At 70.1% G+C, this 57,671-nt stretch carries 48 protein-coding genes (2 of these 48 running past the window's edge); 33 read left to right on the forward strand and 15 right to left on the reverse strand.

Features of this window, described 5'->3' with window-relative positions; genetic code table 11:
* On the reverse strand, window positions 1-143 hold the beginning of the coding sequence (locus tag LPA41_RS18045; RefSeq protein ID WP_229071760.1) for an AAA family ATPase. It extends 1,867 nt beyond the left edge of the window; 143 of the gene's 2,010 nt are visible here — the first part of the coding sequence; its start codon is at window positions 141-143; its stop codon lies off the left edge, out of view.
* A 192-nt stretch (window positions 144-335) separates the two neighbouring features.
* Between LPA41_RS18045 and LPA41_RS18050 the strand changes: the two genes are divergently transcribed.
* The 6 genes from LPA41_RS18050 to LPA41_RS18075 all read left to right on the forward strand — a co-directional run bounded on the left by LPA41_RS18050 (window position 336) and on the right by LPA41_RS18075 (window position 5,344).
* Entirely contained in the window at window positions 336-554 is a 219-nt protein-coding gene (locus LPA41_RS18050; protein ID WP_229071762.1) for a ribbon-helix-helix protein, CopG family, read from the forward strand.
* A complete protein-coding gene (locus LPA41_RS18055; RefSeq protein WP_229071764.1) occupies window positions 551-973 on the forward strand; it encodes a PIN domain nuclease in 423 nt (140 codons plus the stop codon). Before LPA41_RS18050 ends, LPA41_RS18055 begins: the two co-directional genes overlap by 4 nt.
* 21 nt (window positions 974-994) lie before the next feature.
* The gene (locus tag LPA41_RS18060; protein ID WP_229071766.1) at window positions 995-1,582 is read left to right on the forward strand and encodes a helix-turn-helix domain-containing protein; all 588 of its coding nucleotides are present in this window, start codon (window positions 995-997) and stop codon (window positions 1,580-1,582) included.
* Window positions 1,583-1,628: 46 nt separating this feature from the next.
* Window positions 1,629-2,852, forward strand: coding sequence for an MFS transporter (locus LPA41_RS18065; RefSeq protein ID WP_229071769.1), 1,224 nt, complete (start codon window positions 1,629-1,631; stop codon window positions 2,850-2,852).
* Window positions 2,849-3,700 carry a menaquinone biosynthetic enzyme MqnA/MqnD family protein gene (locus tag LPA41_RS18070; RefSeq protein ID WP_229071771.1) on the forward strand — a complete coding sequence of 284 codons (852 nt, stop codon included), beginning with the start codon at window positions 2,849-2,851 and terminating at the stop codon, window positions 3,698-3,700. Before LPA41_RS18065 ends, LPA41_RS18070 begins: the two co-directional genes overlap by 4 nt.
* 99 nt (window positions 3,701-3,799) lie before the next feature.
* Window positions 3,800-5,344, forward strand: a complete 1,545-nt coding sequence (locus tag LPA41_RS18075) for a hypothetical protein (protein ID WP_229071772.1) — start codon at window positions 3,800-3,802, stop codon at window positions 5,342-5,344.
* Window positions 5,345-5,422: 78 nt separating this feature from the next.
* On the opposite strand, the gene LPA41_RS18080 is transcribed toward LPA41_RS18075, so the two are convergent.
* From LPA41_RS18080 to LPA41_RS18090, 3 genes are all read right to left on the reverse strand, one after another.
* A complete protein-coding gene (locus tag LPA41_RS18080) occupies window positions 5,423-6,376 on the reverse strand; it encodes an aldo/keto reductase (protein WP_229071774.1) in 954 nt (317 codons plus the stop codon).
* 192 nt (window positions 6,377-6,568) lie between these two features.
* On the reverse strand, window positions 6,569-7,399 hold the full coding sequence (locus tag LPA41_RS43000; RefSeq protein WP_229071776.1) for an SWIM zinc finger family protein: 831 nt from the start codon (window positions 7,397-7,399) through the stop codon (window positions 6,569-6,571).
* Window position 7,400: 1 nt separating this feature from the next.
* Window positions 7,401-10,424: a DEAD/DEAH box helicase gene (locus tag LPA41_RS18090; RefSeq protein ID WP_229071778.1), complete on the reverse strand. Its 3,024-nt coding sequence runs from the start codon at window positions 10,422-10,424 to the stop codon at window positions 7,401-7,403.
* Between the two features lie 105 nt (window positions 10,425-10,529).
* On the opposite strand from LPA41_RS18090, the gene mqnC reads away from it, so the two are divergent.
* The 19 genes from mqnC (at window position 10,530) to LPA41_RS18185 (ending at window position 32,039) form a co-directional block, all read left to right on the forward strand.
* The gene (gene mqnC, locus LPA41_RS18095; protein WP_229071780.1) at window positions 10,530-11,771 is read left to right on the forward strand and encodes a cyclic dehypoxanthinyl futalosine synthase; all 1,242 of its coding nucleotides are present in this window, start codon (window positions 10,530-10,532) and stop codon (window positions 11,769-11,771) included.
* 292 nt (window positions 11,772-12,063) lie between these two features.
* Window positions 12,064-12,759 carry a demethylmenaquinone methyltransferase gene (locus LPA41_RS18100; RefSeq protein ID WP_308036577.1) on the forward strand — a complete coding sequence of 232 codons (696 nt, stop codon included), beginning with the start codon at window positions 12,064-12,066 and terminating at the stop codon, window positions 12,757-12,759.
* A 49-nt stretch (window positions 12,760-12,808) separates the two neighbouring features.
* Complete coding sequence (locus LPA41_RS18105) at window positions 12,809-13,087, forward strand: hypothetical protein (protein ID WP_229071782.1); 279 nt, start codon at window positions 12,809-12,811, stop codon at window positions 13,085-13,087.
* 100 nt (window positions 13,088-13,187) lie between these two features.
* Window positions 13,188-14,486, forward strand: a complete 1,299-nt coding sequence (locus LPA41_RS18110) for a geranylgeranyl reductase family protein (RefSeq protein WP_229071784.1) — start codon at window positions 13,188-13,190, stop codon at window positions 14,484-14,486.
* A gap of 80 nt (window positions 14,487-14,566) precedes the next feature.
* Window positions 14,567-14,932 carry an NADH-quinone oxidoreductase subunit A gene (locus LPA41_RS18115; protein ID WP_229071786.1) on the forward strand — a complete coding sequence of 122 codons (366 nt, stop codon included), beginning with the start codon at window positions 14,567-14,569 and terminating at the stop codon, window positions 14,930-14,932.
* Window positions 14,933-14,937: 5 nt separating this feature from the next.
* The gene (locus LPA41_RS18120; RefSeq protein ID WP_229071913.1) at window positions 14,938-15,609 is read left to right on the forward strand and encodes an NADH-quinone oxidoreductase subunit B family protein; all 672 of its coding nucleotides are present in this window, start codon (window positions 14,938-14,940) and stop codon (window positions 15,607-15,609) included.
* Window positions 15,606-16,325: an NADH-quinone oxidoreductase subunit C gene (locus LPA41_RS18125; RefSeq protein ID WP_229071788.1), complete on the forward strand. Its 720-nt coding sequence runs from the start codon at window positions 15,606-15,608 to the stop codon at window positions 16,323-16,325. The genes LPA41_RS18120 and LPA41_RS18125 overlap by 4 nt, the downstream gene beginning before the upstream one ends.
* Window positions 16,322-17,647 (forward strand): NADH-quinone oxidoreductase subunit D, encoded by a 1,326-nt coding sequence (locus tag LPA41_RS18130; protein WP_229071790.1) that lies wholly within the window; start codon window positions 16,322-16,324, stop codon window positions 17,645-17,647. The genes LPA41_RS18125 and LPA41_RS18130 overlap by 4 nt, the downstream gene beginning before the upstream one ends.
* Window positions 17,647-18,876, forward strand: coding sequence for an NADH-quinone oxidoreductase subunit NuoE (nuoE, locus tag LPA41_RS18135; RefSeq protein ID WP_304523777.1), 1,230 nt, complete (start codon window positions 17,647-17,649; stop codon window positions 18,874-18,876). The genes LPA41_RS18130 and nuoE overlap by 1 nt, the downstream gene beginning before the upstream one ends.
* A complete protein-coding gene (nuoF, locus tag LPA41_RS18140; RefSeq protein WP_229071792.1) occupies window positions 18,873-20,189 on the forward strand; it encodes an NADH-quinone oxidoreductase subunit NuoF in 1,317 nt (438 codons plus the stop codon). The genes nuoE and nuoF overlap by 4 nt, the downstream gene beginning before the upstream one ends.
* 58 nt (window positions 20,190-20,247) lie before the next feature.
* A complete protein-coding gene (locus tag LPA41_RS18145; protein ID WP_229071794.1) occupies window positions 20,248-22,743 on the forward strand; it encodes an NADH-quinone oxidoreductase subunit G in 2,496 nt (831 codons plus the stop codon).
* Entirely contained in the window at window positions 22,740-24,107 is a 1,368-nt protein-coding gene (gene nuoH, locus LPA41_RS18150) for an NADH-quinone oxidoreductase subunit NuoH (protein WP_374238173.1), read from the forward strand. The genes LPA41_RS18145 and nuoH overlap by 4 nt, the downstream gene beginning before the upstream one ends.
* A gap of 1 nt (window position 24,108) precedes the next feature.
* Window positions 24,109-24,744 carry an NADH-quinone oxidoreductase subunit NuoI gene (nuoI, locus tag LPA41_RS18155; RefSeq protein WP_229071796.1) on the forward strand — a complete coding sequence of 212 codons (636 nt, stop codon included), beginning with the start codon at window positions 24,109-24,111 and terminating at the stop codon, window positions 24,742-24,744.
* Complete coding sequence (locus LPA41_RS18160) at window positions 24,741-25,511, forward strand: NADH-quinone oxidoreductase subunit J (protein WP_229071798.1); 771 nt, start codon at window positions 24,741-24,743, stop codon at window positions 25,509-25,511. Before nuoI ends, LPA41_RS18160 begins: the two co-directional genes overlap by 4 nt.
* Window positions 25,508-25,807 carry an NADH-quinone oxidoreductase subunit NuoK gene (gene nuoK, locus LPA41_RS18165; RefSeq protein WP_229071799.1) on the forward strand — a complete coding sequence of 100 codons (300 nt, stop codon included), beginning with the start codon at window positions 25,508-25,510 and terminating at the stop codon, window positions 25,805-25,807. Before LPA41_RS18160 ends, nuoK begins: the two co-directional genes overlap by 4 nt.
* Before the next feature lie 11 nt (window positions 25,808-25,818).
* Complete coding sequence (gene nuoL, locus LPA41_RS18170) at window positions 25,819-27,750, forward strand: NADH-quinone oxidoreductase subunit L (RefSeq protein WP_229071801.1); 1,932 nt, start codon at window positions 25,819-25,821, stop codon at window positions 27,748-27,750.
* A 63-nt stretch (window positions 27,751-27,813) separates the two neighbouring features.
* On the forward strand, window positions 27,814-29,355 hold the full coding sequence (locus LPA41_RS18175; RefSeq protein ID WP_229071803.1) for an NADH-quinone oxidoreductase subunit M: 1,542 nt from the start codon (window positions 27,814-27,816) through the stop codon (window positions 29,353-29,355).
* Between the two features lie 3 nt (window positions 29,356-29,358).
* Window positions 29,359-30,891: an NADH-quinone oxidoreductase subunit NuoN gene (gene nuoN / locus LPA41_RS18180; protein ID WP_229071805.1), complete on the forward strand. Its 1,533-nt coding sequence runs from the start codon at window positions 29,359-29,361 to the stop codon at window positions 30,889-30,891.
* 134 nt (window positions 30,892-31,025) lie between these two features.
* Window positions 31,026-32,039: a polyprenyl synthetase family protein gene (locus LPA41_RS18185; protein WP_374238178.1), complete on the forward strand. Its 1,014-nt coding sequence runs from the start codon at window positions 31,026-31,028 to the stop codon at window positions 32,037-32,039.
* A 144-nt stretch (window positions 32,040-32,183) separates the two neighbouring features.
* Here the strand turns inward: LPA41_RS18185 and LPA41_RS18190 are convergent, their stop codons facing one another.
* Window positions 32,184-33,356, reverse strand: coding sequence for an MFS transporter (locus tag LPA41_RS18190; protein ID WP_229071917.1), 1,173 nt, complete (start codon window positions 33,354-33,356; stop codon window positions 32,184-32,186).
* A 165-nt stretch (window positions 33,357-33,521) separates the two neighbouring features.
* Here LPA41_RS18190 and LPA41_RS18195 point away from each other — a divergent pair, with 165 nt between their 5' ends.
* Both LPA41_RS18195 and LPA41_RS18200 read left to right on the forward strand, forming a co-directional pair.
* On the forward strand, window positions 33,522-34,316 hold the full coding sequence (locus tag LPA41_RS18195) for an IclR family transcriptional regulator (RefSeq protein WP_014440419.1): 795 nt from the start codon (window positions 33,522-33,524) through the stop codon (window positions 34,314-34,316).
* Window positions 34,317-34,489: 173 nt separating this feature from the next.
* On the forward strand, window positions 34,490-35,179 hold the full coding sequence (locus LPA41_RS18200; RefSeq protein WP_229071807.1) for a zf-HC2 domain-containing protein: 690 nt from the start codon (window positions 34,490-34,492) through the stop codon (window positions 35,177-35,179).
* 6 nt (window positions 35,180-35,185) lie between these two features.
* Here LPA41_RS18200 and rarD read toward each other — a convergent pair whose 3' ends face one another.
* The 4 genes from rarD to LPA41_RS18220 all read right to left on the reverse strand — a co-directional run bounded on the left by rarD (window position 35,186) and on the right by LPA41_RS18220 (window position 38,527).
* Window positions 35,186-36,124: an EamA family transporter RarD gene (rarD, locus tag LPA41_RS18205; RefSeq protein WP_229071809.1), complete on the reverse strand. Its 939-nt coding sequence runs from the start codon at window positions 36,122-36,124 to the stop codon at window positions 35,186-35,188.
* 124 nt (window positions 36,125-36,248) lie between these two features.
* Window positions 36,249-36,629: a phage holin family protein gene (locus tag LPA41_RS18210; RefSeq protein ID WP_229071811.1), complete on the reverse strand. Its 381-nt coding sequence runs from the start codon at window positions 36,627-36,629 to the stop codon at window positions 36,249-36,251.
* A 54-nt stretch (window positions 36,630-36,683) separates the two neighbouring features.
* Complete coding sequence (locus LPA41_RS18215) at window positions 36,684-38,402, reverse strand: type VII secretion protein EccE (protein WP_229071813.1); 1,719 nt, start codon at window positions 38,400-38,402, stop codon at window positions 36,684-36,686.
* The gene (locus LPA41_RS18220) at window positions 38,390-38,527 is read right to left on the reverse strand and encodes a hypothetical protein (RefSeq protein ID WP_229071814.1); all 138 of its coding nucleotides are present in this window, start codon (window positions 38,525-38,527) and stop codon (window positions 38,390-38,392) included. Before LPA41_RS18220 ends, LPA41_RS18215 begins: the two co-directional genes overlap by 13 nt.
* Before the next feature lie 292 nt (window positions 38,528-38,819).
* Here LPA41_RS18220 and LPA41_RS18225 point away from each other — a divergent pair, with 292 nt between their 5' ends.
* The 4 genes from LPA41_RS18225 (at window position 38,820) to LPA41_RS18240 (ending at window position 44,059) form a co-directional block, all read left to right on the forward strand.
* Window positions 38,820-39,137, forward strand: a complete 318-nt coding sequence (locus tag LPA41_RS18225; RefSeq protein WP_229071817.1) for a WXG100 family type VII secretion target — start codon at window positions 38,820-38,822, stop codon at window positions 39,135-39,137.
* 58 nt (window positions 39,138-39,195) lie between these two features.
* On the forward strand, window positions 39,196-39,489 hold the full coding sequence (locus tag LPA41_RS18230) for a WXG100 family type VII secretion target (RefSeq protein WP_229071819.1): 294 nt from the start codon (window positions 39,196-39,198) through the stop codon (window positions 39,487-39,489).
* Between the two features lie 317 nt (window positions 39,490-39,806).
* A complete protein-coding gene (locus LPA41_RS18235) occupies window positions 39,807-43,697 on the forward strand; it encodes an SseB family protein (protein ID WP_374238174.1) in 3,891 nt (1,296 codons plus the stop codon).
* A complete protein-coding gene (locus tag LPA41_RS18240; protein ID WP_229071821.1) occupies window positions 43,694-44,059 on the forward strand; it encodes a hypothetical protein in 366 nt (121 codons plus the stop codon). The genes LPA41_RS18235 and LPA41_RS18240 overlap by 4 nt, the downstream gene beginning before the upstream one ends.
* A 12-nt stretch (window positions 44,060-44,071) precedes the next feature.
* Here LPA41_RS18240 and LPA41_RS18245 read toward each other — a convergent pair whose 3' ends face one another.
* The 6 genes from LPA41_RS18245 to acs all read right to left on the reverse strand — a co-directional run bounded on the left by LPA41_RS18245 (window position 44,072) and on the right by acs (window position 56,513).
* On the reverse strand, window positions 44,072-44,986 hold the full coding sequence (locus LPA41_RS18245; protein WP_229071823.1) for an alpha/beta fold hydrolase: 915 nt from the start codon (window positions 44,984-44,986) through the stop codon (window positions 44,072-44,074).
* 53 nt (window positions 44,987-45,039) lie between these two features.
* The gene (locus LPA41_RS18250; protein WP_229071825.1) at window positions 45,040-45,483 is read right to left on the reverse strand and encodes a hypothetical protein; all 444 of its coding nucleotides are present in this window, start codon (window positions 45,481-45,483) and stop codon (window positions 45,040-45,042) included.
* 120 nt (window positions 45,484-45,603) lie between these two features.
* Window positions 45,604-46,203: a FixH family protein gene (locus LPA41_RS18255; protein WP_229071827.1), complete on the reverse strand. Its 600-nt coding sequence runs from the start codon at window positions 46,201-46,203 to the stop codon at window positions 45,604-45,606.
* Window positions 46,203-50,801, reverse strand: coding sequence for a hypothetical protein (locus tag LPA41_RS18260; RefSeq protein WP_229071828.1), 4,599 nt, complete (start codon window positions 50,799-50,801; stop codon window positions 46,203-46,205). The genes LPA41_RS18255 and LPA41_RS18260 overlap by 1 nt, the downstream gene beginning before the upstream one ends.
* A 201-nt stretch (window positions 50,802-51,002) precedes the next feature.
* Window positions 51,003-54,251 carry a S8 family serine peptidase gene (locus LPA41_RS18265; RefSeq protein ID WP_229071919.1) on the reverse strand — a complete coding sequence of 1,083 codons (3,249 nt, stop codon included), beginning with the start codon at window positions 54,249-54,251 and terminating at the stop codon, window positions 51,003-51,005.
* Between the two features lie 270 nt (window positions 54,252-54,521).
* A complete protein-coding gene (acs, locus tag LPA41_RS18270) occupies window positions 54,522-56,513 on the reverse strand; it encodes an acetate--CoA ligase (protein ID WP_229071829.1) in 1,992 nt (663 codons plus the stop codon).
* A 206-nt stretch (window positions 56,514-56,719) separates the two neighbouring features.
* On the opposite strand from acs, the gene LPA41_RS18275 reads away from it, so the two are divergent.
* Both LPA41_RS18275 and LPA41_RS18280 read left to right on the forward strand, forming a co-directional pair.
* A complete protein-coding gene (locus LPA41_RS18275; protein WP_229071830.1) occupies window positions 56,720-57,457 on the forward strand; it encodes an oxidoreductase in 738 nt (245 codons plus the stop codon).
* Between the two features lie 20 nt (window positions 57,458-57,477).
* Window positions 57,478-57,671, forward strand: partial view of a PH domain-containing protein gene (locus LPA41_RS18280; protein WP_229071831.1) — the beginning only. It continues 280 nt past the right edge of the window; only the first 194 of its 474 coding nucleotides appear in the window; it begins with the start codon at window positions 57,478-57,480; its stop codon lies beyond the right edge, outside the window.

The following is a 57,671-nucleotide window of genomic DNA, read 5'->3' on the forward strand; positions in this document are numbered from 1 at the left end:
GTGTAGGCATCCCCGGCGACCTTGTCACCGGTGGCGAAGAGCGATCGGGCCCGGTCGCGCATGCGGCGCAGCGCGGCCCGGGAGTCGGCGAGGTGGGTACGTTCCGCGGTCAGCTCGGTGTCGAGATCGGTAAGCACAGCCATCCCTGAGAATCGAAGGGTGCTGCTCGCGTATCCGCAGGGCGGTTCGGCCGCCGGCGGCGCGGGGACGTCCGCTGCGGTGCATGCTCACCACGGCCGTCAAGCGGCCCTCCACGCTACGGCACTCCCACCCCTTGTCCACCGATTTAGCGACTGCCGAATGCGATATCCTGAGATATCACAGGAGGTGTGACGATGGATTTGTTGCTCCGTGACGTTCCCGATGAGGTAGTTGCCGCACTCGATGCCGAGGCCAGGCGTCTGGGGCTCTCCCGCAGCGAGGTCTTGCGCCGGGCTCTCGCGCGGACGTTCCCTCCGGAGAAGCGTAAGGCGACCATGGCGGACCTGGCCCGATTCGAGGACCAGTACTCCGGCCTCGCTGACGAGGAACTGATGACCGAGGCCTGGCGGTGACCGGCTGGCTGGCCGACAAATCCGCCCTGGTCCGCCTGTCGAGGAGCGCCGACGCGGAGGAATGGCTCGATCGGCTCGGGCGAGGTCTCGTCCGGATCACGACGCCGACTCTGCTCGAGGTCGGCTACTCCGCGCGGTCGGGACCTGAGCATCGCAAACATGCGAGTCAGCCACCGTTGTCGTTGATGCCGATCGAGTACCTCACTCCCTCCGCCGAGCAGCGTGCCGTCGAAGTGCAGGCGATTCTCGCGGACCAGGGCCGGCATCGGGCGCCGTCGGTTCCCGATTTGCTGATCGCCGCTGTCGCCGAACGATCCGGCCTCATCGTTCTGCATCTCGACAAGGATTTCGATCTCATCGCTGAGGTCACCGGGCAGCCTGTGGAGCGCCTGCGAGTGCCTCCCGCGGGCGATGCCTGACGGGCTGGACAGAATGGGTGGATGGCGGAGCAGGGGAGTGAACGGCCGAACGTCCGGATCACCGACGCGCGGACGATGCGGGCGCTGGCGCATCCGGCCCGGATCGAGATCGTCGACCATCTGACCGTGACCGGGGCCGCGATGACGGCCACCGAGTGCGCCGGCCTGGTCGGCCTGTCGCCGAGTGCGACGAGTTACCACCTGCGGGAGCTGGCGAAGTACGGCCTCGTGGAGCAGGCGCCGAGCCAGGGTGACGGCCGGGAACGGCGGTGGCGGAGCACGGGTGCCGGCCTGACGCTCGACGCCGATGCGGAGCACCCCGAGTCGTACGCGGCGGAGCGGGCGCTCGTCGATCTCTATCTGGCCCGGGACAAGGAGCGCATCCGGGAGTGGATGGGCCGGCAGCCGCAGGAGACCCGGCAGTGGCGGGAGGCGTCGCACCTGATGGGTCTGCACCTGATGGTCACGGCCGAGGAGCTGGCCGAACTCAACGAGAAGGTCCGGACGCTGATGGACCCGTACCGGCTGCGTGACCGTCCGGAGACCGAGGGTGCCCGTCAGGTGGTCGTGCAGTACGCGGCGTTCCCGATCACCCACGACGGGACCTGACGCCAGAGCCTTGAGTTGATCAGATGTGAAGGATTACTTTCGAAGTATGTCCTTCACATCTGGGACCTCGCGCTGGACCGACGTGCACCTCGCCGCGATCGGCCGAGCCGTCTCTGTCTGTGGCGACTTCCTGGCGGCCACCACCCTCGCCCTCGTCCTGCAGGAGGCGGGGCACGGCGGGCTGGCCGTCTCCGGACTGCTGGTGGCGGCGAGCCTTCCGCTCATCGTGCTCGCCCCGCTCGCCGGGCGGCTGGTGGACCGGGTGGACAGCCGTACCCTCCTGGTTCTGATCGGTCTCGGTCAGGCCGCGCTCTGCGCCGTGCTCGCGTTCACCACCCAGCCGGTTCTGATCATCGCCCTGGTCGGCCTGCTCGCGTGCGGTCTCGCCGTCACGCAGCCGACCTTCGCCGCGCTGGTGCCGGGCATGGTGCGCGAGGCCGACCTGGCCCGCGCGAGTGGCATCGTGCAGACCGCCGGGCAGGCCGGGATGCTCGTCGCACCGGCCCTCGCCGGCATCCTGGTCGGCTGGACGGGCCCGCGCGTGCCGCTGCTGCTGGATGCGGCGAGCTATCTCGCGCTGGTTGGGATCGGGCTTCTCATCCGTACGCGCAGAGGCGCACCCACCGGCGCCGCGCACCTGCCGGCCGGCCGTTTCCGGCTGCGCGACGACCGCACCCTGACCGTGATGACGGTGGCGGTCGCGGCCGTCGTCGCCGGGGTGAGCGCGGTGAACGTCTTCGAGGTGTTCTTCATCCGGGAGACGCTCGGCGCCTCGACCACCGTCTACGGCTTCGTGATGGCCTCGTGGACCGTCGGCATGCTCGCCGGCAGCGTCCTCTTCGGCCGGGCGCCGCGCCGGTGGATCACGCTGCCGGCAGTGCTGGCGCTGCTCGGCGGGACCTGTGCGGTGGTGTGCGTCGCCGCCGCGGTGACCTCCGCCGGCTGGCTCGTCCCGCTCTGGATCCTCGGTGGCGCGGCGAACGGCGCGTTGAACATCTGCACCGCGGTGACCATCGCGAGCCGGGTTCCGTCCGCGGCCCACGGCCGTGCCTTCGCCGCGACCACCGCCGCCGTGCAGGGCGCCGGTCTCGCCGGCCTGCTGCTGGCCGGGCCGCTCGCGGAGGCCTTCGAGCCCCGCGTCCTGGTCGCCGGCGCTGGAGCGGCCGGGATCCTCGCCGCGCTGGCCTGCCTGCCGCTGGTGCGATCTGAGCCACCCGCGCCCCCGCGGACCCGTGACGACCGCGAGATCGGGGATAACGTCGCAGCATGAGCGACAGCGTCCGTCGGCCCCGGGTCGGGCACATCCAGTTCCTCAACTGCCTCCCGATCTACTGGGGTCTGATGCGCTCGGGCGCACTGCTTGACGTCGACCTGCACAAGGACACCCCGGAGCGACTCAGCGCCCAGCTCGTCGCCGGTGACCTGGACATCGGGCCGATCACCCTGGTGGAGTACCTGCGGCATGCCGACGAGCTGCTGCTGCTCCCCGACCTGGCGGTGGGCAGCGACGGCCCGGTGCTCTCGGTCAACCTGATCTCCACCCGACCGCCGGCCGAGCTGGACGGGCGGCCGGTCGCGCTCGGTTCCACCTCGCGGACCGGCGTGATGCTCGCGCAGATGCTGCTCTCCGAGCGGTACGGGGTGGAGCCGGAGTACTTCCGCTGCCCACCCGACCTGTCGCAGATGCTGATGGAGGCGGACGCCGGGGTCCTGATCGGCGACCCGGCGTTGCGCGCGATGTATGAGGCCCCCGCCCGCGGCCTGCAGGTGATCGACCTGGCCGAGGCGTGGAAGGAGTGGACCGGGCTGCCGATGGTCTTCGCCGTCTGGGCGGTCCGCAAGGACTTCGCGGCCGCCCACCCGGGCCGGGTCAAGGACGTGCACGAGGCGTTCCAGCGGTCCCGTGACCTCTGTCTGGGCGAACTCGACGAGGTGGCGGAGGCGGCGGCCCGGTGGGAGCCGTTCGACGCCGCCACACTTGCCAACTACTTCCGGGTGCTGGACTTCTCGCTCGGTGACCGGCAGATCGCCGGGGTCCGCGAGTTCGCCAGGCGTGCCGCCGGGCGAGGCGAGGTGCCGGTGCTGCCGGACGGCGGCCCGCTCTTCGCCGAAATCTGATCTTCACCGTGGGCGGTCGTTCCCGCCGCCGGGCCGGTTATAAGATCCGCGGAATCTCTCCGGCCGCACGCGCGGCCGTCGATCCCGGAATCGGTGACCATGCGCCTGCGCAGTTTGTTCCGTCGTCTTGCCCGGCCCGCGGTGGCCGGCGGTCTGGCCGTGGTGGCCGGCATGGCCGTCACCGGTCTGGCCCTGCCCGCACAGGCGGCCGAGGACGGCGACATCCCGTTCGTGACCTTCACCGGGCCGGAGACGGTGACGGTCGTCAGCGGGCAGTCGAAGACGGTCAAGTTCAGCCTCTACAACACCGGTACCGTCCCGGCTGAGGACGTCGTGCTCCGGTTCGGCGACAAGGCCCACCCGGTCGGCACCGCCCTCGGTTTCACCCCGCCGGCCGGCTGCGTGCGGAACGCCTGCGAGCTTGGCGACTTCAAGCCGGGTGAGCGGCGCACCCTGCGGTTCACGGTCAAGCCTGCGGCCGCTGCCGGACCGGTGGGAAGCATCCCGGTCACCACCACCGTCGGCGGGCTGCCCAGCTTCGAGTCCTCGGTCGCCGTCGTGCAGACCGACAAGGGTGGCGCCGACCTGGAGGTCGGCGACATCAAGAGCCTGAAGCTCGGCCGCGGCAGGTCCGCCGACGTGCCGTTCGAGGTGCGCAACACCGGTGACAAGGCGGTCGAAGCGGTCGGGCTGGTCGTGTTCCCGCTGCACGACGGCGTGGCGGCGGAACTCGACTACCGCAACTGCGCCGCGGTGCAGGACGAGGAGCTCGGCGGCGTGCTCTGCGTCTTCGAGGATCCGCTGGCGGCCGGTGGCACCTTCGTCCTGCCGGAGTCGACGCCGCTGCGGGTCAGGGTGAAGGCCGACGCGCCCGGTCCGTACGACTACCCGGTCTTCGTCACCGCCGTCGGCATCACCGGCGAGTTCCTCGGCGAGTTCGACCGCCGGACCGCCGGCGCGACCGGCGCGGAGCTGAAGCTGGAGGCCAGGCTGACCGCGACCGACGAGGAGGACGAGGAGCCGGCCGGGATCGACGACCTCAACCCGGAGGACAACTTCGCCGAGTTCGCGGTGTCGGTGCCGCGATCCGCCGCGGACAGCCGGGCCATCGGTGGCGTCTTCGCGGGCCAGCCCGGCGACACCGTGGAGGCCGAGGCCGGTGTGCAGAACCTCGGGCCGACCGCGACGGTTCCGATCGGTTTCAACTGGTTCCCGTTCGTCCACGTCAAGATGCCGACCGGCGTGCGGCTCGTCCGGATCGACAGTGCCTGTATGCCGGGGACCTCGCCGGCTGACGTCGACTACGAGGACGAGTCGCTGAACGGCCGGGACTACGTCTGCGCGGTGGACACGCTGGCGAAGAACCAGAAGGTGCTCTTCACCTTCACGGCCGAGATCCTCGACGGCCGGCACGCGGCGGGCGCGGTGACCGTCGACGGCGGGGTGCAGGACACGAAGCGCGGCAACGACCGGGCCGCGCTCACCGTGGACATGCCCTCGGCCGGCCAGGGCGGCGGCGAAGGGCTGCCGATCACCGGCGCGCCCGCCGGGCTGCTCGCGGGCGGCGGGGCGGTGCTGCTGGTGGTGGGCCTGATCGCCTACCGGGCGGCCCGGCGCCGCCGGACCATCACTCTGGTGGAGTAGAACGACCGCGCGGTGAACGACCGCGCGGTGAACGACCGCGCGGCGCGCCTGCCGACCGCCGGGCCGCAGGGGGAACGGTCAGCTCAGGATCGCCTCCAGGGCAGCCACGTCCGCCGCGTCCAGCTGCCAGGAGCCGGCCGCCGCGTTCGCCCGGACCTGCTCGGCCGTGGTCGCGCCGGCGATCACGCTGGTCACCGCGGGCCGGGCGGCCAGGCCGGCGATCGCGACGTCGAGCAGGCTGCGGCCGCGCTCGGCGCCGTAGGCGGTGAGCGCCTCGATGGTGTCCCAGTCGGCGGTGTCGAGCCAGGAGGCGTAGCGCTGCTGCGACATCCGGGTGCCGGCGGCCGGCGGTTCGCCCCGGCGGTACTTGCCGGTGAGCAGGCCGGAGTCGAGCGGGAAGAACGGCAGCAGACCCAGGCCGAATCGCTCGCAGGCCGGCACCACTTCGGCCTCGGCGTCGCGGTGCAGCAGGCTGTACCTGTTCTGCGCGCTGATGAAGCGGGCCTGGCCGGCGGTCCGCGCGGTCCAGTCGGCGTCCGCGATCTGCCAGCCGGCGAAGTTGGAGTTGCCCAGGTAGCGGACCTTGCCGGAGCGGACCAGGTCGTCGAGCGCGGCGAGTGTCTCGTCGATCGGGGTGGCCGGGTCGGGCTCGTGCATCTGGTAGAGGTCGATGTGGTCGGTCTCCAGCCGGCGCAGGGAGGCCTCGACGGCGCGGGTGATGTACCGCCGGGAGCCGCGGGCGCCGAAGTCCCGGCCGTTGAGCCCCTCCATGTTCATGCCGAACTTGGTGGCCAGCACCGCCTCGTCGCGCCGGCCCTTGAGTGCCTGGCCCAGCAGCTCCTCGGAGGTGCCGTGCGGCGTGCCGTAGATGTCCGCGGTGTCGAACAGGGTGATGCCGGCGTCGAAGGCGGCGTCCACCACCTCGCGGGTGCCGTCGGCGTCCAGCTTGCGGCCGAAGTTGTTGCAGCCGATGCCGACGACGGACACGACGAGCCCCGAGTCGCCCAGCCGGCGGTAGGTCATCTCACTCATGTGCCGACCCTATGCCGCCCCCGGGCAGGTGCCACGACGGAACAACATATTGGTTATCGTCTATTGACACGACTTGTTACCTCTCGCAGAGTTGAGGGCACTCTGTGAGGGCCGGGCCGGGTAGCCCGGCAAGCCGCCGCGTCCATCGTGGACTCGCCCACGATCGGTTCACGATGGGCGCGGCCCAGGGCCTCAGTCGACCTCTTTGCCCAGGTCGCGATAGGTGGCGCGGAGCGCGTCGACGAGCGGCAGGTGCCGCACCCGCACGGGTGGCGGGTCGAGGGCGCGCAGCAGGAGTTCCGGCGGGGTGGCGCCGCGTGCCGGCCGTTCCCGCAGCCGGCCCAGGCTGACCCCGGGGGTATAGAAATCGGCCAGCCGCTGCGCCAGGGGTTCCTCCTCGACGGCGAGCGGGTCGGCCGGCTCCTCCTCCGGCTCCGGGGTGCCGCGCAGGTCGCCGAGGAGCGTGTCCCGGTCCCGGCCACGCCACGCGAGCACCAGGAACGGGTCGTCGTCGAAGGCCTCGGCGAGCACGTAGAGCGCGGCCGACCCGTGCTTGCAGGGGACACCCCAGTCCGGGCAGGAGCAGGTGATGTCCAGCTCCCCGGGGAAGAGCGGCAGCCCGAGGTCGGTGAAGAGGTCGACGATCTCGTGCGGCATCTCGCCGGCCAGCAGGGCCGCCCGGTAGAGCGCCCGGCCGGCCAGCGCCGCCGTGATGCCGGCCCACTGCTCCTCGTCGTACGCCGTGATCCCGATCTCGACCTGGTACGGCGTCGGCCGCGACCCCTGCACCCGGGCCGTCACCCGGCCCGGCCGCAGCGCGAAGTCGAGCACCTGCCCCTTGCGGGCGTAGGTCCGGCCGCGGGCCAGCCGTCCCGGCTGGCAGACGTCCTCGAGCACGTCGACGAACCGCCGCGACCACCACTGCTCGCCGATCTTGCCGCGCTGGGACCGGACCGCGAGCCCGCCGTCCACCTCGATCGGGCGCGCGGCCTCGTAGAAGCGCCCTTCCGGGTCGATCGGCACCTCAGCTCACCGCCCCCGGGTCGAGGGCGAAGAGCTCACGCAGCTGGTCGGTGCTCAGATCGGTGATCCACTCCTCGCCGGTGCCGACGACCGCTGAGGCGAGCGCCTTCTTCCGCTCGATCATCTGGTCGATCTTCTCCTCCAGCGTGCCGGTGCAGATGAACTTGCGGACCTGCACGTCACGGGACTGCCCGATGCGGAACGCGCGGTCGGTCGCCTGGTCCTCGACCGCCGGGTTCCACCACCTGTCGAAGTGGACGACGTGGTTCGCCGCGGTCAGGTTGAGGCCGGTGCCGGCGGCCTTCAGCGAAAGCAGGAAGATCATCGGCTCGGTGCCGGTCTGGAACCGTTCGACGAGCTCGTCGCGGCGCGCCTTGCCGAGCCCGCCGTGCAGCCAGAGCACCGGTCGGTCGAGTTGCGCCGTGAGGTACGGCTGGAGCAGCGAACCCCACTCCGCGTACTGCGTGAAGACCAGCGCCTTGTCGCCGTCCTCGACGATCTCCTCGGCCAGTTCCTCCAGCCGGGCCAGCTTGCCCGACCGGCCCGGCAGGCGGGAACCGTCCTTGAGCAGGTGGGCCGGATGGTTGCAGACCTGCTTCAGCTTCATCATCGCGGCGAGCACGTTGCCGCGCCGCTGGATGCCCTCGCTGTTCTCGATCTCGGCCATCATGTCCTCGACCACGGCCTGGTAGAGGGTGGCCTGCTCGGGCGTGAGTGAGCACCACACCTTCATCTCGTTCTTCTCCGGAAGGTCCGAGATGATCGTCTTGTCGGTCTTGAGGCGCCGCAGCACGAAGGGGCCGGTCGCCCGTTTCAGCGCGGCCGCCGCGTCCGCGTCCTGCCGGTTCTCGATCGGCTCCTGGAAACGCCGGCGGAACCGTTTCGCCGGCCCGAGCAGCCCCGGGTTGCAGAAATCCATGATGGACCAGAGCTCGGCGAGGTGGTTCTCCACCGGTGTGCCGGTGAGCGCGAGCCGGGTCCGCGAGCGGATCGCCCGGACCGCCTGGGACTGCCGGGTGCCGCTGTTCTTGATCGCCTGGGCCTCGTCGCAGACCACCCGCCCCCACGCGACCTCGCGCAGCGTCTCCAGGTCGCGCAGCGCGGTGCCGTAAGTGGTGAGCACCAGATCGGCCGCCGCCACCGCCGTGTCGAACTCCGCGCCGCGCCGCCGGGTGCCGCCGTGGTGCACGTAGACGCGCAGCCCCGGCGCGAACCGGGCCGCCTCCTTCTGCCAGTTGCTCACCAGCGACATCGGGCAGACCAGCAGCGTCTTCTCGGCCGGGTCGGTGAGCAGCAGGGACAGCGTCTGCGCGGTCTTGCCGAGACCCATGTCGTCGGCGAGGATGCCGCCCAGCCCGAGCCGGCTGAGGAAGTGCAGCCAGGAAAGACCACGTTCCTGGTACGGCCGGAGCGTCCCGTGGAAACCGTCCGGCGTGGGAAGCGGGGTCAGGCGGTCCGCGGCCTGGCCGGACAGCAGATCACCGAGCAGGCCGTCGGCGTCGACCTCGATCAGCGGCAGGTCCTCCTCGCCGCCCTCGACCACCTGCTCCAGCACCTCACCGGCGGTGATCTCACCGGTGCGGCGCTCGCTCACCGCCTTGAGCGCGGCCTTGAGCTGCCGGTCGTCGAGTTCCACCCATTGACCGCGGACCCGGACCAGGGGCACCTTGAGACGGGCCAGCTCGGCCAGTTCCTCGGCGCTGACCGTGCTGTCGCCGATCACCAGGTCGAGCCGGAACTCGACCAGCTCGGCGAGGCCGAACCCGGAGTCGGCGACGGCCCGGGACGCGCCGGCCTTGGTTTTCGGTTTCGACCTGGTGGTGAGCTTGAGACCCACCTGCTTGCGACCGGCCCAGGCGGGCAGCTGCACGCCGAACCCGGCGGCCTGGAGCAGCGGCGCCACCTGCCGCAGGAACTCGAACGCCTCACCGGTGGTGAGCGGCATCGCGGCCGGCCGCTGTTCGAGCAGGGCCACGTGCAGCAGCGGGAAGAGCCGGACGGCCCGGCCGAGCCCGGCCAGCAGCGTCTCGTCGGGCCGGCGGGGCAGGCCGGGGAACCGCTCGCCCTCCCACAGGGCGGCCGCGGGCAGGTAGAGGCTGGGGTCGTCGGCCGACTGGAGCGCGAACTCGAGAGCCCACTCGTCGGCGCCCGGCTCCGGCTCGATCAGCCGGAAGCTGACCCGGATCGGCCCGTTCGCCGCGTTGGCCGAGCGCATCCAGTCGTCGAGCGCCTGGCGCAGCTCACGGACCTCACCGCTCGCCGCACCGGGCAGGGACGGCTCGGCGGTGAGCGCGGAGAGCCAGCGGTCCGGCAGCGGCGCTTTCGGGCCGGGCCGCATCCCGGCCAGGATCCGGTCCGGCATCAGGCCGCGTGCCGCCTCGTCGAGCAGCGCGTCCAGGGCGTCCCGGACGACCCGGCCGGCGGGGTGCCCCTCCGCCGCGCCGAGGGCCCGCGTCACCGGCGGGATGCCGGCCGCGAAGTCGCGGAAGGTGGCCGCGTCGGGCCCGGTGAGCACCGGGCGCCAGCGGGCCGCCGGCACCCCGGCCTCGACGGCCAGCTGCGGCAGCATCCGGCCGCGGCGGGCCAGGTCGCACGCGTACCCGGCGAGCAGGCACAGGTAGCGCAACGAGGAACCGGCCACCCACGGCGCGCCCGGATCGGGGTCGGCGAGGGTGGCGAGGACCGCGGTGGCGTCGGCCGCGGGCACCGCGAGCACCGGCACGGTCCAGGAGCCCAGCCGCAGACCGCGCGGCGCCGGGCCGGTGTCGGTGCCGGCGTCGGCCTCGGGGGACGGCAGTGGCCCGCGGGCGGTGCCGGGCAGGGCGGCCGGCAGCGTCGTCGCCTCGGCGGCGGCGACCGGCTCGCCGAGCGCGGCGCGCAGGGACTCCGCGGGCGCCGCGCAGGGGTGCGGCCGTTGGCGTGCCCGGGACGCCGGCGCCGGCGGCGACGCCGGATCCTCCGCCCAGAGCACGAGCCGGCCCGGTCCGGTCCGGCCCGGCACCCAGCCGGCATGCACGACGAGCACTTGCACCCCCTCCGCAAAGCCCCGTCGAGACTACCCGCGCACGTCAGCGGCGCCGGTGACCCGCGCCGCTGACGCAGGCCGCCGCCGAGACGTACGCTTCGAATCGTGACCGCGAATCCGGAGATCGACAGCATCCTGCAGCGCGGCGCCGACGGCGGGCGGATCACGCCCGAGGAGGCGCTGCTCCTCTACACGCAGGCCCCGTTCCATGCGCTTGGTGAGGCGGCCGACGCGGTCCGGCGTCGGCGCTACCCGGACGGTGTCGTCACCTACCTGATCGACCGGAACATCAACTACACAAACGTCTGCGTCACCGCGTGCAAGTTCTGCGCGTTCTTCCGGGCGCCGAAGCACAAGGAGGGCTGGTCGCACCCGACCGAGGAGATCCTCCGGCGGTGCGGCGAGGCGGTCGACCTGGGCGCCACCCAGGTGATGCTCCAGGGTGGGCACCACCCGGACTACGGCGTGGAGTACTACGAGGAGCTCTTCTCCTCGGTGAAGCAGGCGTTCCCGCAGCTCGCGATCCACTCGATCGGGCCGAGCGAGATCCTGCACATGGCCAAGGTCTCGAACGTCTCGATCGAGGACGCGGTGCTCCGCATCAAGGCGGCCGGGCTGGACTCGATCGCCGGCGCCGGCGCCGAGATGCTGCCCGAGCGGCCGCGCAAGGCGATCGCCCCGCTGAAGGAGAGCGGTGAGCGCTGGCTCGAGGCGATGGCCGTGGCGCACCGGAACGGGCTCTCCTCGACGGCCACCATGATGATGGGCACCGGCGAGACGAACGCGGAGCGTATCGAGCACATCCGCATGATCCGTGACGTGCAGGACCTGGCGGTGGCGAACGGTTACCGCGACGACGCCGTGGAGCAGAGCCACACTGTCGGCGGGTTCCGGGCGTTCATCCCGTGGACCTACCAGCCGGAGAACAACCACCTCAAGGGCCGCACCCAGGCCACCACGATGGAGTACCTGCGGTTCATCGCGGTCTCCCGGCTGTTCTTCGACAACGTGGCGCACCTGCAGGCGTCCTGGCTCACCACCGGCAAGGACATCGGCCAGCTGTCGCTGCACATGGGTGTCGACGACCTGGGCTCGATCATGCTGGAGGAGAACGTGATCTCCTCGGCCGGCGCCCGGCACCGGTCGAACCTGCGGGAACTGATCTCGATGATCCGCACTGCCGACCGGATCCCCGCGCAGCGCGACACGTGGTACAGCCACCTGGCCGTGCACCTGACCGAGGCGGACGACCCGACCGACGAGCGGGTGGTCTCGCACTTCTCGTCGATCGCGATCCCGGGTGGTGGCGCAGGTCGCACCCAGCTGCCGCTCGTGGAGGCATCCTGACCCCTTTGGGGGGTGGTCGTCGGCCGTTCGGCCAGGTTCGGGTCGTCGGACCGGTGAGGGTGGGTTGCTCCTTCGTAACGAGCCCGCCGGTTGCCTGTACCGGCCCTGTCCGGCTGGTTACGTTGCCTGCGTAAGACAGCGGAACCTCATGCGTCGCCAGTCGCGGTCAGCGCCGGTGACGAGCAGTCGGACCCGACCGATGGCGGTCGTATATATAACGCACGAGGCACGGGCGGGATGGGAAACCATCCCGCCCGTTCTGTTTCTCCCGAGGTGGAGCAGAATCGCCCTTGTGACGCGCGCAGACCTGGACAAGCAGCCGCACGAGGTCGCCGAGATGTTCGACGGCGTGGCCAACCGCTACGACCTCACCAACACCGTGCTCGCCTTCGGCCAGGACCGGGGCTGGCGCCGGGCCACCCGGGCCGCTCTCGGCCTGCGGCCCGGGGAGCGGGTCCTGGACGTGGGTGCCGGCACCGGCGTCTCCACGGAGGAACTGGGCCGGTCCGGCGCGTTCGCGGTCGGCGCCGACCTCTCGATCGGGATGCTGCGGGCCGGGCGGGTGACCCGGCCGGACGTGCCGCTGCTCGCCGGCGACGCCCTGCGGCTGCCGTTCGCCGACGCCACCTTCGACGCGGTGACCATCTCCTTCGCGCTGCGTAACGTCGTGGACACCGCCGCTGCGCTGCGTGAGTTCGCCCGGGTGACGCGTCCGGGCGGCCGGCTGGTGGTCTGCGAGTTCAGCCACCCGACGAACGGCCCGTTCCGGACCCTCTACATGCAGTACCTGATGCGCTCCCTGCCGGCGGTGGCGCGCGGTGTCTCCTCCAACCCGGAGGCGTACGTCTATCTCGCCGAGTCGATCCGCGCCTGGCCGGATCAGCGTGGTCTGGCCGCCCGGATCGCCGAGTCGGGGCCGTGGGACCGGGTCGGCTGGCGCAACCTCTCCGGCGGCATCGTGGCGCTGCATCGCGCCACCCGGGTATAAATCCGGCATTCGGCGTACAAGGCCGCCAATGGCTGTTTAGCTCGGATTTATGACCGATATTGGGCATCTCGAGGACACCGACATCGACATCGCGATCGACGAGGGCGAAGCCGGCGAGCGTCGCGCGACCGAGCTGGCCAGCCGTCTGCGGATGGTCGCTGCCGAAGATCCCTTGTTGGCTCAGGACCTGGTGGAAGGGCTGATCGTCGCCTTGGACCGGGCCATGGGCGGAACCATCCGCGACCATCTGGACGGGCCCGCGCTCGGTGTGGCGGAGAAGGTTCTGCCCGCTCCGGACCCGGCGCCCCAGCCACGCCAGAACAATTAGGCGAACCTAAGCGCAAAGATCTTCGATTGTCGGCCTACACTCCGATCGAGGGATGCTTGTGAACTAATTCACGAGCATCGCACGAGATGGAGGTTGGACCGTGAGCGACCACGGAGCGAGTTCGATCGTCGCCGATGAGGCGGACGTGATCGTGGTCGGAGCGGGGCCGGGTGGCTCTGCCGCGGCGTACCACCTGGCCCGGCACGGCATGCGCGTGCTGCTCCTGGAGAAGACCGAGTTCCCGCGCGAGAAGGTGTGCGGCGACGGTCTCACGCCACGGGCGGTGCGCCAGCTGATCCGGATGGGTGTGGACACATCGGAGAAGGCGGGCTGGCTGCACAACCGCGGCCTGCGGGTGATCGGCGGCGGTGTCCGGATGGAACTGGACTGGCCCGACCTCGCGAGCTTCCCGAACTACGGTCTGGTCCGGACCCGGATGGATTTCGACGACCTGCTGGCCCGGCGCGCCACCGAGGCGGGCGCCCTGCTGCGCACCGGCGTGACGGTCACCGGCCCGGTGTTCGACGAGGACGGTTACGTGATCGGCGTCCAGGCGAAAGCCGGCGCCGGCAAGGAGCCGGTGGAGTACCGCGCGCCCCTGGTGATTGCCGCTGACGGCGTCTCCGGCAAGTTCCCGCTCGCCCTCGGCCTGGCCAAGCGCGACGACCGCCCGCTCGGCGTGGCCGTCCGGCGTTACTACCACTCGGCGGCCAAGGCCGACGACAACTACCTCGAGTCCTGGCTGGAGTTGCGCAGCGCGCAGGACCCGGCCCGGCTCCTGCCCGGCTACGGCTGGATCTTCGGTCTCGGCGACGGCCGGGTCAATGTCGGCCTCGGCATCCTCAACTCGTCCGACGCGTTCGGCAAGACGAACTACCGCAACCTGCTCACCGACTGGCTCGGCAGCACCCCGGAGGACTGGGGCCTGCGCGACGAGGCGAACGCGGACGGGCCGACGCTCGGTGCCGCGCTGCCGATGGGCTTCAACCGGGTCCCGCACTACAGCCGCGGCGTCCTGCTGGTCGGCGACTCCGGCGGCATGGTCAACCCGATGAACGGCGAGGGCATCGCGTACGCGATGGAGTCCGGTGAGCTGGCCGCCGAGATCGCGGTGCAGGCCCTGGCGCGGCCGGCGGGGCCGGAGCGCGAGCGGGCCCTGAGCGCCTACCCGGCCGAGCTCGCTCTCCGCTTCGGCGGCTACTACCGCCTCGGCGGGATATTCGTGAAGCTGATCGGGAACCCGCAGATCATGCGGCTCGCCACGAAGTACGGCATGCCGCACCCGACGCTCATGAAGTTCGTCCTCAAGCTCCTGGCCAACCTGACCGACCCCCGGGACGGCGACGCCATGGATCGCATCATCAACGGTTTGACCAAGGTGGCGCCCGCCGTCCGCTGACGGAACTGGGCACCCCGAGCAAAGGGATACAAAAGAGCACGAACTAGTGTGAAGCGGCTAACAGTCGTACGGGAGTGAACATGACGGTCAACCCTTATGTCCCGATCGTCGGGTTGCTGATCCTCGGCGCCCTCTTCGCGTTGTTCTCGGTGTCCATCGCGCCCATCGTCGGGCCCAAGCGCTACAACCGGGCGAAACTCGAGGCTTATGAGTGCGGCATCGAGCCGGCTCCACAGCCGATCGGCGGCGGCCGGTTCCCGGTGAAGTTCTACCTGACCGCGATGCTTTTCATCATCTTCGACATCGAGACCATCTTCCTCTACCCGTGGGCCGTCTCGTTCGACGCGCTCGGGCTGTTCGGGTTCGTGGAGATGGTCCTCTTCATCGTCACCGTGTTCATCGCCTACGCGTATGTGTGGCGGCGCGGCGGCCTGAACTGGGACTGATACGCATGGGAATCGAAGAGAAGCTACCTGCCGGCATCCTGCTCACCTCGGTGGAGAAACTCTCCAACTACGCCCGCAAGTCATCGTTCTGGGGCGCCACCTTCGGCCTGGCCTGCTGTGCCATCGAGATGATGGCGGCCGGCGGCCCGCACTACGACCTGGGCCGCTGGGGCATGGAGGTGTTCCGGGCCTCGCCCCGGCAGGCCGACCTGATGATCGTCGCGGGCCGGGTCAGTCAGAAGATGGCCCCGGTGGTCCGGCAGATCTACGACCAGATGCCCGAACCGCGCTCGGTGATCTCGATGGGTGTCTGTGCCTCGTCCGGCGGCATGTTCAACAACTACGCCATCGTGCAGGGCGTCGACCACATCGTCCCGGTCGACATCTACCTGCCGGGGTGTCCGCCCCGACCGGAGATGCTGATCGACGCGATCCTCAAGATGCGCGAGAAGGTCATGGCGGCGCCGCTGGGTCCCAACGGGCTCAAGATGCTCGCCGCTCGCGAAGCGGAGGGCAAGTCGCCGATCGTGGCGCCGGGTGCCATGCCGTCCTCGTACCGCGCCGACAAGACGCGGCGGGCGGAATGGACTCAGGCCGTCAAGGAAGGCCGTGAGGAGCAATTGCGGATCGAGAACTGGATGAAGCTCCAGCCGCATTTGCGGGAAGGTGTCAAATGAGCATTTCTTCCGGCACTGAGGGTGGCGTACCAACTACTGCGCCGACCGGAGCGGAACTGGGTGCGCCGGCACAGACACCGCCCAGCCCCGACAAGGGCATGTTCGGTGTCAAAGGTACCGGTGACGTTTCCGGCTTCGGTCGTCTGGTCCGCCCACGACCTGCTGTTTTTGACAGCCCACGGCCGTACGGCGGGTATTTCGACGACGTCTATGACGCGTTGGAGGAAGCTTATCCGGCCTTCTCCGAAGCCATCGAGAAGGTGGTGGTAGATAGGGCGGAACTCACACTTCACATCAGGCCCGAGAAAATCACCGAGGTCTGTCAGGTAATGCGCGACGACGAGTCGCTGCGATTCGAGCTGTGCTCCTCCGTGGACGCGGTCGACTATCTCGGCAGCGACGAGCGCCGGTTCCACGTGACGTACCAGCTGACCTCGATGACGTACCGGCGGCGGGTGCGCCTGGAGGTCGCGGTTCCGGACGGCGTGAGCGTTCCCAGCGTCACCGGCGTCTACCCGACGGCCGACTGGCAGGAGCGCGAGGTCTACGACATGTTCGGCGTCGTCTTCGCCGGACACCCCAACCTCACCCGGATCCTGATGCCGGACGACTGGGAGGGGCACCCCCAGCGCAAGGACTACCCCCTCGGCGGCGTGCCGGTGGAGTACAAGGGCGCCGAGATTCCGCCGCCCGACCAGCGGAGGGTCTACCAATGACGACATCCGAGTACGCGACCGAGCGCGAGACCACCGAGGGCCGGGTCTTCACGGTCACCGGCGGCGACTGGGACACCATCGCGGCCGGCGTCGACCCGCTCAGCAACGAGAAGATCGTCGTCAACATGGGGCCGCAGCACCCGTCCACGCACGGCGTGCTGCGCCTGGTGCTGGAGCTGGAGGGCGAGACGGTCGTCGAGTGCCGTCCGGTCATCGGTTACCTGCACACCGGGATCGAGAAGAACCTGGAGTACCGGAACTGGACACAGGGCGTCACCTTTGTCACCCGGATGGACTACCTCTCGAACATGTCCAACGAGGCGGGTTACTGCCTCGCGGTGGAGAAGCTGCTCGGCATCACCGATCAGATCACCGAGCGGGCCACCACGATCCGGGTCATGTTCATGGAGTTGCAGCGGATCGCCTCGCACCTGGTCTGGCTCGCGACGACCGGCATGGAGCTGGGCGCGATCTCGATGATGCTCTACGGCTTCCGCGAGCGTGAGTACATCCTCGACATCTTCGAGGAGACCTCCGGCCTGCGGATGAACAACGCGTACATCCGCCCGGGCGGTCTGGCACAGGACCTGCCGGAGTCCGCGGTTCGCAAGATCCGCGACTTCCTGGTCTACCTGCCCAAACGCCTCAAGGAGTACGAGGCGATGCTCTCCGACCAGGTGATCTGGCAACGCCGTACGCAAGGGGTCGCCGTCCTGGACGTGACCGGCTGCCTGGCACTGGGCATCACCGGTCCGGTGCTGCGCGCCGCCGGTCTGCCCTGGGACCTGCGCAAGACCATGCCGTACTGCGGTTACGACACCTACGAGTTCGACGTGCCGACCGCGACGACCGCCGACGTCTGGGGCCGTTACCTGGTCCGGATCGCCGAGATCCGGGAGTCGCTCAAGATCGTCGAGCAGGCGCTGGACCGGCTCCGTCCCGGCCCGGTCTGGATCGCGGACAAGAAGATCGCCTGGCCGTCGCAACTCGCGCTGGGCGTGGACGGGCTCGGCAACTCGCTCGAGCACGTCGCCAAGATCATGGGTCAGTCGATGGAGTCATTGATCCACCACTTCAAGCTCGTGACCGAGGGCTTCCGGGTTCCGCCTGGTCAAGTCTATGTCGCGATCGAGCATCCGCGTGGCGAACTTGGCGTACACGCGGTTTCCGACGGTGGCACCCACCCGTACCGGGTGCACTACCGCGAGCCGAGCTTCGTCAACCTTCAGGCCATCCCCGCGATGGCCGAGGGGGCGCTGCTCGCCGACGTCATCGCCGGCGGCGCCTCCCTGGACCCCGTGATGGGTGGGTGTGACCGCTGATGTCCGAGACCACGGTGGACTTCTCGCCGGCGGCCGCGCCTCTCGCGGAGAAACTGCTGGAACCGGCCCGCGAGATCCTCGCCCGCTACCCGGCGGGCCGGGAACGCTCGGCGCTGCTCCCGCTGCTGCACCTGGTGCAGACCGAGGAGGGGTACGTCAGCCCGCAGGGCGTCTCGTTCTGCGCCGAGATCCTCGGGATCAACAAGGCGCAGGTCGGCGCGGTCGCGACGTTCTACACGATGTACAAGCGCCGCCCCACCGGCGAGTACCTGGTGAGTGTCTGCACCAACACCCTGTGCAATGTGCTGGGCGGCCAGCAGGTCTACGACGAGCTGGCCGAGCACCTCGGTGTCGGGCACGACCAGACGACGGCCGACGGCAAGATCACGCTGGAGCACGCCGAGTGCCTCGCCGCCTGTGACTACGCGCCGGTCGTGACGGTCAACTACGACTTCACGATCGACGAGGCCACGCCGGAGTCGGCGATCGCCTTGGTGGAGGGCCTGCGCCAGGGTGAGCGGCCGACGCCCGCCCGGGGCGCCCGGATCTGTTCGCTCAAGGAGATGCAGTTCCAGCTGGCCGGCTTCGCCGACCCGCGGGACGGTGCGGTCGGCGACGGGGTGGCCGGCGCGCCGACCCTGCGCGGCGTGCGCCTGGCCCAAGAGCACGGCGTCGCGGTGGCCGGGTTCGACACCGACACACCGATCACCAGGACGAAGCCGGCCCGGGACGAGAGCGCGCTGCCGCCCCGGACGGACGACGCGGACAAGCCGGTCGAGCCGAAACCCGAGGGCCGCATCGCCTCGGTCGCCAAAAAGGCGGCGGGCGCGGTCAAGGCGGCGGCCGGCGCGGTCGCCGACAAGGTCGAGGACCGGCGGCACACCAAGGCGGACCACCAGGTCGCCGACCAGGCCGCCGGCCATGCGGGCCGGACCACCGACACCGGTGACCTCAAGGACCCCGAGGTCCGCACGGCCGAGCAGCGCAACCCCACCATGGGCGAGCCGGACCGGACCGGCGGCGCCGAGGCGGACGAGCCGGCCCCGGAGAACCCGGCCGAGGCGGCCGGCGTGGCACAGAACAGGACTGCCGGTGACGGCAAGCCGGCCGGTGACACCACCCGCGGCGAGCGGATCGTCAGCCAGCGCACCGCCGATCAGAAGCCGGACGCCGCGGACCCGAACCCCGGCTGGCAGAACGTCCCGCGTGGCACCGAGGAGGAGAAGTGACCCAGCCCCGGCCGGAGGTCCTCCAGAAGCTCACCCCCGTACTCACCAAGCGCTGGCTCTCGCCGGACGCCTGGCAGATCGGCGTCTACGAGCGGCTGGACGGCTATCTGGCATTGCGCAAGGCTCTCGATGTCCACCCCGACGACCTGATCCAGCTGGTGAAGGACTCCGGTCTGCGCGGTCGTGGCGGCGCCGGCTTCCCCACCGGCCTGAAGTGGGGCTTCATCCCGCAGGGCGACGGCAAGCCGCACTATCTCGTGATCAACGCGGACGAGGGCGAACCCGGTACCTGCAAGGACCTGCCGCTGATGACGTACGACCCGCACTCGCTGGTGGAGGGCGCGATCATCGCCTCCTACGCCATCCGGGCGAACCGGGCGTTCATCTACATCCGCGGTGAGGCGGTGCACGCCGCGCGGCGGCTGCGCAACGCGGTCCAGGAGGCGTACGCCAAGGGTTACCTCGGCAAGAACATCCTCGGCTCCGGGTTCGACCTGGACCTGGTGGTGCACAGCGGTGCCGGCGCTTACATCTGCGGTGAGGAGACGGCCCTGCTCGACTCCCTGGAAGGGTTCCGCGGCCAGCCCCGGCTGCGCCCGCCCTTCCCGGCCGTCGCCGGCCTCTACGCGAGCCCGACGGTGGTCAACAACGTCGGCACCATCGCCAGCGTGCCCTACATCGTGCTGGGCGGCGCGGACTGGTGGAAGAGCATGGGCACCGAGAAGTCGGCCGGCCCGATGATCTACTCGCTCTCCGGCCGGATCACCAACCCCGGGCAGTACGAGTGCGGCCTCGGCATCACCCTGCGCGAGCTGATCGAGCTGGCCGGGGGCATGAAGCCGGGGCACAACCTGAAGTTCTGGACGCCGGGCGGGTCGTCGACGCCGATCCTGACCGCCGAGCACATCGACACCCCGATGGACTTCGAGGGTGTCGCGGCGGCCGGGTCGATCCTCGGCACCACGGCGATGCAGATCTTCTCGGACCAGGACTGCCCGGTCTACAACACGTGGCGGTGGCTGGAGTTCTACCACCACGAGTCGTGCGGCAAGTGCACCCCGTGCCGGGAGGGCAACTACTGGATGGTCCGCACCTACCGGCGGATCCTCGCCGGGCAGGGGACCTACGCCGACCTCGACACCCTCCAGGACACCGCGGACAACATCTTCGGCCGGTCGTTCTGCGGCCTCGGCGACGGCGCGGCCACCCCGGTCGTGTCGACGCTGAAGTGGTTCCGGGACGACTACCTCGGCTACATCGAGGGCCGCACCGCTCCTCGGCTGTCGGAGAAGACCCTCGTGGGAGCCCACTGATGCGAGCGAGGAGCGCAGCGAAGCAAGCCCCGCAGTCCGCATCGAAAGGTGGGCTCAGATGACTGACGTAGCCAAGAAAGCGGACACCGTCACCCTCACCGTCGACGGCGTCGAGGTGACGGCGGAGAAGGGCGAGCTGGTCATCCGGGTCGCCGAGCGGATGGGCATCGCGATCCCGCGGTTCTGCGACCACCCGCTGCTCGCACCGGCCGGCGCCTGCCGGCAGTGCCTGGTCGAGGTGGAGGGCCAGCGCAAGCCGGTCGCCTCGTGCACCCAGACGGTGGCCGAGGGCATGGTGGTGAAGACCCAGCTCAGCTCGCCGGTGGCCGCGAAGGCGCAGGCCGGGATCATGGAAATGCTCCTGATCAACCACCCGCTCGACTGCCCGACCTGCGACAAGGGCGGCGAGTGCCCGCTGCAGAACCAGGCGATGAGCACCGGCCGGGCCGACTCGCGCTTCGTCGAGCACAAGCGGGAGTACGAGAAGCCGATCCACATCTCCAGCCAGGTGCTGCTGGACCGGGAACGCTGCGTGCTCTGCCAGCGCTGCACCCGGTTCTCCGAGGAGATCGCCGGTGACAAGTTCATCGACCTGATGGACCGTTCCTCCGGCGAGCAGATCAACGTCTACCGGGACGACTTCTTCGGCGGCGAGGGCACCGGGGACGGTCAGGCCGGCGAGGACGAGGGGGACGTGCCGTTCAACTCGTACTTCTCCGGCAACACCATCCAGATCTGCCCGGTCGGTGCGCTCACCGGCGAGCAGTACCGGTTCCGCGCCCGCCCGTTCGACCTGGTCTCCTCGCCGAGCGCCTGCGAGCACTGCGCGGCGGGCTGTTCGCAGCGCGCCGACCACCGGCGCGGCAAGGTGCTGCGCCGGCTGGCCGGTGACGACCCGGCGGTCAACGAGGAGTGGAACTGCGACAAGGGCCGCTGGGGCTTCCGGTACACCACGGCCACCGATCGCATCACCACGCCGCTGCTGCGCGACCCGGCCTCCGGCCGGCTGCGGGAGGCCTCCTGGAGTGAGGCGCTGCTGGCGGCGGCGGAGGGTCTGCGGGACGCACGGGAGCGCGGCGTGGGCGTGCTTCCGGGTGGGCGGCTGACGGTCGAGGACGCGTACGCGTACGCGAAGTTCGCCCGGGTCGTGCTCGGCACCAACGACATCGATTTCCGGGCCCGGCCGATCCGGAGTTCCGGCTCGTCACCGGCCACGACGGAGGAGGCGGACTTCCTCGCGGCCTCGGTCGCCGGGATCACCGACGTGACGTACGAGGCGGTCGAGAACGCGCCGTCGGTCCTGATCGTCGGGCTCGAGCCGGAGGAGGAGTGCCCGATCCTCTTCCTGCGCCTGCGCAAGGGCCACCTCAAGCGGAAGCTCACGGTCACGGCCGTCTCGCCGTACCTCTCCCGGGGTCTGGAGAAGCTCGGCGCCGCGCTCGTCGCGGCGGTCCCCGGTGACGAGGCCCGGCTGCTCAACACCGATCCGGCGGTCGCCGGCGCGCTCAGCGCGCCCGGCTCCGTGCTGATCGTGGGCGAGCGGCTGGCGACCGTGCCCGGTGGACTTTCCGCAGCGGCCGCCCTGGCCCGGCGGACCGGCGCCCGGCTGGCCTGGGTGCCGCGCCGGGCCGGTGACCGGGGCGCGCTCGACGCCGGTTGCCTGCCGAACCTGCTGCCCGGCGGCCGTCCGGTCACCGACGTGGCCGCCCGGGCCGAGCTCTCGCTCGCCTGGCGGGTCGAGGCGGGCGTGCTGCCCAGCACGGCCGGTCGTGATGTCGACCGGATCGTCGCGGCGGCCGCGGACGGCACACTCGGCGCCCTGCTGGTCGGCGGCGTGGACCCGGCCGACCTGGCCGACCCGCGGCTGGCCGAGGAGGCGCTCGCGGCCGTGCCGTTCGTGGTCAGCCTGGAGCTGCGGCAGAGCGCGGTGACCCGGCACGCCGACGTGGTGCTGCCGATCGCCCCGGCGGTCGAGAAGGCCGGCACCTACATGGACTGGGAGGGCCGGCTGCGCTCGTTCGCCGCGGTTCTCCCGGGCACGGCGATGACCGACGGCCGGGTGCTGGAGGCGATCGCGGCCCTGCTCGACGTCACCCTGAACACCGGTGACGTCTCGGCGATCCGCCGGGAGCTCGGCAGTCTGCCGGCCGCGACGGCCCGGCCGGCACTGCCGGCCGCCGAGGTCGTGGAGCCGGCCCGGCCGGCCGAGCGGGAGGCGGTCCTCGCCACCTGGCACCAGCTGCTCGACCTGGGCACGCTGCTCGACGGCGACGAGGTCCTGGCCGGCACGGCCCGCCCGCCGGTGGCCCGGATCGGCAAGGACCTGGCGGAGTCGCTCGGGGTTGTCGACGGTGACCTGGTCACGGTCAGCACCGACCGGGGTGGGGTCACGTTGCCGGCGGCGATCACCGACCTGCCGCCGGCCGTGGTGTGGCTGCCCACCAACTCACCGGGCTCGACGGTCCGCCGCAGTCTCGGCGTGACCGCCGGCGCGGTGGTCCGGCTGCAGGCCGGCGTACCGGGCCCGATCCTGGCCGAAGGGGTTGCGCGATGAACGCACTGCTGGCGGCGCACGCCGTCGATCCGACCCTCGAGACGTTCGAGAACGACATCTGGTGGATCACGCTGATCAAGCTGTTCGGCGTGTTCGTGCTGCTCCTGCTGCTGACCCTGTTCACGATCAACTATGAGCGCAAGGTCGTGGCCCGGATGGCGGTCCGGCCGGGGCCGAACCAGGTCGGGCCGAAGGGCTGGTTGCAGAGCCTCACCGACGGCCTGAAGCTGCCGTTCAAGGAGGAGATCATCCCGAAGACCGCCGACAAGGTGGTCTACTTCATCGCCCCGGTCATCTCCGCGACGGTGGCGTTCACCGCGTTCTCGGTGATCCCGTTCGGCGGCGTGGTGAACATGTTCGGTCAGCAGACCGCGCTTCAGCTCACCGACGTGCCGGTCTCGGTGCTGGTCCTGCTCGCCTGCTCCTCGATGGCGGTCTACGGCGTCGTGCTGGCCGGCTGGGCTTCCGGCTCGACCTACCCGCTGCTCGGTGGTCTCCGGTCCAGCGCCCAGATGATCTCGTACGAGGTCGCGATGGGCCTCTCGATCGTGGCGGTGTTCATGACCGCCGGCACGATGAGCACGTCGCAGATCGTCGCGGCCCAGGCGGACGGCACCCCGGTCAACATCTTCGGCGTCGACCTCACGGCGCCCGGGTGGTACGCGATCCAGCTCCTCCCCAGCTTCGTGATCTACATGATCGCGGCGGTCGGTGAGACGAACCGGGCGCCGTTCGACCTGCCCGAGGCGGAGTCGGAGCTGGTCGGCGGCTTCCACACGGAGTACTCGTCGTTCAAGTTCGCGCTCTTCTTCCTCGCCGAGTACATCAACATGATCACCGTCTCGGCGTTCTGCACGACGCTGTTCCTGGGCGGCTGGCGGGCGCCCGCGCCGATCACCACCGTCTGGGAGGGCGCGAACTCCGGCTACTGGCCGCTGATCTGGTTCTTCGGCAAGGTGCTGATCCTGCTCTTCGGGTTCATCTGGCTGCGGGCCACGCTGCCCCGGCTCCGCTACGACCAGTTCATGCGGTTCGGCTGGAAGGTCCTCATCCCGGTCAACCTGGTGTGGATCCTCTTCCTGGCGTACTTCAAGGTCGCCCGCAGCGGCGAGCTCTCCGACGAGGTCCGGTGGATCTCCACCGGTGCTATCGCGCTCGTCGTGCTGCTCGTCGCCTGGCGCTGGCCGGCGCCGAAGAAACCGAAGCCGGTCGCGATCGAGGAGGAGCTCGCCCGGCGCCCACCGGGCAGCTTCCCGGTCCCGCCGATGGACCTGCAGGTGCCGCCGAGCCCCCGCGCCCGCCGAGCCGTGGCCGAACGTGCCCCGGCCACCGTCGGTGGCGACCCCGAGACGAAGGAGGTGTGACGTGGCCACTCTGACCGGCTCCTTCAAGGGTTTCGGCGTGACCTTCGCGCACATGTTCCGCAAGGTGATCACGACCGACTACCCGTTCTCCCCGCCGAAGCCGGCACCTCGGTACCACGGCCGGCACATCCTGAACCGGCACCCGGACGGGCTGGAGAAGTGCATCGGCTGCGAGCTCTGCGCCTGGGCCTGCCCGGCCGACGCGATCTACGTCGAGGGCGGCGACAACACCGACGAGCAGCGGTTCTCCCCGGGCGAGCGGTACGCGAAGATCTACCAGATCAACTACGCCCGGTGCATCTTCTGCGGGCTCTGCATCGAGGCCTGCCCGACCCGGTCGCTCACCATGAGCAACGAGTACGAGCTGGCCCGTGACAGCCGTCAGGATCTGATCTTCACGAAGAAGGAGCTCCTGGCGCCACTGCTGCCCGGCATGGAGATGCCGCCGCACCCGATGCGGCTCGGCGAGACCGACAAGGACTACTACATCGGTGCGCTGACCAACCCGGGGACGTCGGCCGGTGCGGAACGCGCACCGTGGTCCGATGCGGACACCCACGACGCGTCCGACCCGGCGGAGCACGTCGACCGGGCGGAGACGGCGGGCACCGTACGCAAGGAGGGTTCGCCGCGATGACCGACCTGTTGATCGCCGCCGCGGCCGCGCCGGTCTCCACCGGCGAGGCTGTCGCGTTCTGGATCCTCGGCACGGTATCGGTGATCGGCGCGCTCGGCATGGTGCTGGCCCGCAACGCGGTGCACTCCGCGCTCTGGCTGGTCGTGACGATGCTCTGCCTGGGTTTCCTCTACGTCGTCAACGCGGCGCCGTTCCTGGGCATGGTGCAGATCATCGTCTACACCGGCGCCATCATGATGCTGTTCCTGTTCGTGCTGATGCTTGTCGGCCGGGACGCCTCGGACTCGCTGATCGAGACGCTGCGTGGTCAGCGGGTCGCGGCGATCCTGCTCGGCGTCGGGTTCGCCGCACTGATCGCCACCGGTCTGGCCCGTTCGCTCGGTGACATCACCGTGGTCGGCCTGACCGAGGCGAACCAGAACGGCAACGTCAAGGGTCTGGCCGCGCTGCTGTTCACCAACTACGTGTTCGCGTTCGAGGTGACTTCGGCCCTGCTCATCACGGCTGCGGTCGGCGCCATGGTGCTGGCCCACGTGGAGAAGGCCAAGGAGGAGAAGCTCGACCAGGTGACGCGGATGAAGGAGCGCTTCCGGCCGGGCAACTACCCCGGGCCGAAGCCCGGTCCCGGCGTCTACGCGAACACCATGTCGGTGGCCGCGCCGGCCCGCCTGCCGGACGGCAACGGTGCCGAGCGCAGCATCTCGCCGATCCTTCCGGTCCGTGAGCTGAGCAGCTCGGAGGTCGCACCGAAGGGCACGGAGAAGTGACTCCTGACTACTACATCGTTCTCTCGGTCGTCCTGTTCACCATCGGCGCGATCGGTGTACTGATCAGGCGTAACGCGATCGTCCTGTTCATGTGCATCGAGCTGATGCTGAACGCGGCGAACCTCGCGCTGATCACTTTCAGCCGGATCAACGGCGGCCTGGACGGCCAGATCATCTCGTTCTTCGTGATGGTCGTCGCGGCTGCCGAGGTCGTGGTCGGCCTCGCCATCATCATGTCGATCTTCCGTACGCGACGCTCGGCGAGCGTTGACGACGCGAACCTCCTCAAGTACTGAAGGGCCTTCACGTGGAACAGACAGTGGAGTTTGCCCCACCGACGGGAGTGCTGAGCAGCATCTGGCTGCTCGTCGCGATCCCGCTCGCCAGTGCGGCCGTCCTGCTGCTGCTCGGCAGGCGGGCCGACAAGTGGGGGCACTGGCTCGGCGTCCTCTCGGTCGCCGCATCGTTCGTGCTCGGCCTGGTCTTCTTCGCCAGCCTCGCGGGGCTGGACGCCGATCGGCGTTCGGCCGAGCTGAGCCTCTGGGATTTCATCGTCGTTGGCGGCCTCAACGTCGACTTCGGCCTGCTCTTCGACCCGCTTTCCGGTGTCTTCGTCCTGCTGATCACCGGCGTCGGATCACTCATCCACCTGTACGCGGTCGGCTACATGGAGCACGACCCCGGCCGGCGCAAGTTCTTCGCCTACTTCAACCTCTTCGTCGCCGCGATGTTGCTGCTGGTCCTCGGCAACAACTACGTGATGCTCTACTTCGGCTGGGAGGGCGTCGGCCTGGCGTCGTACCTGCTGATCTCGTTCTGGTACACCCGGCCGTCGGCGGCCACCGCCGGTAAGAAGGCGTTCCTGATGAACCGGGTCGGCGACGCCGGCCTGGCCATCGGCATCTTCCTGATGTTCACCGAGCTGGGCAGCACCCAGTACGACGACGTCTTCAACGGCGCCTCCACGCTCGCCGCCGGCACCGTGCTGATCATGGGCATCCTGTTGCTCCTCGGCGCCTGCGGCAAGTCCGGCCAGTTCCCGTTGCAGGCGTGGTTGCCGGACGCCATGGAGGGCCCGACCCCGGTCTCCGCCCTGATCCACGCGGCGACCATGGTCACCGCGGGCGTCTACCTGATCGCCCGCTCCAACCCGATCTTCTCGGCGAACACCACGCTGCAGCTGATCGTGGTGAGCGTGGGTGCGCTGACCCTGCTGATCGGCTGTGTCATCGGCGCGGCGAAGGACGACATCAAGCGGGTGCTCGCCTGGTCGACGGTGAGCCAGATCGGCTACATGTTCCTCGGCGTCGGGCTCGGTGGTGGCGCGTACGCGCTGGCCATCGTGCACCTGCTGGCCCACGGCTTCTTCAAGGCCAACATGTTCCTCGGCGCCGGCTCGGTCATGCACGGCATGCACGACCAGGTCGACATCCGGCGGTTCGGCGGCCTGTCGAAGCACATGAAGATCACCTGGATCACCTTCGGCACCGGCTGGCTTGCGATCATCGGCATCCCGCCGCTCTCCGGCTACTTCTCCAAGGAGCCGATCATCGCGTCCGCGTTCGAGCGCGAAGTGGTCTGGGAGGCCTGGGTGTTCGGCCTGGCCGCGCTGCTCGGCGCCGGGCTCACCGCGTTCTACATGACCCGGCTGTTCTGGCTGACGTTCCACGGCCCGGCCCGCTGGACCGACGACATCAAGCATCCGCACGAGTCGCCGCCGATCATGACGATTCCGCTGATCCTGCTCGCGATCGGCTCGGTCGGTGCGGGTTACCTGATGAGCACCAGCGTGCCGGAGTGGCTCACGCCGGTGCTGGGTGAGTCGCACGGCGAGGCGGCGCACGGGGTGCTCGGGCACACCACGGTCACCATCCTGTCGCTGGTGGTCACGGTCCTCGGCGCCGGTCTGGCGTGGGCGTTGTTCCGCAACGGCACGGCCACCGAGCCGCAGCCTGCTGGGGCACTCGTCACCGCGGCGCGGCGCAACCTCTACACCGACGCGTTCAACGAGGCGGTGTTCGAGCGGCCCGGCATCTACCTCACCCGGGCCCTGGTCTTCCTCGACAACCGGGGCATCGACGGTGTGGTGAACGGCCTGGCGGCCGGGATCGGCGGGGGCTCCGCGCGCCTGCGGCGGCTTCAGACCGGTTTTGTACGGTCCTACGCGCTCTCGATGCTCACCGGCGCCATGCTGGTCGTCGGCGCCTTCATCGCGATCCAGCTGGGGTGGTTGGCGTGACGAACATTATTCGGTCCGGCCACAACACAATCGTCGGCTTTGCGGGATTTGGGAGGCCGAATAATGTTCGATGAGTTCCCGTTCTTGAGCGTTCTCACCGTGCTTCCGCTGGTGGGCGCGGCAGTGGTGGCGTTCATCCCGCGGGCCAAGGCCGAGCTGGCGAAGATCGTCGCGCTCGCCTGGTCACTTGTCGTCCTGGTGCTCAGCGTCGTCATGTGGCTGGCGTTCACCATCGACGGCGACCGGTTCCAGTTCCACGAGTCGTACGCGTGGATCCCCACCTGGGACGCCCGCTTCACCTTCGCCGCCGACGGCATCGCGCTCGTCATGCTGATGCTCATCGCGATCCTCTTCCCGGTCGTCATCCTGGCCTCCTGGAACGACGTCGACCAGAGCCGCCGGTCGGCACCGGCGTACTTCGCGCTGCTGCTGTCCTTCGAATTCACGATGATCGGTGTGTTCGCCGCGGCGGACGTCTTCCTGTTCTACGTGTTCTTCGAGATCATGCTGATTCCGATGTACTTCATCATCGGGTCGTTCGGCACCGGCCAGAAGCAGTACGCGGCGGTCAAGTTCTTCCTCTACAGCCTGGTCGGCGGCCTCTTCATGCTCGCCTCGGTGATCGGTCTGTGGGTGCTCGGCGGGCGTACCTTCGACTTCACCAAGCTCGCCGAGGCGACCGCCTCGATTGATCCGAACACCGCGCGCTGGCTGTTCCTGGGCTTCTTCGTGGCGTTCGCGATCAAGGCGCCGTTCTTCCCGTTCCACACCTGGCTGCCGGACTCCGGTGGTGCCGCGCCTGCCGGTGCGGCCGCGCTGCTCGTCGGCGTGATGGACAAGGTGGGCACGTTCGGCCTGTTGCGCTACTGCCTCTCGCTCTTCCCGGAGGCGTCGCGCTGGTTCGCGCCGGCCGCGATGGCCCTCGCGGTCATCGGCATCATCTACGCGTCGCTGCTCGCGGTCGGCCAGAAGGACCTGAAGCGGCTGGTGTCGTACACGTCGATCGCGCACTTCGGCTTCATCGGCATCGGCATCTTCGCGTTCACCACCCAGGCCGGCACGGGCGCGGTGCTCTACATGGTCAACCACGGCCTCGCCACCGGCCTGCTCTTCATCGTGGTCGGGATGTTCGTGGCCCGGCGCGGGTCGGCGCTGGTCAGTGACTTCGGCGGCGCCGGGAAACTGGTGCCGGTGCTGGCCGGTGTGCTGTTCTTCGCCGGTCTGGCGTCGCTGGCTCTGCCCGGGACCGCGCCGTTCGTCAGCGAGTTCCTGGTCCTGATCGGCACGTTCAGCGTGCACAAGGGGTACGCCGTGGTGGCGACCCTGGGCATCATCCTGGCGGCGGCGTACGTGCTGTGGATGATCCAGCGGACCACACAGGGCACGCTCAACCCGGCGCTGGCCGAGGTGCCGGCGATGTCCAAGGACCTCAGTCTGCGCGAGAAGTTCGTGGTCGCGCCGCTGATCGCCCTGCTGCTGGTGCTCGGCTTCTACCCGAAACCGGTCACCGACGTGATCAACCCGGCGGTGCAGGCGACCCTGCAGGACGTCGGCACCACCGACCCGGCCCCGACGGTGGTCGCGGATGGAAAGGCAGGCGGCTGAGCCATGGGAGAACTGCAACTGCCCCCGATCGACTACGGCGCACTGGCGCCCATGTTGATCCTGTTCGGAGCCGCCTGCCTCGGTGTGCTGGTCGAGGTGATCGCCCCGCGCCGGGCGCGCCACCCGGTCCAGCTGACGCTCTCCCTGCTCGCCGTCGTGGCGGCGCTCACCGCCGTGGTGCTCCAGCGGGACACCCGGATCACCACGATCGGTGGTGCGGTCGCGATCGACGGCCCGGCGCTGTTCCTGCAGGGCGCCATCCTGGTGCTCGGCGCGGTCTCGCTGCTGCTGATCGGTGAGCGTTCGATCGAGCAGGGCGGCGCGTTCGTCTCGCAGGCCGCGATCACCGTCGGCTCGGAGAAGGACATGCGGCAGGCCGGCGGCGAGCCGGGTGCAACCGAGGTCTACCCGCTCACCCTGTTCGCCCTCGGCGGCATGATGCTCTTCGTCTCGGCGAACGACCTGCTCACCATGTTCGTGGCCCTGGAGGTATTCTCGCTGCCGCTTTACCTGCTCTGCGCGCTGGCCCGCCGCCGGCGTCTGCTGAGCCAGGAGGCAGCGCTCAAGTACTTCCTGCTCGGTTCGTACGCCTCCGCCTTCTTCCTGTTCGGCGTGGCCTTCATCTACGGCTTCGCCGGCGGGATCCGGCTCGAGGTGGTGCGGGACGCGGTGGCCAACCCGCAGAACAGCCAGGTGCTGCTGTACGCCGGCTTCGGCCTGATCGCCATCGGCCTGCTCTTCAAGGCCGCGCTGGCGCCGTTCCACGTCTGGACTCCGGATGTCTACCAGGGCGCGCCGACACCTGTCACCGCGTTCATGGCGGCCTGCACCAAGGTTGCCGCGTTCGGCGCGCTGCTGCGCATCCTGTACGTCGCCTTCGCCGGGGTGCAGTGGGACTTCCAACCGGTCCTCGGTGTCGTCGCGGTGCTGACGATGTTCGTCGGCGCCGTCCTGGCGGTCACCCAGACCGACCTGAAGCGCCTGCTGGCCTACTCGTCGATCGCGAACGCCGGCTACCTCATGGTCGGCGTCCTCGCGATGAACGAGGAGGGCCTGAGCAGCACACTGTTCTATCTGGTGGCGTACGGCTTCTCGGTGCTGGCGGCGTTCGCCATCCTGAGCCTGGTGCGCGACGCCGAGGGCGAGGCCACCCACCTGTCGCGCTGGGCCGGCATCGGCCGGAAGAGCCCGTTGCTGGCCGGCACGTTCACGCTGGTTCTGCTCGCCTTCGCCGGCATCCCGCTGACCAGCGGTTTCATGAGCAAGTTCGCGGTCTTCGGCGCGGCGATCGAGGGTGGCCAGACCTGGCTGGTGATCTTCGGTGTCATCTCCAGCATGCTCATCGCCTTCCCGTACCTGCGGATGGTCGTGCTGATGTGGCTCTCCGAGCCCGGTGAGTCCACTCCCTCGGTCTCCATCCCGGGCTTCCTCACCGCCACGGCCCTCGGCCTCGGTGTGATCGCCACGGTGGCCCTGGGCGTGATCCCGGCACCGCTGCTGGACCTGACTCAGGATGCGGGACAGTTCGTCCGCTGACCGATTCAGAACAGTCGACGGGTCCCGGTTGCACGACCGGGACCCGCCGTACATCTGCTGTCAAGTTTTTGATCTTGTCGTGCGCCACCCTGGGACAGAAACCGACGGAGGGGTATGGCATCGTGAGATGCGTGGTGAGCACCGGTGATCTGACGCTGTCGTCGCTGGGCCTCGACGTCGATCCCGCATTGGACGCGTCGGTGTCGGCGACGCTGGCCGCCGTGGAGGAAGCGCTGCGCGGCCATGTCGCCAGCGCCGACCCGCTGGTGGCCGAGGCCGCGCGCCATCTCGCCGACGCCGGGGGCAAACGGTTCCGGCCGCTGCTCGTCGCGCTCGGTGCGCAGTTCGGCGACCCGTCCGCACCGCAGATCGTGGACGCGGCGAACGTGGTCGAGCTGACCCATCTGGCGACGCTCTACCACGACGACGTCATGGACGAGGCCACCGTGCGCCGCGGCGCCCCCAGCGCCAACGCGCGCTGGGGCAACTCGGTGGCGATCCTGGTCGGCGACTACCTGTTCGCCCAGGCTGCCGACCTGGCCGCCGCGCTCGGCACCGAAGCCGTCCACCTGCAGGCACAGACCTTCGCCCGCCTCGTGCACGGCCAGATCGCCGAGACGGTCGGCCCGCGCGGCAGCGACCCCATCGAGCACTACCTGCACGTCATCACCGAGAAGACCGCCTCGCTGATCGCCACCGCGGCCCGCTTCGGCGGCCTGTTCTCCGGTGCGCCGAGCACCTACGTGGAGGCCCTGGCCGGTTACGGCGAGACCATCGGCATCGCCTTCCAGCTCTCCGACGACCTGCTCGACATCGCCTCCGAGTCGGTCCAGTCCGGCAAGACCCCCGGCACCGACCTGCGCGAGGGCGTCCCAACACTGCCGGTCCTCTACGCGCTCGCCGGTGACGACACCGACGCCTCCGCGGTCCGCCTGCGCGAACTCCTCTCGGACGGCCCGATCATCGACGACGCCCGGCACGCCGAGGCGTTGACGCTGCTCCGCGAGTCGGCCGCGATGAAACAGGCCCGCGAGACGGTGCGCTCCTACGCCGAGGAGGCGCGGGCCCAGCTGGCCCCGCTGCCCACCGGCGAGGCGCGGCGCACGATGGAGGCGCTCTGCGACTTCATCGCCGACCGTACGGGGTAGGGCCCGCCCCGGCCCCCTCGGCGTCGCTGTGTCACCCCGTGACATAGTCAACACAAAGTTGTCACGTCCGCACCGGCCGTAACGCCACAGCTGCCATCCCCGCGATGCCCGGGCTGAGCCGGTTGCGTGGCGGCGAGATCGGGCCTACGCGCGTGCGTGGCGGCGTAGCAGGCGGCTTCCGAAGAGCATCAGGACGGCGGCCGACACCATCGCGGCGGCGCCGGACATCCACATGGCCGGATAGCCGGCCAGGTCGGCGACCGCGCCGAGGCCAAGAGGTCCCACGCAGCCGCCGGCGTACACCCCGGTCTGCGTGATCGACGTGGCCGCCGCCGGAGCCTGCGGGTGCAGCCGCACCACGGCGAAGGTCATCAGGCCCGGCCAGGCCCAGCCGAAACCGAAGCCTGTCGCGATTCCGGCGACCAAGGCCACCGGCCCCGGGACCGCGAGCAGCGCCAGACCGGCCGCCCCCGTGGCGAGCAGGGCCGCGATGACCCCGACCTGCCGTTCCGGGTGGTGGTCGGCCTGCCAGCCACCGAGGACCCGGGCCAGCGCACAGATCGCGCCGCCGAGGGTGAGCGCCAGACCGGCCGATCCCGGTTCGATGCCCCGGTCGACGGCGGAGGAGACGACGAAGGTGCCGAGCGCGTTCGCGGATCCGGCGGCAAGCATTGCCGCGAGACCGATGACGATCAGTGCGGTGGTGGCCTGACCGGACTCCGTGGCCGTCCGTTTCCGCCGGGTTTCCCGGGGCACCAGCGGGATGGTGGCGCTCGCGGCCACGGCGGCGATGACGAAGGCCCAGCGCCAGCCGACGGTGAGGGCGACTACCGGTACGGCTGCTCCGGCGAGGAGGGTGCTGACCGGGATGGCTGCCTGTTTGATGCCGAATGTCAGGCCCTGCCGGTGGGTCGGCACGTGCCGGGACAGGCTGGTGTTGCTGGCGAGCTGGCCGAGCGCGTTGGCCCCGGCGCCGAGGGCGAGGATCGCGACGAGCGTCCACAGTGATCGGGCGAGGCCGGCGACGGCGAGCAGGGAGACGGCCGCGAGGGCGATGCCGGCGCGGGCGATCCGGGTCGCTCCGTAACGTTCGACGAGGGCGCCGGCCGGGATCGAGGCGAGCGCGCTCGCTCCGAAGTAGGCGGAAACCGCGAGACCGAGGCCGGCGGGGGAGAAATCGAGCTCTTCGCCGACCTGAACGGCGAGACCTCCGACCAGGAAGACCGGTATCGAAACAGCGATCGTCGTGGTAAGTGCGCCGACCGTCGCCCACCCCGCGTTGGAGCTGGTGGAACCGGTTCCGCTCGAATCGATCATCGGCTTGTGCACTCGACTCAGGCTAAGTCAGACATGGCACGTTCGGCTGCGGACAGTCCTATTGATCACACCCGCTGTGTAAATCGATCGTGATCCACATGCTTTTGGCATTCCGTCGACGAACGTTTCTTCATATGGTGTAAGTCCCTGGCCTCGGAGGTAGCTGTGCGTGACCCCCTAGCGGAGCCGTCAGATCTCATCCGGAGCGTGTCGCGTGCCCTGCGCGTGCTGGAATCGGTCGGTCGTGCTCCGCGTGGACTCACCGTGAAGCAGATCGCCCGGCGGTGCGAGCTGACCGTCGCGACGACCTATCACCTGGTGCGGACGCTCGCCTACGAGGGGTACGTGATCCGCCGCGAGGACGGCACGTACATCGTCGGGCTGGAGATCGCCGATCGGTACCGTGAGCTGGTCTCGGCGTTCCGTGGCCCACCCGCCGTCGGTGAGGCGCTGCGCCGGGCCGCGCTGGACACCGGGTACAGCCATTACCTGGGCCGGTTCGTCGGCGGCCGGATCGCGGTGACCGCGTCGGCGGAGGGCGCCCGGTCGCCGTTCCTGGACGACGTCGCCCCCGGATTCGACGAGGGCGGCCACGCCACCGCGCTCGGCAAGGCGCTGCTCGCCACCCTTACGCCGGACCAGCGGTCGCGCTATCTGCGCGACTACGGGATGCGCGGGTTCACGCCGGCGACCCTGACCACGCCGGAGGCCCTCGAGGCCGACCTGGCCGCCGGGGAGCGGCGCGGCATGCAGATCGAAATGGGACAGTTCCGGCAGGGGCTGGCCTCGGCGGCCGTGGTCGTCGTCGCCGACCGCGACATGGAACGCCGCCTCGTTCTGGCCTGCTCCATGCCGGCGGCGGAGATGCTGACCTCGGCCCGCGTGGTGCGGGCGAAACTCACCGCGGCGGCGCGGAACGTGGCCGAGGCGCTGTCCGGCGGCGAATCCGCGACCGCCTGAAAGCGATCGCCCGGAAACGATCTTTGACAGGGCCCGCTCGAACGCCGCGACCCGTGGCTCTGCGCGATCGAACCGCCACGGCCTGACCGGGGGCGCTAAGGAGCCGTTGAACCCTAGCGCCGCATGCCGCGTACCAGACATCGGGACGGGCGAGCCGGCGGGAGGCGGTAGTCATGCGGTGCGAGGACGGGCACGACGACGCCGCCTACGTCCTCGGCGCGCTGTCGCCGGGTGAGCGGGCGGCGTACGAGAATCACCTGGCCAGTTGCTCCTTCTGCCGGGAGGCCGTCGCCGATCTGGCCCGGGTCCCGGACATGCTGGACCGCCTCGACGCCGACGAGTTCGCCCGCCTGCTCGACCCCACCCTGTCCACGTCGTACCCGCCCCGGACGCCGCAGGCTCCGACCCGGAACCGTAAACGCGTCCGCTCCCTGCCGATCCGGCTCGCCAGCACGGCCGCCGCCGCGGTGCTCATCCTGCTGATCGGCGGCGGCGTCGTGGCGTGGAGCAACGACCAGCAGGCGCCCGCCGGGCCGCCGTCGGGCCCGGCCGTGGCGATGACACCTGTCGACGACGTCTCCGCGATCACCGCGACCGTCCGGCTCACGAACACCGCCGGTGGCACCAAGGTGGAGATGCTCTGCTCGTACAGCGAGACGGCGGACCGGGCCTACACGTTCCGGCTCATCGCGTACGGGCCGGACGAGCAGAAGGAACAACTCGGCTCCTGGCTGGCGCAACCCGGCACGGAGTTCCGGATGCCCGGTGCCACCCACTTCGGCGAGGGCAGCCTGTCGCGGCTGGAGATCGTGCGGTTCGACGGCAAGGCCGTGCTGTCCTACAAGCCGCCCGGCTTCGACTGAGCGACCTCAGCGTGCGGGCAGGGCGGTCGCGGTGGCGGCCGCCGCCTCGGCTGCCGCCCGGTTCCGGGCCTGCATCCGGGCGTTCCGGATGCCGTCCACCGTGAAAATCATCAGCGCCACCCAGACCAGGCCGAAACCGGCGATCCGGGCCGGCGGCATCGGCTCGTGGTAGAGCAGCACACCGCAGGCCAGCTGGAGGATCGGCGCGACGTACTGGAGGATGCCGAGGCCGACGAGCGGCACCCGGTTGGCCGCGCCGGCGAAGAGCAGCAGCGGGACAGCGGTGAACACCCCGGAGACCAGCAGCAGTACGGTGTGCGTCGCCGACACGTGCCCGAACTGGGCGCCGCCGTCGATGTTCAGCCAGGTCAGGTACGCGAGGGCGGGCAGTGCCAGGACGCCCGACTCGACGAACAGGCCCTCGGCCGGCGGCAGCGACATCCGCTTCTTGATCAAGCCGTAGGAGCCGAACGAGGCGGCCAGGGTGAGCGCGACGTACGGCAGGTGTCCGTAATCGATGGTGAGGATCGCGACCGCGAGTGCGCCGATGCCGACGGCCGCCCACTGCCAGCTCCGCAGCCGCTCGTGCAGCACGGTGACGCCGAGCAGGACCACGACAAGGGGCGTGATGAAGTAGCCGAGCGCGGTCTCCACCACCCGGGACGAGTTGACCGCCCAGATGTAGGTGCCCCAGTTGACACCGATCAGCAGCGCGGCCAGGGAGACCCCGGCGAGCAGACGCGGGGTGCGCAGGATCCGGCCCAGGAAGGCCCAGTTGCGCATCACGGTGAGCAGCAGCGCCACGAAGACGACCGACCAGAGGATCCGGTGCCCGAGGATCTCCAGCGCCGGTGATGGCTGCAGCAATTTGAAGTAGATGGGGAAGAAACCCCAGAGCGTGTACGCCGTCAGGCCGTACAGGTATCCGCGCCGCTCGTCGCTCATGCCCCCACGGTAAGGGCTCCGACCGGAATCGGTCCTTGCTGATATGGGCCAGGTCACGAGGCCAATTCGTGGTGGCTGGCCTGCTTCGGCGGGGACACCGTCGCCGGTGGCCCCGCCGGCCGGGTCAGTCGTCGCCGTCCGGGACCAGCATGTTGAGTACCCAGCTCACGACGCCGACCAGGAGTGCGCCGAGGAGGGCGGCCGGCCAGAAGCTGTCGACGTGGAAGCCGAGACCCAGCTCGCCGGCGATCCAGCTGGTGAGCATGAAGAGCAGGCCGTTCACGACGAGCGCGATCAGGCCGAGCGTGAGAACGTACAGCCCGCAGCCGAGAACCTTGATGATCGGCCGCAGGATCGCGTTGACCACACCGAAGATCACTGCGACCGCGACAAGCGTGCCGGCCTTGCCGCCCGCCGAATCCGAGGTGAGGTCGATTCCGTCGATCACCAGGGTCGCGATCCACAGTGAGACGGCCGTGATCAGAAGCCGGATGAGGATGCCCATGGCACGCGATGGTGCCACGCGCGCGCACCCGTTGGGTGCGACACCCCGCGATCTTCAGTCCGGTGATCCTCGCAATGGCGACTTACCACCGATATTGCGCTGCGCGGGGTGGCCGATCAGGACTTTCTCGACCGACGTGGGCGACAGCGCGGCCCATCGGACCGACTCGTCGCTGATCACCGCGATCATGCCGGGTGGCATCCGGGGCAGCAGGTCGGCGGCGCTGCCGAGGGCGACCGCGGAACCGACGACGGCGGCCTCCGCCTCGGTGAGCGGTTGCAGGAGAAGAAGGTCGGCGGAGGCGGCGGTGTCCGCGTCCGCCCGGTCGAGAACGGTCATGGTGGTGACCCACGGCAGGTCTGCGGGCGGCGCCGGGGAGTCCGACGCGGGTGGCCGGGACGGCGGGGCCGGGAGAGCTCGCGGATCGGGGTGGGCAGTTGTCTCGTCGATCAGCAGGGTCGGGCGCAGCGGGGATCCGCCCGGGACGCTGCGGGCGGTGCCGGGCTGGAGGAACAGGTCGTCGCCGCCGAGAGCGTGCCGCAGCGGGGCCCACGTGGCCGGGTGGTTCGTGCGGACCACGACACGGGCGCCGGCGCCGAGAGCCCGGAAGGCGATCAATTGGGTGCAACGGGGGCCGGCGACCAGGACCGCGGTGGTGTGCCGCGGGCGGAACAGGCGGGCCAGCACCGGGCGGTCGTGGCGGTTGCGGCCCAGCAGGACACCGTGATCCAACGCTGGCAGGGCCGGGTCGCCGAGGCGGGACGACGTGTCGCCGGGCCGAGGGTGGGGCGGCGGCCGGTGGCGATCAGCCGGCGACGGGTCATGGGGGCGCAGGGCGGGGGAGGGGCCGCCGGGATGGGAGGTGCCTGCGGGCGGGCCGGGGTGCGTTGTCAGGTTCAGGGTGGCGGGATGGACGGCCAGGGGGAGGGTGGCGGTCAGGGCCGGCAGGTGGGCGCCGTCCAGGCGGTGGGCGGTCATCCGCTCGGACGCGAGGATCTGGTGCAGTGCCTGTGCCGCTTGGTCCAGGGCCGCTTCGTCGGGCGCCGCGAGCCGGGTCAGGAGCGTGAACGTGCCGGCTTCCGGGGTGAGCGCCACGGTCGACGCGGTGGCGGGCGTGTGCAGGAGGCGGGACAGCAGGTGGGCGGTGATGCCGGTGCCGGGTCCCGGGTCGCAGCGGAACGTCGCCTGCTGCTGTCCGCCCACGGTGATGCCATGCCATTGCTCGCTGAGCGTCGGATGCCCTCCTGCGTGTGCCAGGTCGCTCGTAGCCCGTACCGCCGATGCCTCGTCCAACAGCCTGGCATCCGGATCGCGCAGCTTGCGCACCATTTTTCGCACCGCCGACGGCAGCGGTTCGGCGCTGTCGTGCGGAACCCGGATCGCCAGCACCGCACGGAACTGCGCCAGTGAATCCTCGGGGTTCAGGGCTCGGTAGGAGGTCGCCGCGGGGTCGGTGCGAAGGCCTGGCGCAGGCATCCCGGTCAGGATCAGCTGGAGGTGGATGCTCGGATCGTTCCCGGTCAGCAGAGTCTCGAGCGCGGGTGTCCGGCCCAGCTCGAGGAGCACCGTCGAACCCCTGTCCCCGACAAGCACGGCAACCGGCTCACCGTAGATGTTCGCCGAGGTCAGCCGAGTGCGGGGAGCCGCAGAGGCGAGCAGTGCGAAGGGGGCGCCGAGCCGGGTGGTGCGGCGGCGCGCAACGAATCGCACCCGGACACCGAACCATTGGAAAGCCCAGCGGTCGCGGACCCGCACCCAGGTCAGTGCGAGCACGCCGGCGGCGCCTGCCGCGGCTGCCGCCGATGCGAGATCGCCGCCTGCGGCACCGAGAAGAAGGAGGGCGGCGGCGGCTTGGGTGGCGAGCAGCTGATTGAGGCGTACGCGGAGAAGTCGTCCATGTCGGACAAGATGCGTCGTGGTCAGATCGCCGGCACCTCCCCCGCTGGTGTCCGGCCCTCATCGTAGGGCTGCCGGCGGGCGCCGACGGAGTTGTCCACAGCCGGATACGCACGATCCGCCGAGTTGTCCACAGGCCGCGAAACGGTGCGGCCGCCGGATACGGGTCTCGACTAGCGTCGGATCGCAATCGCATGTCTAGTGATCAGCGTCAATGTCATGCGAGAGTTCGGAGGGTCCGCGCGACGGTCCACAGCGGACGAAATGGCGACCGGGTGGGGGTGGCATCCAGAAATGTCGGAAACGCAGGCCGATGCCGCGGTGATGGCGAGTGCCGCCGCGAGATTCGAACAGGTCAACGACGGGTTGCAGAGAACGCTTACCGGCTTGATGTCCGAACTGTCGGTGTTGAACGGCGCCTGGCGTGGGCTCGGGGCGGAGGCCTTCGAGCAGGTCAAGACGGAGTACGCGGCGGATCTGCGCCGGTTGGGCGTGGCGCTAGCGGAGACCGCCGAGTCAATCCGGGCGTCCGGCGTCGGCTATCAGGCGGTCGACGCCGGGGCGGCAGGGCGGATCGCGCGCACCGGCGGCTCGATGATCCTGCCGCTCTGATCGTGGTTGCCCTCGGCGCGAACCGGGTGTGGCTGTCCTCGATGAAAGGGATATTCCGGTGAATGACGGACTTCTTCGCGTCAACTTCGGGGCGCTGCGGCAGGCCGGCGCCGACATCGATCGCGCCTTGATCGCCCTGCGCACCCAGCTCGACCAGCTGGAACGCGACGCCGGTCCGCTCGTGGCGACCTGGTCGGGAACGGCTCGCGAGGCCTATGCGGCCCGGCAGGCCACCTGGCGTACCGCTTCCGAGGACCTGCAGGGAATCCTGCGACAGATCAAGATCGCCCTGGACGAGTCGGTGGCCGACTATGCCGACACCGAGCGGGCGGCCACCCAGCGGTTCCAATGATCGATCTGTTCGGTGCCGCGAGGTCGCCCGATCGCGTACTGGCGGTGGCACCGCACAGGTCTACCATCAGTGGTTGGATGATCGCGCGCAGCGACGGAAAGCGGCTGGTGAGGTCTTGCGGATCTCGTGCCGGGAGCGCTGCGGACAAGACTCGACAGTCAGCATGCCGCCGCCCATTGTGATTGCGGTCTGACCTTGTAGGTTATACGCGTTGAGTTGGGTCGTTCGCAGCGCGCGGTTCCGCGGCGTTGGCATTCGCAGCATATGACTTCGTAGCCCGAGGCTTCGCCGAGTGGGGCTTCGCAGAGTGGGGAGAGGTGGACGTGTCCGAGTGGGAACCGGCTACGGACGCCGAGGTCGCGATGCGCGATGCGTTGCGCACGGACGATCAGGAGTCCTACTTCCGCATTCTCGCCGGTGTCGACCTTCTGTTACCAGTCTCGGCCGACGCACTCGCCGGTCTCGCACCACTGGGCTGGGGCACCTGGAGCACCGGCGGCCGCACGCACGTGCTGGCCTTCACCTCGCAGGAGGCGCTGAAGTCGTGCCTCGCTGACTATTCCGGCTCCGCCCGCCGCGTGCCGTACGCGGAGCTCGCCAACACCTGGCCTAACCTCGAGTGGTGGCTGGCCGTCAACCCCGGCCTGCCGATCGAGGGCTACCTCCCGGCCTGGTTCGTCGCCCAGCTCGCCCGCGGTGACCTGCGGCTGCCGACCCGCGGCCCCGGCCGCGACAACCACAGCCCTTCCAAAATCCAGGAAATCGGCGCCGCCGCGCTGGCCGCCGGCCGCGGCCCGGAGTCCGCAGGCGGGCCGACCTACGACCAGACCTCCGCCGGCCTGCCGTCCCGTCCCGCCGCCGCGCCCGGCTCAGCCGCGCCCGGCTCGGCCGCTCCTGGCCCGTCCGGGCCGCCTGTCCCGTCCGGTTCTGGCTCGTCGGGCCCGCTGGCCCCGGCTGCTCCCGGCTCGTCGGCCGCTTCCGGGGCCTTCGCCACGCCCGGTTCACCCGCCGTTCCTGGCTCGATGACGTCGCCGCCGGTCGCTCCGGCTGTCGCGCCGATCCCGCCGGTCGGGGCGCCCGGGCCGGCCACTCAGCCTCCGATCGGGCCCGCTGGGCTGCCCATCCGGACGCCCGGCACGGCGGCGCCGGGTGGAGCGCCTGCCGGCTACACCCCGCCAGGCTCTTCAGCACCCGCCGCCTACCAGCCGCCTGCCGCTCCGGCGCCCCCCGCCTACCAGCCGCCTGCCGCTCCGGCACCCGCCGCCTACCAGCCGCCGGGTGCTTCCGCACCTGCCGCCTATCAGCCGCCGGGTGTCTCGGCGCCCGCTACCAATCAGCCGCCGGGTGCGGTGCCGGCCGCCTATCAGGCACCTGGTGCCGCCGGGCCGGGCACGGGGCCTGCCGCCTATCAGCCGCCCGCGGCCTACCAGTCGCCTCCGGCCGCCTATCAGGCTCCGGCGCCGCCCGCTGCCTACCAGCCGGGGTCCGCTTCGTCGCCTTCGGCTTACCAGCAGCCCGCCGCCTATCAGCAGCCCGCCGCCTACCAGCAGCCCGCCGCCTACCAGGCGCCCGCCGCTCAGCAGTCGCCGGCTGCGGCTCAGTCGTCCGCTGCCTACCAGGCTCCCGCAGCGCTTCCGCCGGCGCGGCCGGTCGCCCCGGTCATCGGCGGGCCCACCCCCGGTGCTGGGCTGGCCACCCCCGGTTGGGAGAAGGAATCCCTTCCGTTCAATCCGGACGAGGACCCACGGGGCCCGTTGCAGGATCTGAGGGCCCCGCTGCCGGTCCGCACACCGATGGCCAACACGCCGCCGGTGCCCGAGCACGTGGCCCCCTACGATCCGGCCGAGACCCCGGTGCCCACCTGGTCCGCAGGGCGTGGAACCCCGGTCTCCGGCGCTCCGGCTCCGGGCACCCCCGCCCCGAACGCGCCGGTCTCGGCCACGCCCGCATCCGGCGTGCCGTTCGGCTCGCCGTCCGCGGCCGCACCCGCTTCGGCCGCGCAGACTCCCGGCGTGCCGCTGGGCCCGCCGGCTTCCGGTGTGCCGGCTTCAGCCGCGCCGGCTTCGGGTGTGCCTTTCGGTTCGCAGGGCGCGCCCGGTTCCGGTGCGGGCGCCGCGCTTCCGCGCCGCCAGCCCGGGCAGTCCACCGGCACCGGATCGCTCTCCAGCATGTCCGGCTTCGGCGCTTCCGGATCCCAGCCGGGCGCGATGTCCAGCTTCCCGGGCTTCACACCCGGGGCGGGAGCGTCGGCAGCCGCCGCGTCCGCTTCGGCACCGCCGGCGCCAGCCTTCCCGCAAGGTCCGGCCTCCCCGCAGGCCGCCGCCGCGCAGGGCGCCACCCCGGCCTCCGCGCAGGGCGCCATGCCGGCCTCCGCGCAGGGCGCCCTCCCGGCCTCCGCGCAGGCCGCCGCGCCGGGCGCCACCCCGACCTCGTCGCGTGGCGCTGCCCCGGCTTCCCCGCAGGGATCCAGCACCGACGCCCCCGGCAGTCCGCTGCCCCGTCGCCAGGTCACCCCGCCCTCGGAGCGGCCGGCCTCGATGGCGGCCGCCGCGCAGGCACTGGGTGCCAGCCGTCAGCCCATGACCGATCCGGCCCAGCCGGCCGGGGACCGGTTCGGCCCGTCCGGCCCGGCGCCGTCGATCCAGCCGCACTCCGGTCCCGGTGCGGCCGGTGTGCCCGCTCTCGCACCCCCGGTCATCCCGGGAGCACCGGCGATGGGCGACCAGGCCTCCGGCTACGGCCAGCCGAGCGGTCAGGCCCCGAGCGGTCAGGCCCCGAGCGGTCAGGCCCCGAGCGGTCAGGCCCCGAGCGGTCAGGCCCCGAGCGGTCAGGCCGCCCCGGGCACACCGCAGACGCCGGGCCTGCAGCAGGCCGCGGGCATGCAGCGAAACACGGCGCCGGAGGCCTATGCGCCGCCGGCCGCGTACGCCGCTCAGGGCACTCAGCATGCCCTCCCGGCGGCGTACGCCGCTCCGGTCAGCCCGCCGCCCGCCGCCTACGCCGCGCCGGTCGTTCCCGCCGCCTACGCGCCCCCGGCTCCGGCTCTGCCCGGCATGCCGCCGCAGGGCAGCCCGGCGTCGGCCTATGCCGCGCCCGGTTACGCGAACGCGCACGCGACCCAGGTCATCCCGATCACCGCGGCGAGTTATGGCAGCAACGACCCGGCCGCGTCGGGTCTCGGTGTCGCCGGGTCGGCGACCGGGACGCGCGGGCCGTCGGGGCAGCCGCCGCGGGGTGACGAGCCCGAGTTCGTGCCGGCCAACGACGTGGAACGCCACCTCCAGGACGCGGCCGACGCCGGTAACACCGACGTCTTCCTTTCCACGCTGCTGCTGGCCAACGTGCTGGTGCCGGTCGCCAGTAATTCGCGGCCGGGCAGTGCGCCGGGTGAGTCCGGCTTCGCGTTCCTGCCGGAGGACGTCGAGGGTGAGCGCTACCTGATCGTCTTCACCAGCAAGGATCGGCTGTCCGAGCACTTCGGTGAGCCGACCCGCACGGTCGGTGTCCGGTTCTACGAGCTGATCCGCAACTGGCCGGACCCGTCCTGGTCGTTCGCGGTCAACCCGGGCACGCCGGTCGGCGCGAAGTACCCGGGGGCGCAGATCATCGCGCTGGCGAACTGGGCCACCGAGGCGGGTCTCGGCGCTGACCCGGTGGACGGGCCGGTCGCGGAGGAGACGGCGGCACCGGTGCCGGCCCCGGAGCCCGCGAGCGACGAGGCGCAGTCCGCAACGGTCATGCAGAAGACCATCTCGGCCGAGCAGGTGGATTACTACCTGGACCGGGGATACGACCGGGTGGCGGGTTTCGTGCACCGGGCGTCCGAGGTGGAGCACCTGCGGACCCCGGAGGAGTTGTTCGGCGCACTCGGGCTCTACTACGACTCGTCGCCGTTCCAGCCGGACGCCAAGGAGGCGTTCGTGCTGCGCTGGCCGGCGTACCGCCCGAGCCTGTACCGGATCCCTTACGGCGGGCAGAACGAGCAGGCGCTGCGGGCGATGGACGGCTGGGTGATCGAGCGGCCGCCGTTCCGTGGCAACGGGTTCGCGCCCGGTGAGGGCCGGGATGTGATCGCCGAGTTCAAGGTGGACAGTGTCCGGCTGCCGCACGGCGCGCAGCTGTGGCGGATCGATGCGGACGGCAACGAGCGGATGCTGGCGATCTTCGACGCGGACGCCCCGCTGTGGCGCCGGGTGGGTGAGCAGTGATGCGTGACGGTTACGTGGTGACCTGGCAGGGCCGGGAGTACGACGCGGCGCCCGACCGGGACAAGGTGCGGATCTACGCGACTGCTCCGGAGGAGGGCTTCGAGGAGGTCAAGCCGGGACGGTATGTCCGGGTCCTCGAACCCGACGAGTACGACGAGATCACGTACGTCCGCACGTTGTGCACCTGGCGCGGCGAACCGTTCGTGGTGCTCGCGGAGGCGGACAGCTGGCTGCGCCTGGAGTACACGGGTGGCCGTGCCCCGGTGGCCCGCCAGCTCGGGCTCGAGGAGTTCGATTACGGCGTGTACCAGGGGTGGGCGCCGGCCCACGAGGTGCGCGACCGTTACGAGCACCGGATCTGACGCGACGCCGGCCTAGGCCGGCGTCTTCAGCCAGCGCAGGATCTCGCCGGTCACCACGTCGGGCGTCTCCTGGTGCAGGAAGTGACCGGTCTCCGGGATCAGCCGCCACTCGTAGGGCGCGGTCACGTAACGCCCGGAGCCCTGCGCGGTGCGTGGCAGCACGGCGGTGTCGAGGGCGCCGTGCAGCTGAAGCGTCGGCACGCTCGACGGCCGCTGCATCAGTTTGACGAACCGGTATCCCTGCAACCGCAGCGCACTGCGCGCCACCCAGCGGTAGGCCTCGAGCGCGCAGAACGCGGCCTGCGGGATCTGCATGGCTTTACGGCAGCGGTACGCGTATTCGGCGAACTCCTCGGAGGCGGCGAACGCCGGGCTGCTCCACTTGGTCAGCAGCTCGCCGACGAGCGCCGCGTCGTCCCTGGTCAGCACGTGCTCGAAGCGCGGCACCTGGAATCGCAGGACGGTGGACGAGGCGGCGAACTGGCCGCGCGGGTCGGCGAAGAGCGCGGCCCGTAGCCGCAGCGGGTGTGCCGCGCCGAGCACCACGAGACGGTTCACCAGTTTCGGGTGGAAGGACGCGGCCGCCCAGCCGATCATGCCGCCGGCTCCGGCGCCGACCACGGTGGCCGACCGTTCACCGAGGGCGCGGATCAGGCCGGTGACGTCGGCGGCCATGGTGTAGCCGTCGTACCCCCGTGGTGGTTTGTCGCTGGCACCGTAACCGCGAAGGTCGATGGCGGCCGCCCGGTAGCCCGCGTCGGCGACGCGAGTCATGATGTCGTGCCAGGTCCACCAGAACTCGGGGAACCCGTGCAGGAAGAGCACGAGCGGCCCGGTGCCCACCTCGGCCACGTGGAAACGGCTGCCGTTGGCGCCGACGAAGCGATGGCTCCACGGCCCCTCCGCCAGTACGAACGACTCGTCCATGCGGTCAGCCTATTCGGCGCTGTCACGGGCGTGGCCGGGCACCGGCCGGAAACTCACTTGATCGGTTCGGACGCGGTCATCGCCATCAGGTCGCCGGGGCCGCAGTAGATGCGCAGCTGAGTGGTCTCGACCTGCACCCGGACCCGCTCGCCCTTGGTCAGTTCGACGCCGTCGGTGCCGTAGAGCGCGTATTTCGTACCGTCGTCGGCGGTAAGCCCGTAGCAGGGGCCTGTCCCCCCGCGGGTGACCATGCCGGAGACCCAGCCGGTCGCGGGTGGCCCGTCGCCGGGCTCGCGCGGGATCTCCGAGGGGTCGGCGCCCGTGCCGGTGGAGGGGCCGGCGCTCACGCCGGTGGAGGGCGGCGCGCTCACGCCGGGGGCGGACGGCGCCGGCTCCGTGGCCGGCGCCGCCGGGGAGTCGGAGGTGGCGCCGCAGCCAGCGAGGAACGCTCCGGCCGCCATGGCGAGTCCGATTCGGTACGTGACCTGATCGCGCATCGTTCCGTCCTTCCCGAGCCGTCCGAGCGACGTAACAGATCCGACGACCCGCGCGGCGGATCGGTTCCGCGCGCGCGACGGCGCCCGGGGAGCGAACTTCCCGGGCGCCGCCGATCAACCTCACTTCGCCGGTACGGTGCCCACCTCCAGCCGCTGGTTGGCAGTCGACGCCATCGGCTGTTTCACCTCGACGACGACGTTGTACTCGCCGGCCATCGGCACGTTCGTCATGGCTTCGTAGACACCCGGCTTGCCGGAGATCTCGGCCATCACGATCGGTCCCTGCTTGTGCGCCTTGGGCATGGCGACCATGTCGGTGTACGCCACCACCTGGCCCTTGGTGATCGGGTCGTAGCTGCCCGGTGAACTGACCCTCGCCTCGATCCGCACCTGAAGGTCACCCAGGTGCTCACTGACGATCGAGATGGCAGCCTGCGGCTCGGCTGCCCGCCCCTTGTCCGTGGCCGTCTCCTGCTCCGCCACGGCCGGTGTGGCCGCCCGCGGCGGGGTGAGCAGGAAGGCGGCCACGCCGACCAGCAGCGCAGCGGTCATCCCGATGCAGACGCCCAGGATCAGGCCCTGCCGGAACGGGCGTGATCGCGGCCGGGCCTGCTTCCGGCCACCGGCCGGCCGGGAGGCTCGGGCCGGCTTGGTGACCCGGGCCGGCTTGCCGTGCCGGATGTCGTCCGGCAGCCGCCACTTCTCCTTGAGCGCGCTCATCACGCCACCGGCTTGTCCGGCAGCGCGATCAAGCCGGTCTGCTTGGTCGCGTGCACACGGAAGAGGCCCCACTGACCGCTGTTCAGGTGCCGTTGCAGGGTGCTCGACCGGTACAGGTAGTCACCGGCCGCGGCCCGTCGACCTCCGGCGCCGCCGGTGATCGCCGGATCGAGCAGGATCTGGTACGAGACACCCGGATTGAACTGTCCCTGACTCGCCGCCAGCTGTGACTGCGCGTCGTTCGGCGCCCGCCGCCACAGATGGTCGTGCAGCGCGAAGCTCGTCGAGCGCGCGTCACCGACGGCCTGCCCGACGTGGAACACCGTCTTGTCCCCGCCGTACGCCTGGAACGTCGGTGTCGACGGATCCCCGTGCACGTACGAGCTGAAGATGTTGGTGATGTTCTGGTCGTTGGCGTACCGGTGGGACCAGGGTTCGTTGGTGTAGTTGATGGAGAACTCGCCCTGATCCTCGGCGTCGTCGGCCTCCTGGCTGGGGGTCCGGACGAGGTCCAGGTTGTCTGGCACCGGCTGGTCGTCGGCCGGGTTACCGTTGGTGTCCTTGCGGAACAGCGCCAGGTCGCTGTTCATCAGCACGATGTTCTCCCGGAAGTCGGGCACCGACGGATTGGCGATCACCGCACTGGTGCCGCTGCTCAGCGGTGCACCGGTGGCCGGGTCGAGGTACGTGGACCCGGTCGGCTCGATGATCAGTGCGCCGTACAGGCCGTGGTTGGCGTGGTGCAGCGGGTCGGCCATGTCACGCAGCATCGCCATGCCCGGCGGAGTGTCCAGGAGCCAGCGGGAGGTGATCTGTTCGCCGGGTCCGGCCGTCCGGTCGTACCCGTTGATCGTGCCGACATTGACCCCGGACGAGAAGCTGTAGTGCGTGGTCAGCTGTGGCTTGATCGACACCCGGTTGCTCACCTTGAGCGGCTGGAAGCCCGGGACGTTCACCTCGTTCTTCGGGGGCTGGTCCAGGCAGCCGGGGTAACTGAGATCGCTGTACCGGTAACCCAGTTGTCCCGGTTCGACACCCTCGAAGCAGTTCGGTTTCATCTTCGCGGGGTCGAGCTTGTTCTTGAGCGTGACCTCGACACAGTCGCCCTGGTTGGCGCGGATCACCAGAGGTTCGTTCTTGACCGTGTTGTTCAGCCAGTCGGACTCCAGCGCGTACTGCAGACCGTTGGGGTCGTGGTCACCGGCCTTGTTGTAGGTGATGTCCCGGTTGATCGCCACGATGCTGAACGACTTGACCGGTGCGCCTCCACAGGGCTGGCCCGGTGGTTGCGTGATCGGCTTGGGCGGGATCGTCGGTTGCTCGTTGATGCAGTTCAGGGCGTTGGCCGTGTTGTCCGGCAGCGGGTAGAGGGCAATCTCCGGCTTCGGCGGCACGTCCGGTCCCGGCGACACCGCCGCGCCGTAGGTCTGACATCGGAAGACCCGTAGATGACCCCACGCGCCGAGGAACAGGTCGTCCGAGCCGCCGAGGAAGTACAACTCGTCGCGGTCGATCGGATAGAAGTGGTATCCCTCCGACGTCGTCTTCACCTGCATCTCGAAGTATTCGAGGATTCCGATGTGCTGGGCGGAGACGATGTTGGACCCGTCGTCCTTCGGTTCGTGCCGCCACTTGGCATCGATGTTGATGCCGTGCGATTCCTCCTGGGAGAGCTGGAATATTCGCCACTTGATCCGGTCTCCCCGGAACGCACCAGGTGTCGGTGTGTAGGGAAGGTTGCCCCAGGCTTCGAACTGGGCGCTGTCCGGCTGCACGGTGAATATCCGGGACGGATCTCGATCCCGGCGCGCTTCGAAGGGCTCCAGCCGGTAGTTGATGCCCATCACGCCGTAGTCGTCGTTGCTGGACGGGAACTTCGCCGGATAGATCGGCACGCCGTCCTTGGTGACGAACTGGTCGTCGTTCGTCGTGTTCGGGTCCGCCGGTTTGAACATCGGCACGTGGTCCTCGATGAAGAGGGAGACGTTCCGGTAGTCGTACCCGTCGGTCCGTGTGCCGTTGTAGTCGGTGGTCGAGGTGCAGTGCACCGCCACGATCGTGCCGATCTTCACTTCCTGGTTCGTCCGCCCGTCACGGAAGACGCATCCGGCGTCGTGGATCGTCCCACCACCGAACAGGCCGGCGTCCTGATGGACGTTGGCGTAGAAGTGGTCGTGGAACGAGTTGGTGGCGGTGTTCTCGTGCACGAAGTTGCGGTAGGTGATGGTCTGGCCGTTGCCGCCGGCCGCACCGTCCGCGCCCTGGTCGTAGTTCCACCCGTTGGCGGCGCCGTCCGAGGAGAGCACGTCGAACTGCACCATGTGCTGATGCAGGCCCACCTCGTTGGTGATCTGCTGCCTGTCGAACGTGGTGCCGCCGTAGTCCAGTGGCAGCCGGTTCGTCAGTTTGTAGACCACACAGTCACCCACGTTGAGCAACGGTGAGAACGGTTCTGGCTTCTGCCCGGCCAGCACTTTCTCCCGGTCGTCGTTGAGCACATATATTCGCGATTGCGGGTTCGTCCACTTCACCGTCGGGTTGTAGACCTGACTGAGCTGAATGGCCGATATCTGGAATTCCTTCGTCGGACGGCCGGTCGGACACGGGTTCTGGAAGAACCCGCCCGGCACCTGCGCTCCGGGATCCGCCGCGGCCTGCTCCTTCGCGGTGGGCGGGAACGCGCCGGTCGCGGTGCGGCTGGAGACGCCGAGCGGCGGCTTCGGCGCCTTGAACCCGAACTTGCCGGGTACGAAGTGCGGGAATCCGATCTTGGTGGCGTCCGGCACCGGCGGCTTGTCGAGGTTGGTGCCGGCGGTCGGCTGGTAGTCGAAGTCGGCAAGCGGTTCCAGCTTCGGGATCGGTGTGCCGTCCGGGTTCTTCCGGGTGCCGTCCTCGAGCTTGTCGAAGGTCCGGTTCAGCCCCCACATCCCGGTGGCGAAGTGCGGGTAGAGGTGGCAGTGGAAGATGATGTCGCCGAACGTGGCCTGCTTGCCCTTGTGGGCCGAGCCGGCACCACCCTGCACGGCGAGGTCGTAGTGCGCGCCGGGGGAGACCGACTGCACGTCGAGGATGTTCGTCGTGCGGGTGACGTGGTTGGGGCTGCTTATCGCGTCGAGGCCGCCCTCGTCCTGCGGGTCGTACGCCCAGCGGTTCACGTGCCAGTGGAACGTGTGGGTCTCGTACTCCGCCGCGTGCATGAGTCGGACCTGGGTCGGCTCACCCCGGTAGTTCGGGAAGATCAGGTCGCCGCCGCCCGGATCGCCGTACGCCCAGGACGACAGCGAGGTCTCCTCGCCGACGCATTCGTTGGCCTGATATCCCTGGCCGGACACGCTGGCCGAGGGACAACCGAGTTCTTCCCGGTTGTAGGTGGGCTCGGACCGGTAGTTGAACGCGAACCACTCGAGCTTGATCGGGATCTGCTCGTGGTACTGCACGATGGCGTCCGCGTCCCCGCCGCCGAGGCCGGGCAGGGTGCCCTTGGTCAGGACCGCGAGCTGGGCCGCCGTGGGCTCGATGCACTCGGTGCCGGTCGCGTCGTCGTCATCCCCGCCGCTGCGGCAGTAGCGGGTGAGGATGCCCGGCTCGGCCTCCACCTCGTCGTGCATGAACAGCACGTTCTCGCGGAAGTCCTTGTTGCCGGGCCGCTTGATGATCGCCCGGGTCCCGGAGGCCAGCGGACCGCCGGTACGCGAGTCGACCCAGGTGGCGTCGCTCGCCTCGACCACGACCGCACCGAACGCGCCGAAGCTCTGCGATCCGATGTACTGCTTGGCGCCGGCGGGCTGGGTGGACACGGAGGTGAAGTCCGCGCCGTCCTTGAACTGGAACTCGCCCTCCGCCTGCGCGTGCAGCAGGTACGTGATGGACGCTCCCGGCGCGGCGGTGGAGTCCGGGTTGTTGCCAACGGCCGTGCCGTCCCCGGTCTTGACGTCGTAGTCGAGCCCGTCGAAGTGCATGGACGCGTTCGGCGCCTTCGCCGGATCGAAGTCGATCTTCGGGGCGGTGAGGGCCGGCGCGAACTCGCGGGCGCCGAGCGTCGACGACCCGGGTGCCTTCTTGATCTCGCCGGGCAGTGTGTAGATCGCCGAGTCCCGGACCGTGCGGTCGAGTTGCGGCGCGGCCTCGTTCAGCCGGTTGGTGAACTTGATCGACACGCAGTCGCCCTTGTTGGCGCGGATGGTCAGCGGTTCGATCAGGTCGTCGAGGTTGGCCTTGGACGGGTCGGCGGCGTACTTGAAGTTCTGCCGGACCGTGGCGATGTTCCCGTCGAGGATGTACATCCGGCCCTCCGGGACCACGTCCCCGAACCGGTTCAAGAAGATCGGCAGGTTGATCAGCGAGACGTCGAACGTCTTGGTCGCTGCGCCGCTGACGCACGGACTCACCGCGGCGCCCGCCTTGGGCGGCAGGGTGGCGGCGGCCGTCGCCTGGCTCACCATCCAGATGGCGCCGCCGACCAGGCCGATCCACAGGCCGGCTCCGGCGGTGAGTGCCACCCGTACCGGCCCGTTCGGCCTTCGTCGTGCGCTGAGCAGCACGTACGCGGCGAAGGTTGTGATCAGTAGTAGGGGTATGAGGTCAATCGGTGTGGACACGCCACCTCCAGGACGCGGGACACGAGGCCTCGCGTCCCGCGCCTCTTCGCAGAGGCGCAGGCGGCTGGAATTGTTGTTGGCGTGGCCCCGTATCCACGACAAACTATCGAGATCAATCTATGACTTAGATCGTTGTATGTCTATGAGTCAGGCCCGCCCGGGTGTCCCGGACGGGCCTGATCGGTACTGCGTGGAGCTCGACTACTCGGTGACCGCCGTGATCGCGACCGAGCCGCGGCCGACGACCGCGCCCTCGTCCGTCACCAGCGACATCTCGCCGAACATGGTGCGTCCGGCCGGCGGCACCGAAGCCGCGGTGATCGACCCGGTGACCTTGGCGCTCTGGCCGTTGGCCAGCGAGACCGCGGTGCTCTGGGTGGTGATGCCGCCCAGAGCCGGGCTGAAGTACGCGTCCAGGTAGTCGAACTGCGTGGAGCCGCTGGGCACCGCGTAGCCGTCCACCAGGACCGTGTAGGTGCCGGCGGCCGGCGAGACGACTGACACGGCTTCCTCCGAGTCGCCGTCCGCCTGCTGAGCCACCACCTGACCGGCCGCGTTGTAGAGCACCAGGTCCAGGTCGGCGGCGGCGTCGCTGGTGTTGCCGATCGCGACGTTGAGGCGCTGCACGCCGGTCGGGACCACGACCTCGAACTCCTGCTGCTGCTTGTCCGCGATCGTCGGGCGGTCACGGAAGGCGCTGCCCAGCGGGGCGCCCTGTGCGGTCAGCTTCACCGGACCGAAGTTGTTCTTGACGGTCCAGGTCAGCGGGACCGCCTGGCCCGCCTTGACGCTCGGCAGCGTGGTGGCCGCCGGGTCAACCGTGACGCCCTGGATCTTCGCGGTCAGCGTGAACGGGTTGTTCAGCGCCGGCGACGTACGCCGGGACTCGACCTCGAGTTCCCAGATGCCCGGGATCGGGTTCTCGTACGACCGCTCCTGCGGCTTGCAGGCGTTGACGTCGGAGAAGTTGGTGTAGCAGGCGGTGCTGGCCGTCGACTCGACCGGGACGCCCCACGGGTTGATGGCGACCCAGCGGGTCTGCGAGCCGGTCGCGATGCCGGACAGGTTCACCTGCAGCGCGGTCGCACCCTCCGGCACCACGACGAAGAACGACTTGGTGGAGTTGCGGTCCACCTCGCCGGTCACCGTGTCGAGGTAGCCGGGCTTCTTGGTCACGGTGCCGGTGACGACCGTGTTGAGCACCTCGAAGTCGACCACCGGGGTACGCGGGTCGTCGACCTTGAGGATGGCGCTGTTCAGGCCTTCACCGGGACGCACCTTGACCTTCACGCTGACGGTCTTCTTCAGCGGCAGGTCGACGGAGCCGGCCGAGGAGAACGCCTTGCGGTCGCCCACCCAGCTGAGCTTGTGCTTGACGGTCTGCTTCGGGCCGGTGGTCCGGGTCAGCTTGACCGTGACCGTCTTCTCCTTGCCGGCCGTCAGGCCGCCGGAACCGGCCGCGCACCGGTTGTAGATGCCGGTGCCCTGGTTCGCGGTGGCGAGCTGCTCGGAGAGCGGCGTGCAGACCGGGGCCGACGCGGTGTACTTCCGGATCTCCGACTTCTTGGTCAGCATCTTCCACGCGGCGGGCACGTCCATCTGCCCGTTGCCCTGGCCGTTGACCGACTCGCCGGGGATCAGGTCCGCGGTCGAGTAGAGGGCGCGGCGCAGCCCCGCCGGGGTGACACCGAGGTCCTTCTGCTTGGCCGCCGAGAGCAGCAGCGCCACACCACCGGTGATCTGCGGAGCCGACATCGAGGTGCCGTTCTGCATCGAGTAGCCGGGCGGCAGGGTGTAACCGACGGTGTCCAGGCCGGCCATCGGCTCCCAGGTCGGGACCGTGGAGATCGCCGAGCCGGGTGCGGTCAGGTTGGGCTTGAAGCCGCCGTCCTCGCGCGGGCCGCGCGAGGAGAAGTTGAACAGCTGCAGCGACCGTCGGGTGACCGAGCCGTAGTTGGCGAGCCAGGTCTCCTTGCTGATGCTGGCCGCGGAGCTGATCGCGTCGGTGGCGACCGACGGGTCGCCGACCGTGTTGGTGCCCGGACCGGAGTTGCCGGCCGAGATGACGATCTGCACGCCGTACACGTCGATCAGCTCGTCGTAGAGCCTGGCGCGGGCGTTGTTGCCGTCGTTCAGCGCGGGCAGGCCGCCGATGGACACGTTCACGACGTCGACGTGCCGGTTGATGACCAGGTCCATCATGCCGGTGGTCAGCGAGGCGGAGGTGCAGCCGCCGCCCCACGAGCAGGACCGAGCCGAGACGATCTTCGCGCCGGGGGCCTGGCCGTCCAGGTTCCGGTTGCCGAAGAGGTCGTTGCCGGCGGCGATGCCTGCCACGTGCGAGCCGTGCATGCCCTCCGGGATGCCGATGTTCACGTAGTCCGTGGTCGCCGGCAGCGTCGGGTCCTCGAGCGGCTCGAGCGAGACGTCCTCGCGGTACTCGACCACGAACGGCATGCGCTCGGCGATCGCGGTGGCCGGGTTGTCGGTACCGAAGTAGCCGACGTCGAACTTCTCCCTGTACGGCCGCATCACGGCGTCGTCGGTGAAGTCGCGGTTCTGGTTCACGTCGACCCGGATGTCGTGGCTGATCGGGTCGTAGAGGATCCCGAACACGTCGGTGGTGTCACCGTCGCGGTTCACGTCGCCACCGGGCTCCGAGGAGGCCGTGATGGCCTCGGTGAAGCGGTTGACCCGCCAAGTGCCCGCCGGAGCGGTCCAGGTGGCGTTGTTGTAGGTGAACGTCGGGCCGGCCACCTCAGTCAGCATGGCGCGCCAGGTGGCGTCCTGCTCGACCACCGGGTCGGTCGCGGTGACCCAGTCGACGATCTTGCGCTCGCCGGTGGTCGTCTTCTGCAGCGCCGGGTGAGCCAGATCCACACCGGAGTCCATGACGCCGATGGTCACGCCACGGCCGTCCCAGGACGGGTTCTGCTTCTTGAAGTCGACCGAACCCGTCTCGCCGGTGGGCATGTACGGGTTGTCGGCGGGCGTGGTCGCGCCGGGCCCGGGCAGCGGAGCCGCCTGCCGGGCCGCGTTCTTGCTCGCCGGCAGGTCGATCTCCGGCAGCTTGATCGTCTCGTCGAGGTCGACGGCGGCGACACCGGGCAGGTTCGCGGTGTTCAGCACCTTGCCGGTGGGCACCGTGGCCAGGACGTACCCGACCTGGTCGAACCGCCGGCTCACCGTGCCGCCGAGGCCCTTCACCCGGGCGGCGACGTCACCGGCGCGGCCGGCGTCCGTCGCGATGATGACGGTGACCTTCGGCTTCTTCTGGGCCTCGGCGTCGGCGAGCAGATCGGCGTCGTGCGAGCCGAGCGTTTCCGCCGGGGAGTCCTTGGGGGTGGCCGGCTCTTCGGCCGGGCTCTGGGTGGTGGCGGGGACGGTGCCGGTGCCCGGGGCCGCCGAGGCGGGGATCGGGCTGCTCAGTGCCGTCGCGCTCGCGGCCATGCCGAGCGCGAGGACAGAGGTGACGGTTCGCCGGCCCCAGGTGATTTGTTGTGTCACGTACGGGTCCTCCGGAGGGGAACAGCGCCCGAGGGGTGATCGGGCGAATCCCCGTGATCCTGCGATCGATCCGAATGAAAGTCACTACGGTCGATGACGTTGTGACTACGTCGTGACCTTGGCGCCGCCGGCGAGTAGACGGCATATTTCCGACATGAGAAGGGCCGGTGACGCGCATCGCGTCACCGGCCCCTGACCGTCCGCTGTGGAGACTCAGTCCTCGGACTTGCTGGTCTTCATGCCGGAGGAGATCAGATCCATGACCGTCGAGTCCTGGAGCGTCGTCACGTCACCGAGCGACCGGTTCTCCGCGACGTCGCGGAGCAGTCGCCGCATGATCTTGCCGGAGCGGGTCTTCGGCAGTTCGGTGACGAGCATGATCTGACGGGGCTTCGCGATCGCGCCGAGCGTCTTGGCCACGTGGTTGCGGAGCTCCTTGATCAGCTCCTCGCCGGCCTCGCCCTCGATCACGGCGCTGCCGCGCGGGATGGTGAACGCGACGATCGCCTGCCCGGTGGTCGGGTCGGTCGCGCCGACCACGGCCGCCTCGGCGACCGCCGGGTGTGACACCAGGGCCGACTCCACCTCGGTCGTGGAGATGTTGTGACCGGAGACCAGCATGACGTCGTCGACCCGGCCGAGCAGCCAGAGCGCCCCGTCGTCGTCCTTCTTCGCGCCGTCGCCGGCGAAGTAGATCCAGTCCTCCGAGGACCCCGACCCGGAGCCGGCCCCGAACCGCGACCAGTAGGTCTCGAGGAACCGCTGGTCGTCGCCCCAGATGGTGCGCAGCATCGACGGCCACGGCTCCCGCAGCACCAGGAAGCCGCCGCCACCGTCCGGCACCGACTGCGCCTGGTCGTCGACCACGTCGGCGCTGATGCCGGGCAGCGGGGTCATCGCGGAACCGGGCTTGGCGGCGGTCACACCGGGCAGCGGCGAGATCATGATCGCGCCGGTCTCGGTCTGCCACCAGGTGTCGACGATCGGCGTGCGCTCCCGGCCGACGTGCTTGCGGTACCACATCCAGGCCTCGGGGTTGATCGGCTCACCCACGCTGCCGAGGACCCGCAGTGACGACAGGTCGTACTTGGCGGGGATGTCGTCGCCCCACTTCATCATGGTGCGGATCAGGGTCGGCGCGGTGTAGAGGATCGACACCTTGTACTTGTCGACGATCTGCCAGAAGCGGCCGCGGTCCGGGGTGTCCGGCGTCCCCTCGTACATCACCTGGGTGGCGCCGTTGGAGAGCGGGCCGTACACGATGTAGGAGTGGCCGGTGACCCAGCCGATGTCCGCGGTGCACCAGTAGACGTCGGTCTCGGGCTTCAGGTCGAAGACCGCGTGATGGGTGTACGAGGTCTGCGTCAGATATCCGCCGGTGGTGTGCAGGATGCCCTTCGGCTTACCGGTCGTGCCCGAGGTGTAGAGGATGAACAGCGGGTGCTCGGAGTCGAACGGCTGCGCCTGGTGCTCGGTGCTCGCCTGCTCGACGGTCTCGTGCCACCACTTGTCCTTGCCGGTCCAGGCGACGTCCTCGCCGGTGCGGCGGACCACCAGCACGTGCTCGATGCTCTCGGTGCGCGACACGGCCTCGTCGACGGTCGGCTTGAGCGCCGACGGCTTGCCCCGCCGGTACCCGCCGTCCGCGGTGATCACGACCTTGGCGGCGGCGTCCTGGATCCGGGTGGACAGCGCGTCCACCGAGAAACCACCGAACACGACGCTGTGCGTGGCGCCGATCCGGGCGCAGGCGAGCATCGCCACCGCGGCCTCGGGGATCATCGGCAGGTAGATCATGACGCGGTCGCCGGCCACCACACCGAGATCGGTGAGCGTGTTGGCGGCCTGGCTGACCAGCTTCAGCAGCTCGGCGTACGTGACGGTGCGGGTGTCACCGGGCTCGCCCTCCCAGTGGATCGCGACCTTGTCGCCGTGCCCCGCCTCGACGTGCCGGTCCACGCAGTTGTAGGCGATGTTCAGTTCGCCGCCGACGAACCACTTCGCGAACGGCGGGTTGGACCAGTCCAGCACCTGGTCCCACTTCTTGGCCCAGGTGAGCCGTTCGGCCTGCGTCGCCCAGAAGGCCAGCCGGTCGGCGGAGGCGACGTCGTAGGCCTCGGCCTTCACGTTCGCGTTCGCCGCGAGCTCGGCGGGCGGCGGGAACTGTCGCGTCTCCGAGGACAGATTCTCAAGTGTCTCGCTCATGAGCTGCGGCTCCTCTGCTGCCTGACCGGTCTTTCGATGCACACTAGTTCTGCCGGCGGTTCCGGCGAAGGGTTGCGCGGCGGGACGCGCCCGGCGGTGCCGTGCGCGCGCCGACCGGTGTATTCCTGATCGGTACTGCGCGAATCTTGCCAGTTCCACGCTCGTTTGTGCACCCCATGTTTCCGTCGTCTTACCGGATATACCGTGTGCGAGTGGATCCACTAGCCCCGCTGCTCCAGCTCGCCGACGTCGGGCCCGCCTTCGTCCAAGCCCGCGAGACCGTCGACGCCGCCATGCGGCACCGCGCCCTGCGCCGGCACGGCGGCCAGGTCGCCGCCGAGGCGAGCCTGCGCGCCGCCGTCGCCAGCTCCGCCCTCGAAGGCAACCGGTACGACCTGGAGGAGGTTCGCGGCGGCACCGTCACCGACCCGGTCGTGCAGGGCGCCCTGCGGGTGGCCGAATCCCTCGGTGGCCTCGTCGACCTCTGGCCGCGGGCGCCCCGCCAGGTGCTCGCCAAGCTGCACGTGCTGGCCGCCCGCGGCGTCGTGCACGACCACGACCTGGGCCGGCTCACCGGGGGTGCGGAACGGATCGACGCCCTGGCCGGCCTGGTCGCGGGCAACGAGGAGACTCCGCCGCTGCTGCTCGCCGCGGTCGTGCACGCCGAGCTGATCTCCCTGCGGCCGTTCGCCGGTCCGGCCGGCGTGGTGGCCCGGGCCGCGTCCCGCCTCACCCTCATCGGGCGCGGCTTCGACCCGCGGGGGCTGGTCGGGGTGGAGACCGGGCACCTGGAACGCGAGCCGGAGTACGTGGGCTCGGCCGGCGCCTACGCCACCGGGACGCCGGACGGAGTGCGGTCATGGCTGCGGCACTACGCGGCGGCGGTCACCGCCGGCGCCGGCGTGATCACCGAAATCGGCGACGAGGTCCTGGCGACGGTCTGAGCGGCGGCATACTTTGCCGCATGGAGGACGACTGGGTCCGTCCCTATCCGCCGGGAACCGGCCGCTGGCTCGTCATCGCATGGGAAGCCGGTGCTCTGGCGCTGCTGGCCTACGCGACAATCGAACAGTTCGGCCTGATCGGGCACGGTGTCCGGGCGGCGGCCGGGTTCCTGGCCGCGATCTGGGCGGTCGGCGCCTGGCGGATCCTGCGGCA

Origin of the sequence: Actinoplanes sp. DH11, assembly GCF_020873875.1 — a bacterium.
In the GTDB taxonomy this organism is placed as follows: Bacteria; Actinomycetota; Actinomycetes; order Mycobacteriales; family Micromonosporaceae; genus Actinoplanes.

Bases quoted from the DNA above. Each gene is read 5' to 3' on its own strand.
- nuoH (WP_374238173.1), top strand. From the start codon at position 22,740: ATGAACGCACTGCTGGCGGCGCACGCCGTCGATCCGACCCTCGAGACG.
- LPA41_RS18050 (WP_229071762.1), top strand. From the start codon at position 336: ATGGATTTGTTGCTCCGTGACGTTCCCGATGAGGTAGTTGCCGCACTC.
- LPA41_RS18175 (WP_229071803.1), top strand. From the start codon at position 27,814: ATGTTCGATGAGTTCCCGTTCTTGAGCGTTCTCACCGTGCTTCCGCTG.
- nuoE (WP_304523777.1), top strand. From the start codon at position 17,647: ATGTCCGAGACCACGGTGGACTTCTCGCCGGCGGCCGCGCCTCTCGCG.
- LPA41_RS18130 (WP_229071790.1), top strand. From the start codon at position 16,322: ATGACGACATCCGAGTACGCGACCGAGCGCGAGACCACCGAGGGCCGG.
- LPA41_RS18125 (WP_229071788.1), top strand. From the start codon at position 15,606: ATGAGCATTTCTTCCGGCACTGAGGGTGGCGTACCAACTACTGCGCCG.
- LPA41_RS18255 (WP_229071827.1), bottom strand. From the start codon at position 46,203: ATGAGCGCGCTCAAGGAGAAGTGGCGGCTGCCGGACGACATCCGGCAC.
- LPA41_RS18070 (WP_229071771.1), top strand. From the start codon at position 2,849: ATGAGCGACAGCGTCCGTCGGCCCCGGGTCGGGCACATCCAGTTCCTC.
- LPA41_RS18145 (WP_229071794.1), top strand. From the start codon at position 20,248: ATGACTGACGTAGCCAAGAAAGCGGACACCGTCACCCTCACCGTCGAC.
- LPA41_RS18220 (WP_229071814.1), bottom strand. From the start codon at position 38,527: ATGGACGACTTCTCCGCGTACGCCTCAATCAGCTGCTCGCCACCCAAG.
- LPA41_RS18115 (WP_229071786.1), top strand. From the start codon at position 14,567: ATGACGGTCAACCCTTATGTCCCGATCGTCGGGTTGCTGATCCTCGGC.
- LPA41_RS18120 (WP_229071913.1), top strand. From the start codon at position 14,938: ATGGGAATCGAAGAGAAGCTACCTGCCGGCATCCTGCTCACCTCGGTG.
- LPA41_RS18190 (WP_229071917.1), bottom strand. From the start codon at position 33,356: ATGATCGATTCGAGCGGAACCGGTTCCACCAGCTCCAACGCGGGGTGG.
- LPA41_RS18080 (WP_229071774.1), bottom strand. From the start codon at position 6,376: ATGAGTGAGATGACCTACCGCCGGCTGGGCGACTCGGGGCTCGTCGTG.
- LPA41_RS18105 (WP_229071782.1), top strand. From the start codon at position 12,809: ATGACCGATATTGGGCATCTCGAGGACACCGACATCGACATCGCGATC.
- LPA41_RS18065 (WP_229071769.1), top strand. From the start codon at position 1,629: ATGTCCTTCACATCTGGGACCTCGCGCTGGACCGACGTGCACCTCGCC.
- LPA41_RS18060 (WP_229071766.1), top strand. From the start codon at position 995: ATGGCGGAGCAGGGGAGTGAACGGCCGAACGTCCGGATCACCGACGCG.
- LPA41_RS18200 (WP_229071807.1), top strand. From the start codon at position 34,490: ATGCGGTGCGAGGACGGGCACGACGACGCCGCCTACGTCCTCGGCGCG.
- LPA41_RS18265 (WP_229071919.1), bottom strand. From the start codon at position 54,251: ATGGCCGCGAGCGCGACGGCACTGAGCAGCCCGATCCCCGCCTCGGCG.
- nuoN (WP_229071805.1), top strand. From the start codon at position 29,359: ATGGGAGAACTGCAACTGCCCCCGATCGACTACGGCGCACTGGCGCCC.
- LPA41_RS18160 (WP_229071798.1), top strand. From the start codon at position 24,741: ATGACCGACCTGTTGATCGCCGCCGCGGCCGCGCCGGTCTCCACCGGC.
- LPA41_RS18225 (WP_229071817.1), top strand. From the start codon at position 38,820: ATGTCGGAAACGCAGGCCGATGCCGCGGTGATGGCGAGTGCCGCCGCG.
- LPA41_RS18075 (WP_229071772.1), top strand. From the start codon at position 3,800: ATGCGCCTGCGCAGTTTGTTCCGTCGTCTTGCCCGGCCCGCGGTGGCC.
- acs (WP_229071829.1), bottom strand. From the start codon at position 56,513: ATGAGCGAGACACTTGAGAATCTGTCCTCGGAGACGCGACAGTTCCCG.
- LPA41_RS18250 (WP_229071825.1), bottom strand. From the start codon at position 45,483: ATGCGCGATCAGGTCACGTACCGAATCGGACTCGCCATGGCGGCCGGA.
- rarD (WP_229071809.1), bottom strand. From the start codon at position 36,124: ATGAGCGACGAGCGGCGCGGATACCTGTACGGCCTGACGGCGTACACG.
- LPA41_RS18245 (WP_229071823.1), bottom strand. From the start codon at position 44,986: ATGGACGAGTCGTTCGTACTGGCGGAGGGGCCGTGGAGCCATCGCTTC.
- LPA41_RS18210 (WP_229071811.1), bottom strand. From the start codon at position 36,629: ATGGGCATCCTCATCCGGCTTCTGATCACGGCCGTCTCACTGTGGATC.